The following is a 57671-nucleotide window of genomic DNA, read 5'->3' as shown; positions in this document are numbered from 1 at the left end:
CACAACGCCCGTTGCCGGTGGTGATCCCCAGTTACAACGGCGCCCGCCGGCAGGCCAACCTGACGCCGCTGCTGGCGTTGCTGTTGGATAAACTGGGGTTGCCGGTGGTGGTGCACGGCGTACTGGAAGATCGCACCCGCGTGACCACGGCGACGCTGCTGCGGGAACTGGGCGTGGCGTTCGCCGACAGCGCCGATGACGCGCAACGTCAGCTGGACGCCGGCGCGCCGGTGTTTATCCCGATCTCGGTGTTGTGCCCACCGATGGCGCACCAGCTCGACCTGCGCTGGCGCATGGGGGTGCGCAACAGTGCGCATACGCTGGCTAAGCTGGCCACGCCTTTTGACGATGCCGCCGCGCTGCGGCTGGCCAGCGTGTCCCACCCGGAATATGTGACGCGCGTCGGCGCGTTTTTCCGCGATATTGCGGGTCGTGCGTTATTGATGCACGGCACGGAAGGCGAGGTGTATGCCAATCCGCAGCGCTGTCCGGAAATCCACTTCATTCACCAGCAACAGCAGCAGGTGCTACAGTTGCGTCAGGACATCGCTTCCCCGGCCGATGCGCTGCCGCCTGGCCACGATGTCGCCGCCACCGTGGACTGGACTCGTCAGTGTCTGGCGGGCGAGCAGCCGATACCGCAATCGATACGGCTGCAACTGGCTTGCTGTCTGGTGGGCAGCGGCCAATCGCCGACCATGGAACAAGCGGTAGCCACTGTCCGGCGGCGGCTGGGCTGACTCTGCTCTCTATTGAAAAGGATCGAACATGCAACAGGCTGTGGACTATTTCAACGCCCTGAACCGCGACTATCTGGCGGTTCACCGCGCCAAAGAGGATCTGTTTTGGCAACGTTATATGGGAACCGGCGATGAAACCGTACCGTCGTGTTTTGCCGAAGCGGAGAGCAACTGGAAAAGTTTTATCGCCCGGCCGCAACGGCTGGTGGAGTTGCGTGAACACATCGCCAGCGTAAAGGCGGCGCCGACAACGCCGGCGCAGCAGGCCTTGCTGCATGGCTTGCGCGGCTGGTACCGCTTTTTCGACTGCAATGTGATCGAGGATGAACAGGCGCAGACGTTGATGAATGCGCTGGTCGCTGCAGAAAACGATCTGTTTTCGCGTCGTAAAACCTATCAGACCACCCATATCAACGAGCACGGCGAACGGGTGCCTGCGTCGCTCGGTGAGTTGCTGACCAATCAGACCACCAACGACAATGAAAGCTGGCGTCAGAGTTCCCAACAGGCGCTGCGCGAGCTGGAACAATGGTTGCTGCGGCACGGCTTTCTAGAGCTAGTGGCGTTGCGTAACCGGTTTGCACGACAGATGGGGTATCGCAACTATTTTGACTATAAGGTGAACAAAACCGAGCATATGACGCCGGAACAACTGTTCACCATCCTCGATCGGTTTGAGGAACAGACGCGGGAGGCGAACCAGCGCAGTCTGCAACAACTGGCGGCGGAAAAGGGCGCCGATGCGTTGGCACCCTGGAATATCCGTTATGCCAGCACCGGCGATGTGACCCGTCAGCTCGATCCGTACTTCCCGTTTGAGGATTCGCTGGCGCGCTGGGTCGACAGTTTTAAACGTCTGCATATCGACTTTGGCGACGCCGAGCTGCAACTCGACCTGCTGGTGCGTCCCGGCAAGTATGAGAACGGTTTCATGCATCAGCCGGTGCCGCCGTTTATCGATCAGGGGCAGTGGCGACCGGCGCGCATCAATTTCACCAGCTTGGCGCGGCCGGATCAGGTCGGTAGCGGTGCTAGGGGGTTGAATACGCTGTTTCATGAAGGCGGCCACGCCGCGCATTTCGCCAATATCCGCCAAAACGCGCCCTGTTTTGCTCAGGAGTTTCCGCCGACGTCAATGGCTTACGCCGAAACCCAGTCGATGTTCTGCGACAGTCTGTTGCAGGATGCTGACTGGCTGAAACGCTATGCTCGTACCCGACAAGGCGAACCGATACCGGATGCATTGATTCAAGCGGAGATCCGTACCCGCCAGCCGATGCGGGCGTTCGACGAGCGCCATATTCTGCTGGTGCCCTATTTCGAATGGCGGCTTTATAGCATGAGTGACGAGGCGCGCACGCCGGAGGCGATTACCGCATTGGCGCGTGATATTGAGCAGCATATTCTGGGGATTAGCGGCAGCCCGCGTCCGACGATAGCGATCCCGCATTTGTTGTCGATGGAGTCGGCCTGTTCGTATCACGGCTATCTGTTGGCGATGATGGCGGTGGAACAGACGCGCCATTTCTTCTTGCAACGGGATGGCTACTTGGCGGACAACCCGGCGATCGGCCCGGATTTAACCCGTCACTATTGGCAACCCGGCAATAGCCAGACCCACGATGAGACACTGCGCAGCCTGACCGGCGAAGGGTTCAATCCGGATTATTTGGCCCGCGAATGCAATCTGACGGTGGAAGAAGCTTGGCGGCAGGCTCAGGCGGTAATGCTGGCGGCGGCGGCACGTCCGCAGCCCACGGCGGATTTCCCCCTCAATGCCCGGATTCGGGTGGTGGATGGTGATCAGGTACTGGCGGATAACCAACAGGGCGATGACGCCATGAGCCACGACTTCGCGCGCTTTATCAACCAGACTTACCGCACCTGATTGTCGCCTGCCGTCTGTGTGCGGGGGGCGCGCCGTCGCGGTTGTTTGGCGGCGGCGCCATTCGTTTTCCCCCGCCGTTGTTCTGTCGTTGTTCTGTCGTTGGCCTGTCGCATGGTTGCCCGGTAGTGCCGCGCTGCGGTGGCTACGCATGTGCGCTGAAAGGCTGTTCCGCGTTGAGATCGGAGACGGGAGAAAACGCCATTTTTGCATTATTTTTCATTAACATTCGCTATATCAGAACCCGCATATTTCACACCCTTTCCTTGTTCGCTGTACTACACTGGCTGCGGTAGTACCGGTGGTGTCCGGCAATGAGGCGTGATGGTTGTGGGCGTTTTGTCCCGGCGTCGACGACGGGAGGTCGCACCATGCATGCTGGCGGGCGCTGTCTACGTGTTGTTGTTATCAGAAAATTTCACAGAACTGTCATCGTTTCCCATTAGCCTGATGCAGTTTCCTGTTCATGACAATAAAAAGGACATACCAATGCGCTACACCTCTCTTTTCATGGCCGTTACCTGCGCGCTGACCGCAGTGCAGGTTCAGGCGGCCGCCACCAGCGATTCCCAGATCCCGCAGGTGCGTCTGTTGCAGACCACGACCGAAGCCAGCAATAGCGCGCCGGTGATTGAAATGCAGCAACGGGTTCAGCAACTGTTGCAGCAAGCATTACAGGGCACGGCGCCGAAATTGACCCATGCAGTGATGGAGAAAGCGCCGGATCAGGATGCGCCGCAGGGTGATATGAAGTGGCTTAAAGCGACAGGCTATAAGTTCAACGCCAAAGAAGATCAGCAGGCTAGCGTCAAGCTGCTGGAGGGTTTCAAAACGTTGCCGGAAGCCGTGCTGAAGCAAAACCTGGCGACGGTGGAGCGCATCAACCTGGAAGCGACGTTGCCGCTGCGCCAGAAAGCGTTGATCGATGCGGAAAACACCCGTTATCTCTACGCGCTGGCGGAAGCGCTGGGCCCGCGTCTGGGCAAGGCGTTCCTGGAGGTGTATCAGAAAGGTGAAATCGGCAAGGCGGCCGCGTTGATCAAAGCCACCAACGTCAGTACGTCTGCGGCCAAAAATACCTATAACTATTTGCGTCCGTTTAAACAGCCGGGCAATAGCATCCATCTGGTGCCGGATACTGCGGTGGTGGGCGACGGTTATCGTTATACCGCGTCCGGTGGTTCGTTCCCGAGCGGCCATACCAACGGCGGCTATAATGATGCGCTACTGCTGGCGCAGATGTTGCCGGAGCGGTTTGTCCCGTTGATTGATCGCGCCGCCACCTACGGCTATTCCCGTCTGGTGCTGGGGGTGCATTTCCCGTTGGATGTCATGGGCGGCCGAATGACCGCACAGCGCAGCGTCGCTAAATTCCTGAACGATCCGAAATATCGCGTGCTGTTTACCGAGGCCAAAAGCCAGCTGCGTGCCGCATTGGAGAAAGCCTGCGGCGTGAGTCTGGCGGAATGCGCCAAACCGCAGGGCAAGAACGATCCCTATACCGATCCGGCGATGCGGACGTTCTACACCTACACCATGACCTACCATTTGCCGCAGGCGAAGGTGAAGGCGCAGCCGGTGAACGTCCCTGCCGGGGCGGAAGTGCTGCTGGAAGGGCCGTTGCCGAATCTGAGCGCGGCGCAACGGCGCGCGCTGATGGCGAAAACCGCGCTGGCGGACGGTTATCCGTTATCCAATGGCGGCGGCGAGTCCAACTTCTGGCAACGTCTGAATCTGCATGATGCGGTGGCGCTGGCAGGTAAACATTGATGATGGCGGTCGTGTGACGGCGGTGTCCGCACCCGACATTCGACGCGGATAGGCCGTTATAAAGGCCGTCTCCTGGGAGGCGGCCTTTGTGTTTGTGGACGTTGTCGTTACGGTTTTAGCGCTCGACGCTCACATTGTCGAAGCTGACTTTGCCGTTGCTGTTATTCCGTGAGCTGAGCACTAGCCCGACATAGAGGGTGTCGTTGAAGTTGACGAGGGTGCGTTTGCTGAGTATGGCCCAGTTTTTGCCGTCGTCGGACGCTTCCGCCAGGAAGGTATTGCCGTCGCGCGTCACACGTAGCCAGGTGGGTTGGCTGCCGTTGCCGGATGGGGGGAAATGGCCGCTGTTGCCGGTGGCGTTGCCGGTGTTGCTGCGCCATTGTGATAGCGCGCCGATTGATGCGCTGTAGCCGGCCAGCACGTAGCCGCTATTGGCGGCGAGGGTGTTACGCATCATGACCCCGGCCTTGGCGTAGGGATCGCTGTAACGCAGATCGATAAGCCGGGCGGTGATGCGCCCGTCGCCTTTTAGTTCTCGGTAGACAACATGGATGGAATCCTCCGCGCCCCAGACATCCCCGTTGTGCGCCTCCAGCGTGATCACGCCGTTATCTTCGGTAGCAGTGCCGGCGGTGCCCATCTTGCCGATGTCCTGCTGTTTCCAGTTATCGCTCAGTGGCGTCGATGCCGGCGTAGTGACGCTCACTTCGTTGGAGTAGGCGGAGTCGCCGGCCTGGTTGTAGGCTTTCACCCGGAAAAAGTAGGTGGTGTCGGGTTGCAGTGTTCCCAGCTCCAGCGATTCTGAGCCTTTGCCGAGCGACTCGGCGCTGGTATAGGCCCTGTCGCTACCACCGCTGGCCTCAGCGTACTCGACGATGAAACCGCGCGCGTTGTCGGCGCAGTCGCGCCAGTCCAGTTTGACGACCGAGCTGGCGATCGCCGTCGCGGTCAGGTTGCCGGGCGAGGCGGGCGGTGTATCTTCGCCAATGTAGGGATCCAGCGAGATGCCGCTGCGCAAGGTGTTTCTTCCGGCATGGTTGCGCGTGGTGGACAGCTGAGCGTTGACCTCCGCCAGCGTCAGCGGCGTGATACCCAGTTTGTAGTCTATCTCGCCCTGACGTTGGGTAAGGGTGACGGTGCCGTCGAGGTAGAAGATTTCGTTGCGCCACAAGCTGGGCATGATCTCGCCCTGGCCGGCCGACGTGCCGGGGGTGATAAGGGGGCGGCCTACCGCATAACCGATACCGGTAAGGCCGGGCTCGCCATCAAGACGATAATCCGGCATATAGCTGTCCGTTAGCGCCACCCGTTTTAGGGTGCCGTTACTCAATGCGAACAGTGGGGCGTTTTCCGCCGGCAACGTACCGCCGCGGCCGGCAGAATCGATATCCCAGCGCACGCCAAAATACCCCTGGCCGGTGAGCGTGATGTGGTCGCCATTGCGCTGCAACGGGTATTTGCCGTTTAACGCGCCGCTGGCGGATTCGACGTATTGGTTGGCGTCACCCGTCAGACTGACGCCGGCTGCCGCCGGGCGTTGGTATAATCCACCGATTTTGGGATACGGCAGATCCTGTTCATCTTTGCTGAATGCGGCTGTGCGGGTGGATTCAACCGACGCGCTGCATTGCTGGGTATCGATGTCGGCATGAGCAGGTGCGGCGAATCCGTATACGCCAACCAGTAATCCGCTGATGAGGGCGCTATGGCGGCGTCGGGTAAGGGAAGTGCTGATGGTTTTCATGGATATCAACCTGACAAAATAGGAGTAACTAATTGATGCGCTAATGAACAGGCCGGTCTGCCCGCAGATGGCCGCGAGCAGCGTATCGGAATTGGCGGAAAATACCAAATGCATCCGCTGGGTATCGGGTGGTTTGCTGTTGGTTGTGCGGTCGCGGGGAGTACGCCGGGACGAGTGGCGGCTGGCGTTGACACGCTGACACCGGCTTGCCAGCGCTCAAAGTCTACCATTGTCGCGATGTAACACTGTTGAGATGTAACATTGCCGCGATGCAACACCATCGTGATGCAAAAACGACGTGCGACATGAGGACAAGCCTTTCCCTGTTGAGAACGCGCTTGAGTATGCCGCACGCCGGGCTGGCGTGATGCCTAGGCGACGTGTTGCAGAAATTCCCGCAGGCGATCACTGGGGGGATTGGTGATCAACGCATCCGGGTCGCCGTCTTCGGCGATACGCCCCTTGTCGATGAAGATCAAACGCGATGCCACTTTCTGGGCAAAGCCCACTTCGTGGGTCACGATAACCATGGTCATCCCTTCATCCGCCAAATCCTTCATCACCGTCAGCACTTCGTGCCGCAGTTCAGGATCCAGCGCTGACGTGGGCTCATCAAACAGCATCATCTTGGGTTTGACCGCCAGCGCACGGGCGATAGCGACACGCTGCTGCTGACCGCCTGACAGTTCGGATGGGTAGTGGTGCGCCCGTTCCGCCAGCCCTACCTTGCCCAGCAGTTCACGCGCCAGTTTCTCGGCATCAGCCTTGCTGGCGCCACGCACGCGGATCGGCCCGAAAGCCACGTTTTCCAGTGCGGTGAGGTGCGGGAACAGGTAAAACTGCTGGAATACCATCCCGGCTTCCTGACGAATCAGGCGCTCATCCACCTTGGGATCGTTGACGGTCAAGCCGTCGACCACCAATTCGCCGCTGGAGATCTCTTCCAACTTGTTGATGCAGCGCAACAGCGTAGATTTCCCGGAGCCGGAAGGCCCGATGATCACCACGACTTCGCCCTGCTCAATCTTCAGATTGATATCGTGCAGCACCTTGGTTGGGCCATAGTGTTTAGAAACGTTTTTAAATTCAATCATATAATCTTAAGCTTTCTTTCCAGCCAACGCATGCCGATGGTAAGAATGAGGGTGATTACCAGATAAATAATCGCCGTAGCGGTCAGTATTTCCAACGCGCGGAAATTGCCTGCAATGATTTCCTGTGCCTGACGAGTCAGCTCGGATACGCCGATGACGATACACAGCGACGTGTCCTTGATACTGATGATCCACTGGTTGCCGAGCGGCGGCAGCATCCGGCGCAGGGCCAACGGCGTAATGACATGACGCAGTGTGGCGCGGTGTGATAACCCCAATGCCAGGCCGGCTTCGGTAAAGCCTTTATGGATCGACATCACCGCCCCGCGTGTAATCTCGGCAATATAGGCACCTGAGTTAATCATGATGGTGATGATGGCGGCGGTGACAGGGTCGATACGAACCGATGTCAACACCATGGGGATGGCGAAATAGATGTACATGATCTGTATCACCATCGGGGTACCGCGGATGATTTCGATAAACACCAACGCGATGCGATTCGATAGCCAACCGCCATAGACGCGGGCGAACCCGGCAACGACGCCGATGACCAGGCCGCCCAGCAAACCCAGCACGGAAATCAGCAGAGTCATTTGGGCCCCTTCCAGCAACTGGGGGATAGACGGCCAAATGACACTCCAGTCAAACTGCATGAACATTCTCCAGCAATGAATAACGCCACAAACAACGCGGCGTCGCATGGGTTATCCAGCGACGCCGCGGCAGCGGTTTAATGTGTTATTTCGGTTCGGTGCCGAACCATTTTTTGTAAATCTCAGTGTAGGTGCCGTTGTTGCGTAGGGTTTTCAGCGCGCCGTTGACTTTTTCACGCAGGTCATCGCTGCCTTTCGGGAAGGCGATGCCGTACTGCTGTGCTTTGATGGAGTCGCCAACGGCTTTGAACTTACCGTTGCCCGCCGTCTTGATGAAGTACAGGATGTTCGGGGTGTCGTGCAGCACCGCGTCGGCGCGGTGAGTACCCAGCTCCAGGTAGGCGTTGTCGATGTTCGGGAACTGACGCAGCTCTTTCGTCTTGATGTTGGCCTTAGCGTAGTCGACAGAACCGGTACCGCTCTTCACGGCCACCACTTTGCCCGCCAAATCCGCTTCGCTTTTAATCTCCTGATTTTCGCTGCGTACCATCACCAGCAGGCCGCTGTTGTAATACCCCTCAGAGAAGTCGATTGCGCGCTTACGCTCTTCCGTGATGGTAATACCCGCCAGCGCCAGATCCACGTTGCGCGTCTGCAACGCCGGGATAATGCCGCTGAAATCCATCGGTTTCAGGGTGTAGGTGAGGTTCAACTGTTTGGCGATCGCATCCCACAGATCGATATCGAAACCGACGTATTTATCACCCTGTTTGAATTCAAACGGCACAAAGGCGGTGTCTGTTGCGACAAGAAGTGGTTTTTCCGCCGCGTGGCTGGAAATGCTGAACGCCAGCGCAAGTGCGGCGACAGATGCTTTAAATAATGATTTCATCAAAGCGTCCTTCCTCGTTGTTGGTTATGTGTCCACTGTTTTCACCGGCGTGGGTAACGATACCGGCCGTCATTCGTGCGATACGCCGGATACGCATATCCAGGCGGTGCGTCAGTTGTGGTACGACGGCCGTATGCAGTGAGTCGGTGCAGGGAAAATAAGGGGTACCGTTGCCAAAAATGCGATGAGTATCCCGCTTGTTGTGTTGGCGCGTCCTGTTTGTCATCTGAAACACTTATGAAACGCGCTGCTATGAATAACTGAATTGTGATGGGGAAACAACCGTTGATTGCCATTGATGGGCAATATTGCTGGCAAACGCTAATTTTTTGTCCATCTTGTGCACAACAAGGCATCAGTATGCATAATTATGCACAAAATTCGTGAATGAGTGAGTGTAACCTCACGGCGTGCCGCTATCACGCCGCTGACTTTCTGGCGCTGAGCGTCGTGCCGAGAGACGCTGTAATGATAAATACCAATGCCAGCCATTGGGCGATGCTGAGGTGTTCATTCAAAAACAGGATGCCGGAAACCGCAGCGATAGCGGGTTCCAGGCTCATCAGCGTGCTGAAAGTCCGGGCGGGCAGACGGGTGAGCGCCAGCATCTCCAGCGAGTAGGGCAACGCGGTAGACAGCAAAGCAACACCTATGCCGACGGGCAGCACCGCCGAAGAGAAGAGGGCGCTGCTGGAGAAAAACGCGCCGATCGGGCAATAAATCAGCGCGGCGATCAACGACCCCATCGCGACGGTACCTGCGCCGTGGCTGGCTCCCGCTTTCTTGCCGAACAGAATGTATCCGGCCCAGCAGGCGCCGGCGCCGATGGCGAAAAGCATACCCAGCGGGTCGAGATCGCCGGCACCGCCGCCCAGCGGCAATAGCAGCCATAAACCGCTGGCGGCCAGCGCTATCCAGAGAAAATCCAGCAAGCGGCGCGATGACAGCACCGCCACGGCCAGCGGGCCGGTGAATTCCAGTGCAACGGCCACACCCAGCGGCACGGTTCGCAACGCCAGATAGAACAGGTAATTCATCCCTCCCAGTGTGATGCCGTAGACAATCAGCGGCCAGCGATCAGATCCCAGATGCATGCGCCAGGGCTTAAAGATCACCAGCAGGATCAGCGTGCCGATTGCCAGGCGTAATGCGGTCATCCCGGATGCGCCGATCATCGGAAACAGGGTTTTGGCCAATGCGGCGCCAACCTGTAGCGAAATCATGGCGATCACGATCATCAACACCGGGATCAGGACGGATGTTTTGGTCGAAGAATATAAGGTCATAACGGGCCTTAAATGAGGTAATTAATTGAGGAAAAAACTCAGGCAATAAATGATTAAATTATCCGCAGCTAGTTTACTCTTATTGACTTTAATTTACGCTAGGAATAAGTGCTTTTCCCAGAATATAATTTCAGACTGAAAAGTAATCAGAAAATTAAGAAAACTCTGTATTCAGAGGAGCGCGTAATTAATATTTTCGTATTTTTTCTGTTTTTATAACAGCATGTAATTCAATGAGTTATCTATATTTTGAAATGTAATGTTACATGTTTTACTTAATTGAAAGATAATAACCAGGCAGCATCCACCCTAATTTTTTGTTATATTTAGGCCGCTTAATTATTCTTTCGTAAGATAGATTCGAGGCATATTATGAAAAAAATCGCGTGTCTTTCCGCTTTGGCTTGTGTGTTAGCCGTAAGTGCTGGTAGTGCAATGGCCGGTCAAAGTACCGTGTCTTTGGGTTATGCTCAGGGCGATGCCCAGGGCGTTATGAATAAACTGCCGGGTTTCAACCTGAAATACCGTTATGAATTCGATGACAGCCAACTGGGCGTTATCGGTTCTTTCACGTATCTGCAAGATAGCAACACGTCTGACGATGTTTATCACAAAGCGCAGTATTACGGCTTCAGCGCAGGCCCGACCTACCGCTTTGCTGATTGGGCCAGCATCTATGGCGTGGTTGGCGTGAGTGCCGCCAAGTTCACCAACAATGAAACCAGCGGCGATGCTAATCACAGCAATAGCGATGCCGGTTTTGTATACGGCGCCGGTCTGCAGTTCAATCCGGTTAAAGACGTTGCGTTTGATGTTGGTTACGAACAGAGCCGCATCCGTAGCGTTGACGTAGGCAGCTGGAACGTCGGCGTAGGCTATCGTTTCTAATCCGCTTGCGTGTCCTGAAAAATCCGCTCTTCGGAGCGGATTTTTTTATGGGGTGCGCCCAGATGCCTGCTCGCCACCGGCTGGCGTGGATACCGTTGAAAAACGTGGCCAATGCGTCTTATGCCGTGGGTAAACCCGCGAGCAGTTTGGCGAGCAGTCCATCCAGCAGTCGCTGCTCTTCTTCGCTCAGCGACGACAGCAACTGTCGTTCATTCTCCACATGCCGTTCCAACAGCACCTCCATAACATCAAATCCTTTGTCGGTCAGCACCACCAGCGTGCCGCGTCGATCCTGCGGATTACGGCGTCGTTCTACCAGTTTTGCCTGTTCCAGGCGGTCGAGACGGTTGGTCATGCCGCCGGATGAGATCAACAATGCTTCGTACAACTGTGTCGGCGTCAGCGCATAGGGCGCGCCGGCGCGGCGCAATGTCGCCAGCACGTCAAATTCACCGGGGCGCAGCTCGTACTGGGCAAACAGCGGGTTGAGGTTATCCCGTTCCAGACGTAGCGCAGCTTCGAAGAGTCTGCCCGTGACCCGCATTGGAAACGGGTCGATATCCGGTCGTTCACATCGCCATTGTTCATAGGCGGTATCAGCGCGAGTTTTCATGAGCGTTATTTATCTTGACGTTAAGATACTTTGTGTAAAGATATTCTAGAGCGTAATAAGCTGCCATGCCAATAAGGAAATGTTATGACGACCACCGCCCGTTCAGGATCATCATTTTTCGCTGTTTTGACCGTTATTTTGCTGGGATTGAACCTTCGTCCGGTGCTGGCGGGGATCGGGCCGCTACTGAGTCAGATTCAGTCGGCGACGGGGATGAGCGATGCCGAAGCCGGTCTGCTGACTACCCTGCCGGTTTTCGCGATGGGGCTTTGCGCGCTGGCCGGCGGCTGGTTGCAGTCGTGGCTGGGCGAGCACCGCGGCATCGGCTTCGGCATTATCGGGATTGCGGTGGCCTGCCTGCTGCGCGCCTGGCTGAACGATGCGGCGGGGCTGCTGTTTACGGCGGCGCTGGCGGGTATGGGGATTGCGTTGATCCAGGCGCTGGTGCCCTCTTTCATCCGCCATTGCTTCAGTACGCAGAGCAGTCGGTTGATGGGGTTGTATACCACCGGCATCATGGGCGGTGCGGCGATAGCGGCCGCCACTGCTTCGCCGATGGCGGCACGTATTGGCTGGGACGGCGCGTTGTCCTCCTGGAGTGTGCTGGCGACGGTGGCGGTGATAGCTTGGTTGATCACCGTTTCGTTCCAGCCGGAAGAACGCAGGATGCGGAACGTCGAAGCGCCCCTCAGCCGCAGCTGGGCGCTGATGGTTTTCTTCGGCGTAGGCACCGCTGCCTATACGTTGGTGCTGGCCTGGTTGCCGCCTTACTACGTACAACTGGGGGTGAGCCCGGCGCGTAGCGGGTTGCTGCTGGGCGGGCTGACGCTAACGGAAGTGATGGCTGGTTTACTGGTTTCCGCGCTGATCAACCGTTTTCCTGACCGGCGTTATCTGCTGTTGCCGGTGCTGGCGCTGTTGCTGCTGGGGTTGATTGGGCTGCTGCTGGCGCCGCAGGCGCTGGTGATCCCCATCATGCTGGCGTTGGGGCTGGGGATCGGCGCGTTGTTTCCACTGTCGTTAATTATTGCGCTGGACCATGTGGAAAACGCGCAACAGGCCGGATCGATGATGGGCTTCGTGCAAGGCGGGGGCTATCTTATCGCCAGCCTGATGCCGTTGCTGGCCGGGTTTATCCGCCAGCATACCCACGGCCTGGAGAGTGCTTGGGTGATCATGGGGGCGGGCGTTATTGGCCTGATGCTGATGGCGCTGCGTTTCACGCCGCGTCCAGCTTAACGCCGCGTCGACGCCAGCTGCGGCGTCAAAAAGACATTACGGAAATACTCCCTGATGGCCTGCATCGCCGGCGTGAAGTCGGCGTCGCGATACCAGGCCAGCCCGACGCTCATCGGGTGTACCCGATCCGTCAGCGAGCGGGTTTCAATCCGCCGTCCCTCCAGCGACCAGGGGCGGTACACCAGATCCGACAGGATCGCCACGCCCAGCCCATTCGCCACCATGCTGCGTACCGCCTCCACGGAGCTGGTGCGCAGCATCACTTTCGGGCGGTGCCCGCTCTGTTCCCAATAGCGCATGGCGCTGTGATCCGCTTCATCGACGGTCAGCATGATAAAGGGTTCGTTCGCCACATCCGCCAGGCTGACCTCCGGTTGGTCGCACAACGGATGGCGGCTGGGTAGCCACAGGCGGCGCTCTGAGTTGAACAACGTCTCGGCGGTGATGGCGGGGTGAGTCAGGTTGGCGGTCAGCACCAGCGACAGATCCAGCGAGCGGTCGAGCAACCCCCGTTCTATATCGCTGCGTTCCCGTTCATTCAGATTGAGGGTGAGATGCGGAAAACCATAGGACAGGCGTTGCAGATGGAAGGGCAGAAAGTAACCCATCACGGTATAGCTGGCGGCCATATTCAGCGACCCTTTCATCCGGTCGTCGGTGAGCGGAATGTTGGTGGCGTCGTCGACGCTGCGCAGGATGGCGTAGGCGTGGTTGAGAAAGTAGTTCCCATTTTCCGTCAGCGTCATGCCGTGCACTGAACGCTGGAACAACGCTTTGCCCAGCATGCCCTCCAACTCCTGAATCGCGGTAGTGACCGCGGATTGCGAAATGTTGAGTTGAATGGCGGCCTGAGAGATCTGACCCATCTCGGCGGTGGCGACAAAGTAGCGAATCTGACGCAGCGTAATCATGAGGTTCTCCGCAACAAGCGTTCTGTTTTTCAGATAGTCAGTCATCGAAAAATACGTCTTTCCGAATGGAAAAAAGTGACCCTATATTATTTTTAAACATGTACGTCACAAATAAGAAATAATTATGAAATATGAGATCGATCTGAATTCCGATATGGGCGAAAACGTTGGGCCGTGGAAAATAGGTGATGATGTTGATAAAGAAATAATGAATTACATCAGCTCGGCAAATATTGCCACCGGTTTTCATGCCGGTGATCCCAATATTATGCGTACCACCCTTGAATTGGCGAAATATCATCAGGTTGCCGTTGGTGCACATCCGGGGTTCCGGGATCTTATCGGTTTTGGTCGGCGTCATATTAATGTACAACCGCATGAAATAGTGAATGACATTATTTATCAGATCGGTGCATTGCGGGAATTTGCGCGCCTGTCGGTATTGCCGTTGCAGCATGTCAAACCGCATGGCGCGCTGTATATGCATCTGGCCCGCGATCGGGATGCGGCGCGGTTGTTTGTTGAGACGTTACACCGTCTCGACCCAGCCTTACGTCTGTACTGCATGCACGGTTCGATGGTCTGGCAGGAAGCGGTTGCTCTACAACACCCTGTTATTTGTGAATTTTATGGCGACAGGGAATATGACGTCAGCGGCTCTATCGTGTTTACCCGCCGGGGTGAAGCGCTGGATCCGCAGCATGTCGCCGCCCGGGTGGTGCGTGCCTGCCGCGAGGGGAAAGTCACCACCGTCGAGGGGATGGAGATTAATATTGAGTTCGACTCGATTTGTATTCATAGCGATACGCCGGGTGCATTGGCATTAATCAAACAGACTCGGGAAGCGTTGGCTGAGGCCAATATCCAAGTCTGTTCTCCTTTGCGGCGTTATTTATCTGAATCGGTTATTAATAAATAATTATAAGGGGTTGTGGTAATGAAAAATTATGAAGTCTGCTCTCCTTTGCCGGGTATTTTTTATCGTCAACCCGCACCGGATGCGCCGTTATTTATTCAGGAGAATCAGCCGGTCAGTGCCAATACCGTTATTGGGCTGATTGAAGTGATGAAACAGTTTAGTGAAGTTTATGCTGAGCAGGACGGTGAATTGATTTCTTTCTGCGTAAATAACGGCGATGCGCTCGAACCGGGCCAGGTAATAGCCATCATAAAAACCGATAGATAACTGTTTTCGCCTGCGGCGTCAGGTAAAGAAAAAAGGAGGCGGAGATGCATCAGCCGATCAAAAAACTGCTTATTGCCAACCGGGGCGAGATCGCCGTTCGTATCATTCATGCCGCCCGCAGTCTGGGCATTACCACCGTGGCGGCATGCAGCGAGGCGGATGCCGATGCGCTGCCGGCGCGTCTGGCGGATGAAGTCTGTCTGTTAGGGCCGGCACGGGCTGACCAGAGCTATCTGAATCAGGATGCATTGCTGCGGGCGGCACAGGCGCACGGCGTCGACGCCATTCATCCGGGGTATGGTTTTCTTGCCGAAAACGCCGCCTTCGCCGGGGCGGTGGAGCAGGCCGGTCTGATTTTCGTCGGCCCGACGGCGGAGACGATCCGCCTGATGGGGGATAAAGCGATGGCGCGCCGCACTGCGCAGGCGGCGGGGGTGCCGGTGGTGCCCGGTTCCGATGCGTTGCACTCGCTGGAGGACGCGCAGCGCTGCGCGCAGGAGATCGGCTATCCGCTGTTGGTCAAGGCGGCGGCGGGCGGCGGTGGTCGAGGTATCCGGGTGGTGCGCAACGCCGAAGAGCTGGCGCGGGAGTTCCCGATCGCCCAGAGTGAAGCCCGGGCGGCATTTGGCAGTGGCGAAGTGTATCTGGAACGGTTTATTCAGCATGCCCGTCATATCGAGGTACAGATCCTGGGGGACGGCGAACATGCGGTACACCTGTACGAGCGCGAGTGCTCGTTGCAGCGTCGTCGACAGAAAGTGTTCGAGGAAGCGCCGTCCGCCGCGCTGAACACGGCGCGGCGCGAGGCGCTGTGCCTGAGCGCGTTGCAACTGGCGCGGCAGTTGCGCTACCGCAGCGCCGGTACGCTGGAGTATCTGTATGACGTCGAGCGCGACGCCTTCTATTTCATCGAGATGAACACCCGTATTCAGGTGGAGCACCCGGTGACGGAAATGGTCACTGGCATCGATCTGGTGCAGTGGATGCTGCGTATTGCCGGCGGTGAACCGCTCGGTTTACGTCAGCAGGATATTGTGTTGTCGGGCTGCGCCTGCGAAATGCGCATCAACGCCGAAGATCCGGCGCGCAACTTCTTTCCCTGCCCCGGCGTAGTGGAGAAGATTGTCTGGCCGCAGGGCGACGGGATCCGTATCGACAGCCATCTGTTTAACGGCTACAAGGTGCCACCGTATTACGATTCGCTGCTGGCCAAACTGGTGGTCTACGGTGAGGATCGCCCGCAGACGCTCAACCGTGCCGAGCAGGCGCTGCGACAACTCCGGATTAGCGGCGTCACCACCACTCAGTCGTTGCATCAATGGTTATTGGCGGACTCGCGCCTGCGCGCCGGCCGGTTCGACACTACCTCGCTGGAACAGTGGTTGCTGGCCGACGATAACCCGCCCGTTCAGGTTTGCCGGGGAGGGCGCTGAGATGGATGTGCGCGAGATCCGTTATACCTTCGGCGGTGATGAGCATCTGTTCGCCGAGATCGACGAAGCCATGTCGTTGTCCGCGTTTTTCCGCGGGCTGGCGATGACGCGGGCGCTGGAACAGCAGGCGATCCCCGGCGTGCTGGATATTTGTCTGGCGAATGCGTCGTTTCAGATTCGCTTCAATCCGGACGTGGTAGCGCCGTCGGCGCTGCTGGAAAAGGTGAAACTGCGGGAGCGTCAGGCGCAGCATATGACGCGGCTGGAGACGCGCATCATCGAAATTCCGGTGCTGTACAACGACCCTTGGACGCACGACACCTTGATGCGGTTTCGCGACCGGCATCAGGTGCCGGACGCCACGGATTTGGAGTACGCCGCCCGTATCAACGGTTATCAGGATGTGGCGGCTTTTATCGAGGCGCACAGCGGTACGCCGTGGTTTGTCTCGATGGTTGGGTTCGTCGCCGGGCTGCCGTTCATGTACCAGATGGTGGATCGTCCGCAGCAAATTCAGGTGCCGAAGTACCTGCGCCCGCGTACCGATACGCCCAAACTGGCGCTGGGGCACGGCGGCTGTTTCGGGTGTATTTACTCGGTGCGCGGTGCGGGAGGGTATCAGCTGTTCGGCGTGACGCCTGCGCCGATCTACGACCCGGCGCAACGTCTCGACTATCTGCAACCGTCGATGGTGTTTTTCCGCGCCGGCGACATCGTACAGTTCACGCCGATCGATCTGGCGCGTTACCAGCAGGATGTTAGCGCGGTGGACGCGGGGGTGTTCAGCCTGCGCATCCGACCGGTGACGTTTGAGCTGGATGCGTTTCTCGCCGATCCCGCCGGTTACAAACACTACCTTCAGGGGGTGCTGTATGCAGATTAATGTCATCAAGCCGGGGTTGGCGACATCGGTGCAGGACGGCGGCCGTGAAGGGTTCTACCATCTGGGCATTCCGCCGTCCGGCGGGCTGGATCAATATTCGCTGCGGCTCGCCAATCTGCTGGTGGGCAACGCGGCGGATGCGGCGGTGCTGGAAATGACGCTGCTGGGGCCGGAGCTACAGTTCGCCGGCGAGGCAACCGTCGCGGTTAGCGGCGCGCGCATGAAACCGGTGCTGGACGGTATGGATATGCCGCTGGATACCGCCTTTCCCGTGCGTGCCGGCCAGGTGTTGCGTTTCGGGCCCGCATCGGCGGGCTGCCGGGCTTATCTGGCGGTGGCAGGCGGCATTACAGTGCCGGATGTGTTGGGCAGCCGTTCCACCTATACCTTGGGCGCGCTGGGCGGTCATCAGGGACGGCGGCTGGCGGCCAATGATGTGCTGCCGCTAGGCGCTGCGGCTGGCCGGTCGAGAGCGGGAACCACGGTGCCGGCGGATTGCCTACCGGTGCTGGAGAAGTCGGTGACGCTGCGCATGGTGCCCGGTCTGTATATCCATCGGCTGACGCCGTCGGCGGTCGAGCGCTTTTTTGCCGATGAGTGGACGGTCGGCACCGAAGCAGACCGTATCGGTTATCGCCTCAAGGGCGGCGCGCCGTTGGCGTTCGAACCACGCACGCCGCCGTTTGGCGCCGGTTCCGACCCGTCGAATATCGTCGATGCCTGTTATCCCATCGGGTCGGTGCAGGTGCCGGGCGGGCTGGAGCCGATCATTTTGTTGCGGGATGCGGTCTCCGGCGGCGGGTATATGACGCTGGGGACGGTGATCAGCGTCGATCTGGACATTGTCGGGCAACTGCAACCCCATCATCGGGTGCGTTTTGTCTCGGTGACAATGGAGCAGGCGCTGGCGGCGCGCCAGCATTATCAGCGCCGGCTGGCGCGACTGGCGCATTTGTTGACTCACTGATCCGGTTTTCGCCACGGCATAGCAGCCAACACCAGGCGCCGTGGCGGATAACCGTCTGACACCCCGGACGTCATCGCCTACCGTGCTGATGAGTTCAGCATGGCGGGATCGTTCGGCCTTTACTCGTTGATATCGGTATCTGGAGGTTGTGCGATGACTGACTTATCTCAGGTTCAAGGGGCCGTGAATACGCCCGCTGAAACCGTGACGGTTGCGGAGCGGATGGGGAAACTCTCCCTAACGATGGCATGGTGGGCAGTATGCAGTGCCATTTTCTATATTGTGGTGGGCGCGTCGCTGGCGCTGAATTACGGCGCGCGCAACGCCATCATCGGTATGGCGTTGTCGGTGGTGTGCTATGGGGTGATCAACGCGGTGATCAGCCGCTTCGCCATCCGCAGCGGCCTGTCGGTAGCGGCGTTTTCCGGCCAGTTGTTCGGCCGCGTCGGTTCGGCGTTGGCGACGCTGATTTTCTTTTCCACCGCGATTTACTACGCGGTGTTTGAAGGTTCAGTCATCGCCTTTGCCATTAATCATCTGTTTCCGCAGTTGCCCTATCACTGGGCGGCGCTGGTGGTGGTGCTTTACAGCGTGCCGCTGATTTTCGGCAGCGTGCAGCACTGGCTGGACAAGTTCAACGGCGTACTGCTGCCGTTCTATTTGCTGGGGTTGGGCGTGACGGTGGCGGTGTCCATCGGCCATTACGGCTATCAGCCGCAGTGGCTCTCCTTCGGCCCGGCCGAGCCGCCCCAGTACGGCTGGTGGAACTGCTTTACGTATTACATGGGGGTGTGGATTTTGATGATGTACACCTTCGACTATGCGCGTTTCGGCCGCCACGAAGACAGCGATTACCATGCCCGCGTCAACTTCGGCATGCCGTTTTATGTGATCACTTTTCTGCTGAACGGCATTGCCGGCATCTATCTGGTGAGTAGCTTCGCTCAGCAGAATGGGGTGAGCGAAACGGCGGTGGTGGTCAATATTCTCAATCTGTTGGGATTTTGGGGATTGCTGTTCGTGTGGGTCACGCAGACGCGCATCAACACCGCTAATTACTACCTCGCCACCATGAATATGCAGGTGTTTTTCGATCGCCTGTTCCGGTTGCGTTACCACAAAATCGTCTGGGCCTGCGTTGCGGGAGCTGCCGTGTATGTGCTGATGCTGGCGGATGTCTTTGCCTATATTTTGCAGGCGCTGGCCTATCAGGGGGTGTTTGTGGTGGCGTGGGTCGGCGTGGCGCTGGCGCATATTTTTCTCGCGCGGCCGCAGTCGAGCCCGGAGACGCCGGCCACCTTCAATCTGGTGGGGTTGAGCGCCTGGTTTTTCAGTGTGGTGGTCGGCATTATCCTGATGCACGGCACGCCGCTTATGCAGTCGTTATCCGCGCCGCTGACTTTCCTTATCGCATTGTTGTTGTACGGCGCTCTGCATCGGCAGGCGGTTTGAAGCGGTGTTATGTTGGCCGGTTTCGCAGCGAATAGGCAGGAGGGCGTCTTCAGGAGCCTGCCCTAAAGGGGGCCGTCGTCACCGATCGTGAACGGGCAACCATTTAGCCTGACGGCATGTTTTTTGGGGTAATGGACTTGAAAAAAACGGCGTTGGATCTATATGGGATTATGAATGCAAGACAATGTTGCTGCCTTGCGGTTTGTACTTTTTGAATGTGCGTCAGGTCGTGTTCTGGCCTTTGTCGGGAACGACTTTAGGATACTCAGGAGGTTAACCATGGCATTCAAACCTGTGTCTTTATTCCCCGCTTTCGCGGATTCCCTGTTTTCCGACCGTTTCAACCGTATCGACCGGCTGTTCAGCCAATTGACGGGGGATACGCCGTTAGCCACCTCTCCCGGTTATGACATCCGCCAGATAGATGCCAGCCATTATGGCATTACACTCAGCGTACCGGGCTGGCGGGAGGAGGATCTGGAAATCAGCGCCGCCGGCGGTCAGTTGACCATCAGCGGTAAACGCAAGGATGACGTGAAGAAAGAAGAGAAGGAAGGATGGCTGTATCGCGGCATCAACCATACCGACTTCAGCGTCAGCTACACGCTGCCGGAGCATATGAAAGTTGAAAGCGCGCATCTGGAAAACGGCCTGTTGACGGTCAATCTGTTGCAGGAAATTCCGGAAAGCGAAAAGCCGAAAAAGATCGCCATAGAGAATCGCGGCAAGGCCACGTCTCAGACGTTCGACCATACCCATTGATGAACATCGTCACGGGTAAATTTATGGGGTGATTGCCCCAACCGTAATACCTGTTTATGTCCTGAAACGAGCAGGGTAGGTGCAGGGGAACCGAAGGTTTCTGTGCGCTTGCCCTGCTCAATCATGTTTACCCTCTCGCTATAGGCACCTGCCGGTTTTGATATTCGATACCCTGTTTCATCTGCGGTTGTTGGCGCGCGGCATCGGCCTTGCCTGGCCTGCGTGCTATGGTGAAAAAAATGCAAAGTCCGGGCTGTCAATGACTCACCGGGGTAAGATACCGACGAGTGTGGATACGGCGCCAGGCGGCTGTGCGTTGTGGCGAAGTTGTTGCGCGGTGGTATGGCTGAACGGCAGTGTCGCCGGGCCGGAACAAGAGATAACGGAAGGATGATATGGCGTTATTGATTAAGGCAGTGTTAGGGGCGGTCGTGGTGGTGTTGATTGGGGTGCTGGCCAAAACCCGTAATTATTATATTGCCGGGCTGGTGCCGCTGTTCCCGACGTTTGCACTGATAGCACATTACATCGTCGGTGCTGAACGGGGAACGGACGCGCTGCGCACCACGATTCTGTTTGGCATCTGGGCGGTGATCCCTTATCTGATTTACATGATTTCGCTCTATTTTCTCAGCGGTGTACTGCGTCTGCCTCAGGCGTTGTTGCTGGCGGTAGCATGTTGGTGCGTGGCGGCGTTGCTGCTGGTGAAACTGTGGGGATGGTATCACGCCGGCGGCTGACCGGCGTGTGGCGGCCTGGTAACAGACAGAGCCTGGATTAGAGATCGTTTTTGGAGACGCTGGAGCTGGTTGAGCTGCCAGCCCCTGCGGAGCTGTAGTTATCCGCGGTATACACCAGAAAGATGGTTTTTTGGCTGTTGGCATCGTTATCGAAGACCAGCGTGATGTGGTTTTTATCGAATCGGGCAACGACGCGGCTGTTCGGCGTATTCATGAAGGTGTTGATGTCGGCGGATGATAACGGCGTCGTCATGCCGTATTTACTTTTCAGTCCTTCAACCACACCGGGCAAGTCGTCCATGGTGACGGAGATGGCCAGGCGGACGAACTTATCGTTGTTGAAGCCGAACATCGCCAGCGTTTTTTTGCTGCCGAAAACAAAATTTTTGCAGCTGTAGACCGACATGCCGTCGACGGTTTCCGGCCCGCTCAGTGAACAATCCGCCTGCTGTTTAATGGTGCTGTACGATGAACCGAATTTCATATCTTTATAGCCGTCCACTGCAACCGCCGTCAGTGACAGTAGCGACAGGGTTAGAGCCAGCAGGGGTTTTTGTAGCCTGTTCATGACATCCTCATGATGATGCGGTGTTGATGAATAATCGACGTGGCGCCCGCCAGACGGGGATGCAGAAACCACCGGGCCGGCAATTGGCTGTGTCTTTCGCGGGCCGCAGCGCGGTCGGGTTCAGCCGGCTTCGTCACGGGGTGCGCGCATCGGCACAGTGCGCTCTATCTTACGTCGGGAGTTGGCTGCGCTGAACGATTTCTTCGTCCCGCAATAGCGGGAATAACGGGTGAACTGCCGGGTTATTCAAAGCGCTCCCACGGAACCAGAAACAGCACCAGCTCAATGACAATCACCAAAACCAACAGAGCGATCAGTTTATTGCGCCATAACCATTCGTTGGGAAACATACGGGTTCCTTTTCTGCCATATCGTTGTGATTATTGACGATGTGGGCGAAAAAAGCGCACGAAAGGCATTGAATTATTTCATTGATTGATATTTAACGTATTAATTTTAAATAATTTTATGGGTATGCCCATCGGTATGTTTAAAAGGAAACATCGTCCGAAAAATGAGCGTGGCGGGGTTTTTATTACGCCAGGAGTGACGTTGGTTAGCCAGTGCCTGATTCGCCATTTACCTGGCGCGACAATCAACCACTCGAACTGAAAACCGCCAATAGATTAGCCGATGACTACAGCGCAGAGCGTTTACTTTCTGAATGCAGGCGGTAAACGATCGGTATAGCGCGAGACGCTGCACGACATAGGGGTAACACTGCCTGTGCCGTCACAATAGAGATATGCCGAACTGCCGGAGCGTGCTCTTCGGAAATCAACCGATGAGGCGCTATCCAGTGGTATGGTTATGTGTTTACCACAAAAAAGGAAAAACTAATGATTGTAAGAACTTGGCACGGTTGTGTTCCACTTGAGCATTCGGAGGGGTTTGCGAAACACCTGGAGAGGACGGGGGTGGAGCATTCAAAGAGCATTCCGGGGAATCGGGGCGCGCTCGTGCGTAGGAAAATTCAGGGGGAGTGGGCACATTTCTTTTTGGCAACGTACTGGCAGGATTTGCAGTCGGTAAAGGCATTTGCTGGAGAAAACTACCATGTGGCGGTGACTTACCCGGATGATGAAAAGTTTGGGCTCCTTTCCGACCCTTACGTTTTTCAGCACGTCGTGGAAGCCATTTCACCGCTTTAACTTCCGTGTTGGTGAGGGGCTTTGCCTGCATTGCCATGATTGTTACTTTTGGGACTATGCCAAGTGAGTCCCAAATGTAGTCCCAAAGTTTCAGGCTGTAAACGGGGTATCCCGGCAGATAACAGGCAACAAAAAACCCGCAAACTCAGAGAGGATGCGGGTTTCTGTGGGGTTTCCGTCAGTAACCGGTACTTACGGAAGTTGTATTTGGTCGGCACGAGAGGATTTGAACCTCCGACCCCCGACACCCCATGACGGTGCGCTACCAGGCTGCGCTACGTGCCGATGCTATGGGCCGCTATACTACCGTTTCCTGTTGTGATTGCAATAGCCATACTGAATGACTGCTTTAGATTTAGGCAGTTAGTTAGCAATAAATCGCCGTTCGCTCGTTAAGACCTGCAATAACAATCCAAGCTGTGGTTTTTCATCTTTCAGTTCTTGCCCTTGCGCATCGTAAGCACGATAACTGCCGTTATTATTCAACAGGATAATTTGCTGCGGCGTGATAATGGTGAGATTACCGTTCGTGCCGTTAGTCAGCCAATTCGAGCGTCGTTCAGCGCCGAAGAGATCCTCTCCTTGAGAATAATCGTCTGTAGGATTCTTCACATGCAGCAAGCGTTGCATCAGCGTAGCCATAACATCTTTAGGGTCGGTCATTTTGCCGATAGTCTGCGCCGGCGTTTCCGGCCAGTGGATGACCAGCGGTACCTGACGATGTTCACGGCTCATCGGCGTTGGATCGTTATCGCCTAGTCGTTCTTCGACGCTTTGCTCGGCCGTCACCACGACGACGGTGTTATTCAGCAGATCTTTATCGCGCAACGTGTCGATGATGCGCTGCAGTTGCACGTCGATGTCGGTGGTGCCCTGTTGATAACGGCGTTGTTGCTCTGCGTTCGATAACGGTCTGGTATTGCCGTTTCGATCATCGTGCTTCAGTTCTATAAACGAGAACCACGGGGATTTGGTGTCGGTGTTGCCATCCAGCCATTTGACCCATTGGGTGGTGATGGCGCTGTTGCCTTGTGGATCGTCCGGCGGTAGTGAAAAATCGGATAGCAATGCCTGTCGATACAGCGGGCTGCTGAAGCCACTGGCGGAGAACAGGCCAAACTGATAACCCTGCCGGTTCAGCGCGGCGATCAATGCGGACGGCTTGCTGCTGGCCAACACTCCATCCATATAGGTGGTGGAAATACCGTAGAACAGGTTGAACAACCCGCCATCTGCCTGGGTACCTGCGCTGAAATGATTGCTGAAACGCACGTTGCCTTCGCCGAAGCGGGCCAAATTCGGCATGGTGTGCGGTGTGTCAAGATTAGGCGTGCTATCCATCACCACCATCAGCAGGTTGTAACCGCTGCCGGTATCGCGAAAACGAATCTCGCCCAGCGGGTACTCGACGGAAACCGCATCCGGGTTGCCCTGGAGAGCCAGACGCCGTTCGTATTCCTGCGCGTTGAGCAGGCCGTGTTTCTCGAGAAAACGCCGGGCCGTCATCGGGTAAGAAAGCGGCAGGTTGGCGCGCTGCATGGTGATTGGGCGATAGAAGTTGGCATCGGCCCAGATATACATCAGATGTGAGGCGCAAAAAGCAACGATGAACACGCCCGCCAGCGGTTTGCCGAAACTACGGCGGTTCAGGCTGCGCAGTTTTTGCCACGACCAGGTGCCGAACAGCATCTGCGCCATGAAAATGATGGGCGCACTGATAAACAACAACTGCCAGTCCCGTACCATTTCGCTCTGCTCTGGGTTAGTAACCAGCTCCCAAACAGTAGGATTAAGATGCAGGTGGAAGCGGTTGAACACAGCGGCGTCGACAATCAGCAACGTCTGCCCGGCGGTAGCAAGCGCGGCTGACAAAAAACGCAACAACCGCTGCGACATGACGATGAAGGTCAACGGGAAGATGATCAGCAGATAGGCGGAAAAACCGATGAAGCTGAAGTGCCCCAGCCAGCTAATTAAGGCATAGGCGCGGCCCGCCAGTGATGCCGGCCAGTCGGCTACCCACAGATAACGACTGCCGAGAGCCAATGCGAGCAGGATATTGAACAGCGCGAACCAGTGCCCCCAGCCAATCATCTGGGAGACTTTTTCTCGGTAGCGCGGGCGGTTGGTTACCATGCCGAAAACCGCTATCAGTGGGTTTTTTCAGTGCTGACGGACGCCTGTAACGCACTCGCGAAAGTACGGGCCAGCGCCGCACGTTGCTCTGGAGCGACACTGGTATTGATCAGGTTGGTGACCATATTGCCCAGTACCATCAGCGCAAGATCAGTTGGGGCGCGGTGCGTCTCCAGTACGCCGACCAAGTCTAGTAGCAGTTGTTCAATCAGTTCGTCACTGTAGCGGGATGATTGCGGCATATAATCGTCATTCTCAGATAATGAAAGGCCAACATATTACCGTATAGGGATGTGGTTTTCCGCACTTTTATCATTTGTCCGTATGACGGCGTTGCGGCTAATGGCAGGAGGTGTTTGAATACGCTCCTTGCTAAAAGGAGAGTGTACCATGAGTCTGGATATCGACCAGATTGCCCTGCATCAGCTGGTTAAGCGCGACGAACAGACGCTGGAACTGGTGCTGCGCGATTCTTTGCTGACTGTGAACGAGGCCGTCAGCGATATGATGGCGGAACTGCACCGCGTTTACAGCGCCAAGAACAAGGCCTATGGCTTATTCAATGAACAGAGCGAATTGGCGGACGCCCTGCGTGCCTGCCGCCGCGGGGACGATGATTTTCTGGCGTTTTCTCGTGCCGCCACCGGCCGTCTGCGCGATGAGCTGTCCAAGTATCCATTCGCCGAAGGCGGCGTGGTGCTGTTCTGTCAATACCGCTATCTGGCGGTGGAGTACTTGCTGGTGGCGGTGCTGAACAGCTGCAACAGCATGCGAGTTAATGAGCAGCTCGATATCAGCAGCACGCATTATCTGGATATTCACCATGCGGACATTGTCGCGCGCATTGATTTGACGGAGTGGGAAACCAATCCGTCGTCTACCCGTTATCTCACCTTCCTGAAGGGGCGCGTCGGGCGCAAGGTATCTGATTTCTTCATGGATTTCCTTGCCGCGGCCGAAGGGTTGGATACCAAAGCGCAGAATAAAGGATTGCTGAAAGCGGTGGATGAATACTGCGCCGAAGCGGAACTGGATAAAAGCGAGCGTCAGCAGTACCGCCAGCAAGTTTACAGCTACTGCAACGAGCAACTGCAAGCCGGCGAAGAAATTGCACTGGCCGCGCTGTCGCAGGAGTTGCCGCCGCTGGGCGAGAAAAGTTTCGAAGCGTTTACCGCAGAGCAGGGCTATGACCTGGCGGAAAGCTTTCCGGCGGATCGCGGCACTCTGCGCCAATTGACCAAATTTGCCGGTAGTGGCGGCGGCATCAGCATCAATTTCGATGCGTTGCTGCTGGGCGAACGTATTTTTTGGGATCCGGCCACGGACACCCTGACCATCAAAGGCACGCCGCCCAACCTGCGCGATCAACTGCAACGCCGTCTTGGCGGCGGTAATCGCTGATCTTCCCCGGAGGGAGCCGGTACCGCTTCCTCCGTCCATAAGTAACCGTATTTGGCGGGGCCGACACGCTGTTTTATGATGAAAGCCTGCCCTTTCGGTGAGTGAGAGTTCCCGTGCGTTCCAACTTTGAAATGCTGCTGGCGGTCTACGACCGCGCGGCGCTGATGTTGATCTGCCTATTTTTCCTGACGCGCACGCGCCATTTTCGTCAACTGCTGCAACAGGATGAGCATTCTCGTTTTGATTTGGCGGTGGTGACGGCCATTTTCTCTCTGTTTGCGCTGTTCAGTACCTGGTCCGGGATTAATGTGGAAGGGTCGCTGGTGAATGTGCGCGTGGTGGCGGTGATGTCCGGCGGTATTCTGTTTGGCCCGTGGGTCGGTATTCCGACCGGGGTCATTGCGGGTGTGCATCGATATCTGATTGATATTCATGGCATTACCTCTGTGCCATGCCTGATCACCAGTATCGTGGCTGGGTTTATCTCTTCCTGGATACATCTGCGCATTGCTCGTGAGCGCCATTGGTGGGTCGGGATTGTGGGCGGCATGCTGTGTGAGTCGCTGACCATGCTATTGGTGGCGCTGTGGGCCAGGCCGTTTTCGCTGGGGCTGGATATCGTCAGCCGGATCGCGATGCCGATGATTCTGGGCACGGTGAGCATCGGCCTGATTGTGTTGCTGATCCGCAGCGTCGAGGGCGAAAAGGAGGCCATCGCCGCCCGTCAGGCCAAACTGGCGCTGGATATCGCCAATAAAACGTTGCCGCTGTTTCGCCATGTCAACAGTCGTTCGTTGCGCAACGTGTGTGAGATTATCTGCCGGGACATCGACGCGGACGCCGTCGCGATAACCGATACCAGCCAGGTGTTGGCCTATGTCGGCGTGGGGGAGGAAAATTATCACGGCGGCGATCGCGACCTCAGCCCGACCACACAGCAGGCGTTGAAAGGTGGGAAAATCATCATAAAAAACAACGATGAAGCTTATCGCACGCCAGAAATCCACTCAATGATTGTGATCCCGCTGCGGGAAAAGGGCGAGATTACCGGTACGCTGAAAATTTATTACCGCCGTGCCCACCGTATAACCTGGTCGTTGAAGGAAATGGCCATCGGCCTGTCGCAAATCATTTCCACCCAGCTTGAGGTATCGCGCGCTGAACAACTGCGGGAGATGGCCAACCGAGCGGAGTTGCGCGCCTTGCAGAGCAAGATTAACCCGCACTTTCTGTTTAATGCGTTGAACGCTATTTCTACGTCGATTCGGCTGAATCCGGACACCGCCCGCCAGTTGATCATCAATTTATCGCGCTACCTGCGTTACAACCTGGAGCGTGATGATGACACGCTGATCGACATCAAAAGCGAGCTGTATCAGGTCAAGGACTATATCGCCATCGAGCAGGCGCGCTTTGGCGATAAGCTGACGGTGATTTACGACATTGATGAAGAGGTCGATTGCCGGCTTCCCAGTTTGCTGATCCAGCCATTGGTGGAGAATGCCATCGTGCACGGTATCCGCCCCTGTAAGGGCAACGGCGTGGTGGTGCTCAGTATCCGCGATGAGGGCGAGCGCATCCGTGTGGCGGTTCGTGATACCGGCAACGGCATCAGCGATGAGGTCATCGCCCGCGTGGCGGGCAACGAGATGCCGGGCAACAAAATTGGTCTGCTGAACGTGCACCATCGTATCCGGCTGCTGTATGGCGATGGGTTACGAATTCGTCGGCTGGAACCGGGGACGGAAATCGCCTTTTTTATTACCAAAGACAGCGCGGCGTCGGCCGAAAATGCCGTCGCGTCGCTTTTCTGACGGTATCGGGAGTTCAGGCATGAAAGCGATCATTGTGGAAGATGAGTTTCTGGCTCAGCAGGAATTAAGCTGGTTGATTAAACAACATAGCCAGATTGAGGTGGACGCGGTATTCGACGACGGGCTGGATGTGCTCAAGTATCTACAGGATCACCGGGTGGATGTGATTTTTCTCGACATCAACATCCCATCGCTGGATGGCGTGTTGCTGGCGAAAAACATCAGTCAGTTCGCCCATCGGCCGCTGATTGTGTTCATCACCGCCTATAAAAACCACGCAGTGGAAGCCTTCGAGCTGGAGGCGTTCGACTATATCCTCAAGCCATACCATGAAAGCCGGATTGTCAGCATGTTGCAGAAGCTGGAATCCGCCTGGCGCCAGCAGCAGGTGCAGCCGACGGCAAGCGGCGCCTCACGCCCCACGCCGATGACCATCAATCTGGTCAAGGACAAGCGCATCATCGTGACTAACATCCACGATATTTATTACGCGGAATCCCATGAGAAGCTGACGTTCGTTTATACCCGGCGCGACGAGTTCGTGATGTCGATGAACATCACCGAATTTTGCAGCCGGTTGCCGGAGGCGCATTTCTTTCGGTGTCATCGCTCGTATTGCGTTAACCTGAGCAAAATTCGTGAAATAGAACCCTGGTTCAACAATACCTATATCCTCACATTGAGCGATCTGGATTTTCAGGTGCCGGTCAGTCGCAGTAAGGTGAAAGAATTCCGTCAGTTGATGCGGTTGTAATCAGAAAATGTGACCGGTCTCACAATGTGGCGGCGGCAGTGTCAACCCCTTTGGGGGGCAGTTGATGCCGCTGTTGTGGCATTTCATTCCCTGTCTGGCGCAGTTCATGCCCTTATTGGATTCAGGGTTTTTCCTCCTCTTTATACTGGCGTCATTCGGCAGGCAGCGCCTGCTTCACATTAACACCAGAACACAAGGGGACCGGAATGAACAGCAAACCGGCAAATCGCGCGATCATTATTGCAGGTACCGTCCTGGCCCAAATGGGACTGGGTACCATTTACACCTGGAGCCTCTACAACCAGCCGTTGGTGGATAAATTCAACTGGCCTCTCAGTTCCGTCGCGACCACCTTCTCGCTGACCAGCTTCTTTCTGGCCTTTGCCACCCTGTTCGCCGGGCGCATTCAGGAGCGTATCGGTATCCGCCGTCTGGTGCTGATTTCCGGCCTGGTCCTGGGCCTGGCGCTGATGGCGACGTCATTGGTGTCATCATTGTCGCTGTTATGGCTGCTGGTGGGGGTAGTGGTCGGCTTCGCCGATGGCACCGCCTACATCACCAGCCTGTCTAATCTGATCAAATGGTTTCCGGAGCGTAAGGGGGTGATCGCCGGGGTCTCCGTCGGCGCCTACGGCACCGGCAGCCTGTTGTTTAAATACATCAACAGCGCATTGTTGAGCCACGTCGGCATCTCCCAGACCTTTTTCTGGTGGGGAGCGATGGCGCTGGTGATGATTTGTCTGGGTGCGCAGTTGCTGAAGGATGCGCCGGTGCAACCCGCGCTGACCGCGCAATCGGCGGGCAACGTCAACTTTACCGTCGGCGCCATGCTGCGGCGCAAAGAAGCCTGGTTGCTGTTCGTGGTGTTCTTCACCTCGTGCATGAGCGGCCTGTATCTGATCGGTATCGTCAAGGATATCGGCGTGAAAATGGCGGGACTGGACGTGATGACCGCTGCCGGCGCCGTATCCGCCATCGCTGTTTGTAATACGCTGGGGCGTCTGATTCTGGGGTATTTGTCTGATAAGGTCGGCCGCTTGCGGGTACTGAATTTCACGCTGCTGGTCACTACGCTGGCGGTGACTGTGATGGCTTTTCTGCCGTTGAACGCCATGACCTTCTTTTTGTGCACCGGCGCGGTCGCCTTTTGTTTCGGCGGCAATATCACCGTCTATCCGGCGATTGTGGCCGACTTTTTCGGGCTCAAACATCACAGTAACAATTACGGCTTGATCTATCAGGGGTTTGGTCTGGGGCCGTTGGCCGGTTCTTTTATCGCTGCGTCATTGGGGGGATTCCACAGTACCTTTATCGCCATCGCGCTGTTGTCTGTGGTGTCGCTGATTATTACCCTGTTTATCCAGCCGCCGAAAACCGCTCAGGACGAGGATTCCGGGATGGTGGTGCAAGGCAGCCACGCCTGAGGCGGATCGGAAACGTCATGGTAGATCGCTGGCCACCGTGTAACGACGGTGGCTTTTTCTATTGGGCGAGAGCAGAGAGCAAAGAGCACAGGGGAAAGTCGAAAACAAAAACGCCGCAACAAGTGCGGCGTTTTGGCTGGCTCATTGAATGAGTCGTTGCGTGATTACACGCGCACGAAGTCGATGTGAGTCAGTTTCGGCTTGAACACATGACGCTGTACAGCCTGGATTTTTACTTTGGTGGCTTTACCGTCGATAACCAGTTCGATTTCGCCAAACAGCGCGGCGCTGTTGCGGTCTTCCAGGTTTTTAACGATATCGTGATCCAGCACGATGGAAACCGGTGCTTCGTTGCCACCGTAAACGATAGCGGGGAATTTACCGGTGTTGCGCAGGCGGCGGCTCGCACTCTTACCCTGCTCGTTACGTACTTCTGCGTTGATAGTAATCATTGCTTTCTCTACTTGAATAAAGTGAACCTGCCGCAGGCGACCCAGCGGCAGGCAGGATACTTTGCTTGTATCCGTTTGGCGGCGTTAGCACGACAGACCGGACAAAAGCGGGCGAAATTTTAGCGGAATATGGCCTGTAGGGCAAACGAAACCACGGCGATGTTAGCTGCGCAGTTCATGGGCGCGGCGATAGCGGCCCTGATAGTCGAAAATCTTTTCCCTGATCTGCCAGAATTTGCCCTGTCGTCGCGCCACCACGAAATCCGGCGCACGCAAATTATCCTGCCGGTCGATCAGATCCTGCGCGTTGCGCCATTCAAACGGGATGCCCGGCGCCCGCAGATGTACACGCAGGAAGCGATGCTGGAATGCCGCACGTTGCGCAGGGGAGTGTAATCGGAAACGTTCGCTGACATCGGCGCCGTCCTCATCGTAGTAAGTGATTTTTAGCCACTCGCCTTTGGTGTCGCTACCGCCCTGCAACGCCATGCCGCTGCAACGCAGCACCAGCGCGTCCCTCAGTTTTAGCGCCGCTTTCAGCATATCGTCTGGATCCACCAACAGCGCTTCGCATTGATGACACCGGCGGGCAGCGATATCGTTTTCCGCCCCGCAGTGCGGGCAGCTTTTGAAACGGAAACGGTAATCGCACTGTTGGCGCGCTCCCCGTTCGTCTTCCTGCCAGCCCTGGCAGCGGCGACCGTAATGCTCGATGACGGCGCCGTCGGCGGTGGCTTTCCCCCAGAACATATTGGCGAAACCGCATTGTGGGCAGAATATCTGCACCGGCTGGCTGTCGCTGTGCGGTTTACTTTGGCCAACTTCCGGCGTGTACAGGTCGAACGGATTGCCGGCGTAATCGAGAATCAGACAGTCGGTCTTGCCAGGCGCCAGCCGCAGTCCACGGCCGACGATCTGCTGATAAAGACTGACGGACTCGGTTGGCCGCAGGATAGCGATAACGTCTACGTGCGGGGCGTCGAAACCGGTGGTCAGCACCGAGACATTGACCAGATAACGCAACTGCTGCTGTTTGAAGGCGGCGATGAGGTTATCTCGTTCCTGGGCCGGCGTTTCGCCGCTGACCAGCGCCGCTTGTCCTGCGGGCAGCAGGCTTGCCACTTCGCGGGCGTGTTCCACCGTGGCGGCGAAGATCATCACGCCGCGTCGTTCGGCGGCGTAGTCGACAATCTGCCGGACGATAGTCGGCGTTACCCGCTGCTGGCGTTTTAATTCAAGATTCAGATCCGCTTCGTTGAACAACCCGCTGTGGTTGGCGGCTAACCGGCTGAAATCGTACTGGACGATCGGCATGTCCAGACGCTGCGGCGGCACCAAAAAACCGTGCTTGACCATGTAACGCAGCGGCAGTTCGTAGATGCAGTCCTGAAACAGACACTGTTCGTCGCCGCGGATCATGCCGTGATAGTGGTAATGATAAATCCAGCCTTTTCCCAGCCGGTAGGGGGTGGCGGTCAGGCCAAGTAGGCGTAGTGGCGGGCTGACGCTACGCAAGTGATTGATAATCTGCTGGTACTGGCTATTGTCGTCGTCGCCGATGCGGTGACACTCGTCCACGATCAGCAGGGAAAAAGCACTGTCGAAACGGTCGAGGTGGCGGGCGACGGACTGCACGCTGCCAAAAACGACTTTACCTTGGCTCTGATGCTGTTTCAGCCCGGCGGCGAAAATATCGGCATCCAGCCCGAGCGCCTGATATTTGGCGTGGTTCTGTTCCACCAGCTCTTTAACGTGCGCCAGTACCAGCACGCGGCCTCGCGCCAGCCGCGCCAGTTCGGCGATGACCAGGCTTTTGCCTGCGCCGGTGGGGAGGACGATCACCGCCGGGCTGTGGCTCCGGCGGAAATGGGCGAGGGTGGCGTCAACCGCTTCCTGCTGATACGGGCGTAATGTGAAGGACATCAATGACGGCAGATTTTGCTCTCGTGCGTGGTAAAGCCGTTATCTTGCGGAATGAATTTGCCTTTGTCAGCCAGAAATTGCACCAGCGCCGCGGCCGTCATGCCGGCGGCGGAACAGGTATGAAAGCGGGCGTCGGCGCCGAAGTGCTCTTCGATCGCGGCGACCAGCGCCTCGGTGGTAAAGGATCTGTTGGCAGCCATCATCATATGTAATACTTCATGGCCGTGAATCGATGACATAATAGGGCTCCTGACGGTGTCATGGCGCGTCAGCATCTGCGACTGAAACCGGTTTTGCTGATAGGGTTAAAGTTGCCTTTATCATACCTGTTATGTCCGCGAAAAATGACGGGTTATATCAAGATTGAAGGCGAAAACCGCCGCAGGCCACAACAACAGGCAATAACAGAGTAATGCGATTAGATAAATTTCTTTCCCAGCAGTTAGGCATCAGCCGGTCACTGATAGTGCGCGAACTGCGTGCTCAGCGGGTGACGGTCGATGGCGAAGTCATTAAAAACGGGGCGTTCAAACTGGCGCCGGCGCATCAGGTGGCGTTCGACGGTAATCCGTTGGTACAGCAGACCGGGCCGCGTTATTTCATGCTGCACAAACCGCAAGGGTATGTCTGTTCCACCGATGATCCCGACCATCCCACCATCCTGTATTTCATCAATGAGCCGGTAGCGCACAAGCTGCATGCGGCCGGTCGTCTGGATATCGATACCAGCGGTCTGGTGCTGTTGACTGACGATGGTCAATGGTCACACCGCATCACTTCGCCGAAGCATCATTGCGAAAAGACGTATTTGGTGGCGCTGGATCGGCCTATCGAGCCGGGAACGGTGGAGCACTTTGCCGCCGGCATACAGCTGAATGGCGAAAAAGACCTGACCAAGCCCGCCGTGCTGGAGGTGCTCGACGAGCAGTTGGCGCGGCTGACGATCAGTGAAGGGCGCTATCATCAGGTGAAGCGTATGTTCGCGGCGGTGGGCAACCATGTGACGGCGCTGCACCGTGAGCGTATCGGCGCGATTGTGCTGGACAGCAGTCTCGAACCCGGCGAATACCGGGCACTGACCCAGGAAGAAGTGGACAGCATCGGGCGCTAGCCGCCCGTTCTCCGGGCAGGATGCCCGTCACAAGCCGTTTGTCATCTACCAGGAGAACCCTTTTCCGTGCAATCTACCCCTCCCTCGCGTGTCGGACTGATTTTTATTTTGGGTCTGATCTCGATGTTGATGCCGATCGCCATCGATATGTATTTGCCCGCTTTGCCGGTGATCGCCAAAGAGTTTTCGGTGGATCCCGGCAGCGTGCAGATGACGCTCAGTTCTTACATCTTCGGTTTTGCCATCGGCCAGGTTTTCTACGGGCCGATGTCGGACAGTATTGGCCGCAAACCGGTGATATTGGGCGGCGTGCTGGTGTTTACGGCGGCGGCGGCGGCGTGTGCGCTTTCTCAGACCGTGCAGCAATTGATTCATATGCGCTTTTTGCATGGCCTGTCGGCGGCATCCGCCAGTGTGGTGATCAATGCGCTGATGCGGGATATGTTTTCGAAGGATGAGTTCTCCCGCATGATGTCGTTTGTCATCCTGGTGATGACGGTCGCGCCATTGCTGGCACCGATCGTTGGGGGCGCGCTGCTGTTTTGGCTGAGCTGGCATGCCATTTTTTGGGTGATCGCGGTGGCGGCGCTGGTGGCGACGATCCTGATCGGATGGTTTATTCCTGAGACGCTGCCGGTTGCCCGGCGACAACGGTTTCATCTGCGCACGACGCTCGGCAATTTTTTCCAGCTATTCCGTCATCGCCGTGTATTCAGCTACATGCTGGCCAGCGGTTTGTCGTTTTCCGGTATGTTCGCCTTTCTGAGCGTAGGGCCGTTTGTTTACATTGATCTCAACGGCGTATCACCCCAGCACTTTGGTTATTACTTCGCCCTCAATATTGTATTTCTGTTCATGATGACCCTGCTGAACAGCCGCATTGTGTCGCGTATGGGGGCGATGTTTATGTTCCGCCTGGGGTTGACTATCCAGTTTGCTATGGGGCTGTGGCTGATTGTGGTGTGTGCGTTTGATCTGGGGTTTCTGCCGTTGGTGATTGGCGTGGCGGCGTTTGTCGGCTGTGTAGCGACGGTTGCGTCGAATGCAATGGCGGTAATCCTGGATGATTTCCCTCATATGGCCGGTACCGCTTCATCGCTGGCGGGGACGCTGCGCTTTGGGCTGGGGTCGTTGCTTGGCGCGCTGTTGTCGCTGGTTTCATTTCACAGCGCCTGGCCTATGGTGGGTTCGATGGCGTTTTGTTCCGTATCGGCTTTCGCGTTGTTTCTGTTCGCCGGGCGGCATCGTGCGGCAGAGGTTTGAAGGCGACGAATCGATGAGTCGATATGTTCTTTGGTTGTGAATGTTTTGTTTGTTAAGTAAACAAAATAAAAAAAAATGGTTGAGGTGTGCGGGGTAAAAGGTTACATATAGCCCCCGAATCGTTCAAATTCGTGATCGTCATAACATATTTTTTTAATAATTTTGCCAGTGATGTCAGTTCGAAACTATTTTCATTATAAAAATGTTGCTCTTTCGTTTCTGATTGGTGAGCGAAAGTGAAACGCAAAGCAAAGACAATGAGTTTGTTATGTTATAATTTTGTGAATTGTTGTCTGGCCGAGGAAAACTGTCGTGAATAATCTCCAACTTTCGGTAGTTCATCGTTTGCCGCAAAGTTATCGCTGGTTATCCGGTTTTACTGGCGTCAACGTTGAGCCTGTTCCGCTCAATACCATGGGTAATAATGCCGATGACAACCCGCTGATTGGTTTTAAATTATTAAGCCATGATGGTGAGGACGCATGTTATATCATGCGTCAGCTGCAGCAATCGCTGGATGAGATTCAGGTTCAGTGCGCGATTGTGGAATGGGAACGTGAACCCTGTCTGTTCCTGCACCGGCAGGATGAAAGCACCGCGTTATGCCGGCTAAAAGATGTCGGCGTCGCCATCGCTGAATCGGTTTGCGCCCGGTATCCTTTCTAAACGAAAACGCAGCGTCTTGACGCTGCGTTTTTTTGTCGCCGTTTTCCCAATGTGTGTTCGGACATGCGAATACTCATGATGTTCGAAGACCCGCTATCCGCAATGCCTCGTTTGACCCGGTACGACGTGATGCCTGATCAGCAGACCTCGCGGCTACCGCCGCCCAACCCGTTTCGGGGCATTGCGCCGTTACCACACATTATTCGGGGCAGGGCGAGCCGGCATCTGCCCATCCTCCGGTGTTTAGCCGTCGATCTGCGATAACAACTGACGGGTATAGTCACTGCCGGGATGATTGAAGATGCGTTGGCAATCCCCCTGTTCCACAACCTCCCCCTGACGCAGCACAATGACCTGATGGCACAGCGAACGCACCACCTGTAGATCGTGGCTGATAAACAGATAAGCCAGATGGTGTGTCTGTTGCAGTTGTTTGAGCAGCGACAGAATCTGTGCCTGCACGGTGCGATCTAACGACGAGGTCGGCTCATCCAGAATCAGCAATTCCGGTTGCAGGATCAGCGCTCTGGCGATGGCAATGCGCTGACGCTGCCCGCCGGAAAACTCCGATGGATAACGATGACGGCTCTCCGGGTCGAGCCCTACTTCCTGCATTGCTTGAATGACGCGGGCCTGCTGCTGTTGCGGCGTCAGCGTGTGGTGTACCCGCAACCCCTCGGCAATAAGCTGCTCGACGTTCAGACGCGGATTGAGTGAGGAGTTCGGATCCTGAAAGACCACCTGGATTCTGCGGCGGAAAGGCAGAATCTGCTTACGGTTGAAGGTGTGCAGCGGTTGTCCGTCGAACCAGATCTCGCCGCGGCTGTTGAGCAGGCGCAAGAGGGCCAGACCCGTAGTGCTTTTGCCTGAACCGGATTCGCCCACCAGCCCCAGGCTTTCGCCGCGCCGCAGGCTGAAACCCAACGTTTTAACCACCGTTTTTTCTGCGACGGTACGCCGTAGTAACCCGCGTTTGATCGGGAAGCCGACCTCCAGCTTGCGAACCTCCAGCAGTGGCGCATCGTCGTTGTTCAACGGCAACGGTAGGCCACTGGGTTCTGCATCCAACAGTTGCCGGGTATAACGATGTTGTGGCGTGGCAAACAGCGCCGTCGTCTGGTTCTGTTCCACGCACTGCCCGGTTTGCATCACGGCGACGTTGTCCGCCAGACGGCGTACGATATTCAGATTATGGGTAATGAACAGCAAGCTCATGCCCAGTTCCTGTCGTAGTTCTTTAAGCAGGGCCAGGATTTGTGCCTGCACGGTGACATCCAGCGCGGTCGTCGGCTCGTCAGCAATCAACAAATCGGGCTGCGTCAGCAGCGCCATGGCGATCATCACACGCTGACGTTCGCCGCCGGAAAGCTGGTGAGGAAAATCCTTCAACCGGGTACGTGCCTGCCGAATACCAACACGCTCCAGACAGGTGACAATTTCACTGCGCGCCGCTTCGCGAGACATGCCGCGATGCAGCGACAACACTTCAGCCAGCTGTTTCTCAACATTGTGCAGTGGATTGAGCGACACCATCGGTTCCTGAAAAATCATGGCGATGCGGTTGCCGCGGATGTGACGTAATCGTGGTTCGTCGGCGTACAGCAGCGATTCGCCTTCGAACAGAATATCGCCATGGGGATAGACCACGGGCGGGGAGGGCAACAGCCGCAGTACCGACAATGCGGTGACGCTTTTGCCGGAGCCGGATTCGCCCACCAGCGCCAGCGTTTCTCCGGCGTGGACCGCAAGTGACACCCGATCGACCACCTGACGTTCCTGTCCGCCGTTACGAAATGCGACGCTGAGTTCGCGAATATCGAGTAATGGAGTGCTCATATTAATGCACCTTGCCTGGGTCGAAGGCGTCGCGTACCGCTTCGCCGATGAAAATGAGCAGGGACAGCACGATCGCCAGCACCAGAAAGACCGTAATACCCAGCCAGGGTGCCTGCAGGTTGTTTTTCCCTTCCAACAGCAGGCCGCCCAACGACGCGGATCCCAGCGGTAAGCCGAACCCCAGAAAATCAAGTGAAGTCAGGGTAGTGATGGAGGCACAGAGGATAAACGGCAGATAGGTGAGTGTCGCCACCATCGCATTGGGCAGCATGCAGCGGAACATGATGGCTCGGTCGCTGACGCCCATCGCCTGCGCCGCCCGGATATAGTCGAAATTGCGGGTGCGTAGAAATTCGGCGCGCACGACGCTGACCAGTTGCATCCAACCGAACAATACCGTGATCCCCAGCAACCACCAGAAATTGGGCTGGATCACGCTGGAGAGCAGGATAATCAGAAACAGCGTTGGCATACCGGACCAGACTTCGATGAAACGTTGGCCCCACAGATCTAAACGGCCACCGTAATAGCCTTGCGTTGCGCCGGCCACGATGCCGAACAGGCTGGACGCCAGGGTCAGGGCCAGCCCGAACAACATGGAAATTCGAAATCCGTACAGCACCTGTGCCAGTACGTCACGCCCTTGGCTATCGGTACCCAGCAGATTCTGGCGCGACGGCGGCGAAGGGAAGGTCAGGTCGGCGGCATAGTTGATGGTACGGTAGTGGTAGCGCACCAGCGGCCATAGCGCCCAACCGTGTTGTTCAATGCGGGAGGCCAGATACGGATCGCGGTAGTCCGCCGGCGTAGAGAGCTCGCCGCCAAAAGTGGTTTCGCTGTAATTCATCAATACCGGGACGTAAAATTGCTGGTCATAGCGTACCAACAGCGGCTTGTCGTTCGCGATAAACTCGGAAAACAAGGTAGTGATGAAGACCGCCAGAAAAATCCAGAGCGACCAGTAGCCGCGCTGGTTGGCGCGAAAACGTGCCCAGCGAGCCTGATTGATGGGGCTTAAACGACTCATTGGCGATCCTCGAAGTCAATACGCGGGTCTACCAGCGTGTAGGTCATATCGCTGATGATGTTCAGCAGCAGGCCGATGAGGGTGAAGATATACAGTGTGCCGAACATCACCGGGTAGTCGCGCTGCAAGGTGGCGTCGTAACCCAGCAACCCCAGACCGTTAAGTGAAAACATCACTTCGATCAGTACCGAACCGGTAAAAAACATGCTGATGAAGGTGGCGGGGAAACCGGCGATGACTAGCAGCATGGCGTTGCGAAATACGTGCCGATACAGGATGCGTTTTTCATCCAGCCCTTTAGCGCGGGCGGTGACGACGTACTGTTTACGGATCTCGTCCATAAACGCATTTTTGGTCAGTAAGGTCAGCGTGGCGAAACCGCCGATCACCGTTGCCAGCACCGGTAGCGTGATATGCCATAAGTAGTCGGTGATTTTGCCGTACCAGGGGAGACTGTCGAACTGGGGCGAAACCAGGCCGCGCAGTGGAAACCAATCCAGATAGCTGCCCCCGGCGAACATCACGATCAACAGTATGGCTATCAGGAATGAGGGAATGGCGTTACCCAGTGCAATGACCACGCTGCTCCAGACATCGAACGGCGTGCCGTTGCGGACGGCCTTGCGGATGCCCAGTGGGATGGAGATCAGATAAATAATCAACGTACTCCACAGACCGAGCGTGATCGATACCGGCATGCTGCTTTTGATCAGCGACACGACTGATGCGCCGCGGAACAGACTGTCGCCGAAATCGAAACGGATATAGTTCCACACTAGCGTGAAGTAACGTTCGTGGAGCGGTTTGTCGAAACCGTAGCGCTTAGTGATCTCGGCGATGACTTCTGGGTCGAGGCCGCGCGCGCCGCGATAGGTGTTTTCCACCGAAGGAATGCCGCCGCCCGGCATTTTCACCATGCCGCCACCTGCGCCACCGGTACCAAAACCGCTGCCCTGGCCCATTTCGATAGCGGCAATAGCCTGATCCACCGGCCCGCCCGGCGCGATTTGTACAATGAAGAAATTGATGGTGATGATAGCCCACAGCGTAGGGATCACCAGCAACAGTCGGCGTAACAGATAAGTACCCACATGCACTCCTTATCGGCGCGTCGCCGGTAGTGTGGCGGCCTTATCGGCGTCGTACCACCAGCTATCGAATCCCAGCGTGTAAGCCGGGCGCTGTGCCGGCATAGCAAATTTATTCCAGTAGGCAAAGCGATCGTGATTGGTGAACCACAGCGGGATCATGAATTGATTCCAGGTCAATACCCGATCCAGCGCCCGCCCTAACGGCAGCAGGGCTGTTTTATCGCCCTGATGGCGAACAATGTCGTCAATCAAACGGTCGATGGCCGGATCCTGAACACCCGGCGCATTATAGCTGGAGTTGATATAGGCCGAGCTCCAGAGAATCGCCAAATCTGAGCTGGGATACGGCGTTGCCGAAAACAGCCTGGGCATCATGTCGTAATCACGTTTGCGTATTCGGCTGGTAAATTGCGGTGTATCTACGCTACGGATGTCCATCTGAATGCCGAGGCGTTGCAGGCTGTGTTGAAACGGCAGCGCATAAAGCGAATTGGAGGCGGTGGACAACATGAGCTCAAAGCGAAAGGGTGCGCCGGTTTGCTTGTTGACCAGCTTGTCGCCGCGCAGTTCCCATCCTGCCTGCTGCAACAACTGTAGCGCCTGGCGGAGGTTATTACGGTCATAGCCGCTGCCGTCAGACTGCGGCGGTTGCCAGGCCGGGCCGAACACCTCCGGCGGCAGCTTGTCCTTTAGCGGCGTCAGCCATTTCAGTTCCCCTGCATCCGGCACACCTTGCGCGGCATACTCGGTATTCTGGAAGAAGCTGCTGGCGCGCTGATAACTGTTGAAGAACAGCGCCTTGTTCATCCAGTTGAAATCGAACATGAGCGACAACGCCTGACGTACCCGGCGATCGCTGAATTGCGGGCGTTGAATGTTGAACACTAGCCAGCGTGTATCCTGCGCCGCTTGGTTAGTGAGGTCTTTTTTTACGATGTAACCACGAGTGAAGTTGCCACCTTCATACTGGGTTGCCCAGTGTTTAGGGGATCCTTCCAGACGAAAATCGAACGCGCCTGCTTTGAAAGCTTCCATGGCGACGCTGTCGTCCAGATAGTAGTCATAGCGGATATGATCGAAATTATACCGCCCCTTGTTGACCGGCAGGTTGGCGGCCCAATAGTCGGGAACCCGACTGTAGATAACATACTGCCCAGTTTTGTAATCGCTGATGCGGTAAGGGCCGCCTGCCGGCGGCGGTGCGGAAAGCGGATCGCTCAGTTTGTGATCTTTCCAAAACTGCGCCGGCATGATGGGGAGCGTCAGCAGCCCCAGCATTTTTTCCTTATCGGGTTCGGCAAAGCTGAACCGTACTGTAAGGGGGCCGCTGGCTTTGGCTTCAGTGCCTTTGTAATACACACGGAACTGCGGTACGCCCTGCGTCATGAACATATTGAAGGTGAACACGACATCAGCTGCAGTGATGGGGTTGCCGTCGTGAAAACTCGCCTGCGGATTCATGGCGATTTCAATCCAGCTGTAGTCGCTGGCATAGCTGGCGTTGAGTGCAACCAGCGGATAGTAACTGCCGGCTTCATCCTCCGAACTGACATATAGCGAATCATAGAGATTTTCTGTTCTGACCGCCGCCAACCCTCGCTGTGCATAGCGGTTGAAGTTGTCGAAGGTGCCCGGTGCGCTAAGGGTGATGCTTCCTCCTTTGGGCGCATTGGGGTTGACGTAATCGTAATGGGTGAATTGGCTATTGTATTTGGGCGTCCCCAGCGTAGTAAAAGCAAATGCCTGCAGTGTGGTGGGGGTTGCGTGCGCCATCCAGGAACCGGCGGTAAGCAGAAGAGCGGTAACAATAGGTTTTAGCATCGAAATGACAAACTCCTGATGTCAGATATTGACCGATAGCGCCGATAAGTCCGCCGTCTTTATACAAGCCAGTTATCCTGCTGAAGGGCATGGCATGGCCTGAAGTCTCTGATATTACAGACAATCAGCGTTGATGCGCGGAGTCTGTTTTATCATAAAAATGAGCATGGGCCTACAGATAATCCGCGTGCCGCGTGGATCTGCCCGGTCAATACCGAACATAAAAAACGCCGCTGTCTGACGAGCGGCGTTTTATTCATTTTCGTTTGGTATAAACAACAAAGGATGCGGAGGAATCAGCTGTGGGGCGTTGCCGGTTTCAGGACGCGACGTGCCTCAAGGTAACGGTTTTTCCAGTAGCCTTCATCCATGCTGGAAATAGTGACGCCAATGCTGGTGGAGGCATGAACAAATTGCTGATTGCCGAGGTAGATTCCCATATGACGACCGGTTGAACCGGCATGGAACACGACGAGATCACCGGCGCGCAGTTTACCGCGTTGGATTTTTTCGCCGATATCCTGCTGTTCATAGCTTGAGCGCGGCAAATCCATACCGAATTGTTCGCGGAAGGTACGTTGAACGAAGCCTGAGCAATCAATGCCTTTTCTGCTATCGCCGCCAAGCCGGTAACGAACACCTTTCCAGCTGGCATACTGCTCAAGCAATTTGGACTTCACTTCAACATTGCGAACCATCGCTTCGAATTCATCCTGAGAGGCTTGTAGTGAAGGGTCACCACCAGTAACCACATGCCTATCAGTTTGATTGTTGAGTGCTGTATTAGTTGTACATGCGGATAACATGACTGCTACCGCGACGGCAGGCACCGCCCGCCAGATATATCTCAGAATCGGTTGAGATTTGACCATTATTCTTATATTCCCTTGCTGTCCTTAACGATCGGGATGATCGCTATGTGTTATTACCAAACGAAAAACGAAGGTCAGACTAAAGCACTACTATTTATAGGACAATTATTCGTCGGCTAAACTGTGCAACGCCGCACAATATTTCTGCTACTGGTCGGATGACCCCTATAAATAGCGGACTCGGGTGAGCCTACAGTAATGAAAAACAGATTGCGAGTTTTTTTGCCTTTTTTATTTATATGATTTCGTGATGAAATATTTCATCAGAACGACATAAAAAACTGTATGGAACCTTCTGGGTAGTAATTTAGCGCGAAAAAACACCAATAATGCGTTCAGGGAAAGTAATCCGCCGACGATACAGGAAGGATAGTCTGTCGGCGGCGTGAACCTCGTTGGCAGTTTAGCGGGACGCGCTTTGACCGGGCAGGCGGCGCTCGAACAGGGCGAGAAGCTGGTCGCTGGCTGGCGTCAGTAACCACCAGCTGAGCCCCACCAGTACCACGGACAGCGAGCCCACGGCGATATCCGTAAACCAGTGGGCGCCAATCATGACCCGTGGTGTTGCGAAGAGCAGGGTGATCGCCAGGCTACCGATGAATGCGGACAGACCAAAGTAACGCCACATAAACGCGGCAAAAACCATCAACATCATGCCGTGATCACCGGGAAAGCTGTCGCTGGATGCATCTTTGGTCGGAACGCCGGTCAAATCGCTGACGCGGTTGATATCGGTGAAATAGAGGGTGGGACTGCCGTGTTGTACCGGAATCAGATGACCCAATTGATTAAGCACTACCGCAGTTAACAGCATGATGACGCCGATCAGCAGCATACGTCGGCGCCCGGCATGATCCGCCGGCAGATAATAATGCAGGTAGAGCAACCCCATCACCAGTAGCGCACAAGCGTCAAATACTCGATTGTTCGTAACGGCCACCAGTTGCAGAAAAGCGGCAGACGAGGCCAGATGCTGGTTGAAATAGAAGAAGAGGCGCTTGTCTATCTCAAACCAGAGGCCTCCCTGTCCGGTGAGGTACCAGGAGAAAAACAGCGCGAAACCCAGAATGTTGCAGCATAAAATAAGCAGTACATTGCCTTTTGACATATATTAAAAAACTCTTGTCAATGATATCCAGACGGATAGCGTACACGGCTTATTTTAAACGAGACTGTAACAATTGTGTCTGAAGCATGTTCCATTCCGCTTCTGACTCGTTGATCAACTCAATGCGGCTGTCGAGTGGAGGCAGCGACTTGGTTTCAATACGCAGATCAAATCCCTGCCGGTTAACGACCAGCGTACCTTCGGGAATACGCATTACCCCTTTAACGCGACTGACGGGGGACAGGCGCACCCAGTCCAGCAAGCGCGCGGTATCGAAGACGGTTTCGCCGCTGAAAACCCAGCCGCAGGCGAAATAGCCTTGGCCCTGATTCAACGCTCGTCGCCAGTTTTCCTGACCTGTCAGTTTGAGTGCGGCCAACCCTTGTCGCGGTAACGAACTATGGTGGTGCGTGCCGTCGGGCAACTCGTGGTGGTTGTCGCGCGCCGCATTCAGTAGGGCGATATCGATAACGCCTTGCCGGGCGGTGATCAGCCGACGCTGCTGCCCTTGCTGTTCATACCAGGCGGCTAGCGCATCCCGATCCGCCGTCTGCCAAGTATCTTCTTTATTAGCGATAATGATATCCGCTGCTGCGAGCTGATCGCGGAAGTTTTCATTCTCGGTGTAACGGCTCTCGCCAAGCTGGCGTGGATCAAGCAGACATAGCGTGGCCTGCAGCGTCAGCCAAGGTTGATAGACCTCGGAAGTCAGCAACGAAAGGATCTGCTTCGGGTGGCCGAGCCCGGTGGGCTCTATCAGCAGGCGGTGCGGTTTTTTCTGCTGCAACAGCATATTCAGACCAACTTGCATCGGCAGGCCGTTGACGCAACACATGCAACCGCCGGGAATCTCTTTCAGCACTGCCCCGCTGTCGGCCAGCAGGGCGCCGTCAATGCCGATCTCGCCGAATTCATTCACCAATACCGCCCAAACTTCGTCCTGCGGTTTCTGTGCTAAAAGATGGAGGATGGTGGTGGTTTTACCACTACCGAGAAAACCGGTGATTACGTTTACGTTAGTCAACAGTCTGTCTCCCGAAGTCAATGGCAAAACCGCCCGGATAACGGGCGGCGAGGGTATGGCGACTCAGTCGGCGCGGCTCATGTAACGGCGCTCAGCGATGTGGACGCGGATTTTTTCACCGGAGCTGAGGTATTCCGGCACCTGGATGGTCAGCCCAGAGCTCAGTGTGGCCGGCTTGGTACGGGCGGAGGCGGATGAGCCTTTGATGCCGGGCGCGGTGTCGACGATTTCCAGATCCACGGTCGGCGGCAGTTCCAGCGCCAGCACCTGGCCTTCCATCGTCAGTACCTGCATGCCGGGCATGCCGCCTTCCGGCATAAACAGCAGTTCGTCTTCGATCTGCTCTTTTTTGAAGGTGTACGGTGTGTAGTCTTCGTCATCCATAAAGATGTACTCATCACCGTCCACATAGGAGAAGTTTACCGAACGGCGCGTCAGGGTGATGGTGTCCAGAATGTCGTCCCCCTTGAAACGCTCTTCGACTTTCAGACCGGTGCGGACATCGGAAAAGCGCATTTTGTACAGCGTACTGGCGCCGCGCGCGCTGGGGCTTTGAATATCAATATCTTTCACCAGCAGCAGTTTACCATTGTAGCTAACGGCCATGCCGCGTTTGATTTCATTCGCTCTTGCCATGAAAAAAATACCTTAAATATAGGGAGAGAAAGTCAAGTGGCGACACGTTACTCGTGCCGCCGAGTTCAGGCAAGGGAGATTTGTAAAACCGCGCTTCAGCGCCAAACGCGGAAAGAGTAGCCGCCCGAGAAGCGGCCTGATAGTCTTGCCCGACCTGCGTTTCCCGGAGAGTTAATGATGGAATGCCGCCCTGATTGCGGTGCCTGCTGCATCGCCCCGTCGATTTCTAGCCCGATACCCGGCATGCCGCAAGGAAAACCTGCCAATACGCCCTGCATCCATCTGGATGAACGGATGCGTTGCCGTATCTTCACATCGCCGTTGCGACCAGCGGTATGCAGAGGATTGCAACCTGAACAAGAGATGTGCTGCGATTCAAAAGGCGCTGCGATGAATTATCTGCTTACGCTGGAAGAAAACACCATGCCATAACCCGTGCCGGGATCAGACGTCACGAATGCGCCACATGCAGTATCCCGCGCCCGCCAGGATCAACACCGCGATGGCAAAACCGGCATGATAACTCCAGATTTCAGCCACGGAACCGGCAAGCGAACCGGAGATGATCCAGCCTACGCGCGTTGTGTTGGTAAACAGCGTAGTGGCGGCACCGGCCTGACCCGGCATCAGATCCTGAAAGTAGAGCATGCCCATGCCAGCCAGTATGCCGATGAATACAGCGTTCAGCAGTTGCAGCGCCAGCAGCGTCCATGATGTGTTCAGCAGCGTCAACCCGATGTAAAACATCAACCCTGCGGTGACAGCTAGCCGCATCAAACGGCGCTTACCAAGTCGTTTTGTCAGCCACCCCGCCAGCAACATGACCGGTATCTCCAGCCCGGCGGCGGTGCCCATCATCACGCCCGCCAGTTTTTCAGGTAATTGCAGTTCATGCACCAGATACAGCGGCATATTGATGAGGTAAATGCCGTTGCAAGTCCACATCAGGGTACAGGCGATAAACAGCAACAACGTATCCCGACGGTGACGACGAGGTGACTCCAGCACTGCCGCCGCTTTCATCTGCGATTTCGACATAGACGGCAGCAATAGCCAGACCAGTACCCCGCACAGCAAAAATACCGAGGCGGCGGTAAGGTACATCGCCGTAAAGCCAAAACCCAGCGCCAGCGCAAAGGCGGCTGGCGGGCCGATGACCCAGGCCAACGAAATTTGGGCGCGCATGATAGACGTGAACATAGCGGCTTCGCGACCGGTGCGGTCGACATGCTCCCGCGCCAGTGCGAACAGTTGCGGGTTAGCGGTGGAACCGAAGCTGGACAGCAGTACGCCGATAAACAACAAGACGAAATAGTTGCGGTTCCAGGCATACAGCAGACAGGCCAGCACGCCCAATAGGCAACATTGCAGGATCAATATTTTGCGATCGCCTTTACGATCGGAATATGCCGCCAGAATTTGGCTGACCACAATGCCGATGACGGCGCTGCCGGTATAAAACAGCCCGACCATAAACGGGCGAGCCTGTACTTCCGTCGACAAAAACAGGCTGAGCGTAGGGAGCTGAAGCGCACCGGCAGTTCCGGTGAGAAACGCAATAACCAGAAAGGCTGACGCGGTCAGATCTGGCAGACGACGAGTTGTGCTGGCTGAAATGGGCATGCGGTCGATGGGGGGCTGTCAGTGCGAAAATGAAAGCGTGCTATGTTACGCCCACGGGACGAAAACGAAAAATGGTTTCAATTTTTTCCTTTTCAGCAGGCATTCAGCAATTGTTATCAAATCTTTAAATTCGTGGCGTCAAGTTTCTAAAAATGTGCGTAACCTCTAAGATTCGCGCTATCACTTGTGGAGAATGCTTGCATAGCAATAGTGAAAACCGCAGAATTTTTGAAACGTTTCAGCGGTAACTTTTGAGACGTCCACAAAAAATCGGCAATTTTTTCTCATGAAAGCTGAAACGATTCAAGTTCAGCGAGCGAGGAGAACCATGTTTCAGTTGTCACAACATGACATTCATTTGGGCGCGAGCGCTGACAGTAAACAAGAAGCAATTCAACAGGTTGCTGCTGCGCTCACTCAGGCTGGCTGCGTCAGCGAAGGCTATGTGGCCGGAATGCTTCAACGCGAGCAGCAGACTTCAACCTATCTGGGCAATGGGATTGCTATCCCGCACGGCACCACAGATACCCGCGATCTGGTGCAGAAAACCGGTGTTCAGGTATTCCAATTTCCGCAGGGTATCGCCTGGGGAGATGACCAGACCGCTTATGTCGTGCTGGGTATCGCTGCTCGTTCCGACGAGCATCTGGCGCTGCTGCGCCAACTGACGCACGTATTGAGCGACGACAGCGTGGCTGCGCGTTTGGCCACGACCACATCGGCTGAAGAGTTGCGCAGCCTGCTGATGGGAGAGAAAACCGCCGGCGAATTCCGTTTCGACACGTCGTTGATTTCGTTGAATGTAGCCACTGACAATCTGGTGACGTTGCAGGCGCTGAACGCCGGTCGTCTTCAGCAGATCGGCGCGGTTGACGCCAGTTTCGTCAGCGCGGCCGTTGCGGCTAAACCACTGCACCTGGGGCAGGGCGTTTGGTTGAGTGACAGTATCGAAGGCAACAAAGTTAGCGCGCTGGCGGTAAGCCGCCCGGCTGAGCCTTTCGCGGCAGACGGCGAAAAAGTGGCGCTGCTGTTGACGGTTTCCGCCGCAGATGAACAAGTGTTGGCGTCGCTGGATTACCTCAGCAATCTGCTGATCGCCGGTAAAGCCGCGCGCTTGCTGGACGCAGACGAAACCACGCTGATGGCGTTGCTGACCAGCGATACGGTTGAAGAAAGCAGCGCACTGGCCGCAGAATTCGTTATCCGTAACGAACATGGTCTGCACGCCCGTCCCGGTGCGACGCTGGTCAACGTCATCAAACAATTCTCCAGCGAGATCACCGTGGCCAATCTCGACGGTACCGGTAAGCCGGCCAACGGTCGCAGCCTGATGAAGGTGGTGGCTCTGGGTGTGAAATGCGGGCACCGCCTGCGCTTCACTGCCAACGGCGATGATGCTGAAGCTGCGCTGAAAGCGATCGGTGAAGCGATCCAATCCGGTCTTGGCGAGGGGGCAGCATGAGTCGTCGCGTTGCCACCATTACCCTGAATCCCGCTTATGATCTGGTGGGGTACTGCCCGCAAATTGAACGCGGCGAAGTGAATCTGGTGCAAACCACCGGTCTGCACGCGGCGGGCAAAGGCATTAATGTGGCCAAGGTACTCAAGGATCTCGGGATTGATGTCACGGTGGGTGGATTCCTGGGTAAAGACAATCAGGATGGGTTTCAGCAACTGTTCAGTGAACTGGGCATTGCCAACCGCTTCCAGGTAGTCGCCGGACGTACTCGCATCAACGTCAAGCTGACCGAGCAGGACGGTGATGTCACCGATCTGAATTTCTCCGGTTTTGAAGTTACCCAGCAGGATTGGCAGCGTTTCGTGAATGATTCGCTGAGCTGGTTGGGGCAGTTCGATATGGTTGCTGTCAGCGGCAGTCTGCCGAGCGGCGTGAATCCGGACGATTTCACCGACTGGATGTCCCGCCTGCGCAGTCAGTGTCCGTGCATTATTTTTGACAGCAGCCGCGAAGCGCTGGTCGCTGGCCTGAAAGCCTCACCCTGGTTGGTGAAACCGAACCGCCGGGAGCTGGAAATCTGGGCGGGTCGCAAGTTGACCACGTTGGCAGAAGTCGTGGACGCGGCGCACGCGCTGCGTGAACAAGGCATTGCTCACGTCGTGATTTCGCTGGGAGCGGAAGGCGCGTTGTGGGTGAATGCATCGGGCGCCTGGCTGGCGAAACCGCCGGCGTGTGAAGTGATCAGTACAGTCGGTGCGGGTGACTCCATGGTGGGGGGATTGATCTATGGCTTGTTGATGCGTGAGTCCAGTGAACATACGTTACGTCTGGCAACGGCAGTGGCAGCACTGGCGGTTAGTCAGAGCAATGTGGGTATTACCGATCGACCGCAGCTGGCTGCGATGATGGCGCGTGTTGATCTGAAACCGTTTAATTGACAGCAGGAGATAAACAATGAAAACGCTGCTGATACTCGATAAGTCACTGGGACTGGCGAAAAGCCGTCTGGTGAAGAACTTGCTCGGTGCTGCTGCGGCTAACGCAGGGCTTACCCTCACCGAACAACTTGCTGAGGCAGAATTGGCCATCGTGCTGGGTGCTCCGGCACAGGCCGACAGTGGTCTGAATGGCAAGAACGTCTATGCCGGGGATGTGGAGCTGGCACTGAGCCAGCCCGCCGCATTCCTGGAAAAAGCCAAAGCTGAAGCTCAGCCTTACACGGCACCGGCCGTTGCGGCGGCGTCAGCACCGTCGTCAGCTAAACGTATTGTGGCGGTAACGGCTTGTCCGACCGGCGTAGCCCACACCTTCATGGCGGCTGAAGCGATTGAAAGCGAAGCCAAAAAACGAGGCTGGTGGGTGAAAGTGGAAACGCGCGGCTCCGTGGGCGCCGGCAATCCCATCAGTGACGAAGAAGTGGCTCAGGCCGATCTGGTCATTGTTGCGGCGGACATTGAGGTTGACCTGAGTAAGTTCGCCGGCAAGAAAATGTACCGCACCTCTACCGGCCTGGCACTGAAGAAAACCGCACAGGAATTTGATAAGGCAGTGGCCGAAGCGAAGCCGTACCAGCCTGCTACGCAAGGCAACACCGCCACAGGCGGCGAGTCTGCGCAAAAAGGCGGTACCGGCCCCTATCGTCACCTGCTGACCGGCGTATCCTACATGCTGCCGATGGTGGTGGCGGGGGGGCTGTGCATCGCGTTGTCATTCGTGTTCGGGATCACCGCGTTCAAGGAGGAAGGCACGTTGGCGGCGGCGCTGATGAAGATCGGCGGTGGTTCCGCGTTTGCGCTGATGGTGCCGGTTTTGGCGGGTTACATCGCGTTTTCGATCGCTGACCGTCCGGGCCTGACGCCGGGTATGGTCGGTGGGATGCTGGCGGTCAGCACGGGCGCCGGCTTCCTCGGTGGGATCATCGCCGGTTTCCTGGCGGGATATCTGGCGCGCGCCATCAGTAACCATGTATCGTTGCCGCAGAGTATGTCGGCGCTGAAACCGATCCTGATTATTCCGTTATTCGCCACGCTGATTACCGGCCTTATCATGATCTACGTGGTGGGTACGCCGGTGGCGAAAATTCTGACCGGTTTGACCAGTTGGTTGCAGTCCATGGGTACCGCCAACGCGGTAATTCTTGGGGCGATTCTGGGCGGTATGATGTGTACCGACATGGGCGGCCCGGTGAACAAGGTAGCCTATGTGTTCGGTACTACGCTGCTGAGTAGCCAGATATATGCGCCGATGGCTGCCGTTATGGCTGCGGGGATGGTGCCGCCGCTGGCGATGGGCCTGGCGACCTTTATTGCAGGGAAAAAATTCAGCGCCAACGAGCGTGAAGGTGGTAAAGCGGCAGTGGTGCTGGGGTTGTGCTTCATTTCTGAAGGCGCGATCCCTTATGCCGCCCGCGACCCGATGCGTGTCCTGCCGTGCTGTATTCTGGGCGGTGCGCTGACCGGTGCTACTTCCATGGCGATTGGTGCCAAACTGATGGCGCCGCACGGTGGGTTGTTCGTGTTGTTGATCCCTGGTGCGATTACACCGGTTGTGGGGTATCTGCTGTCGATCATCGCCGGTACGGTGGTGGCTGGCGTGCTGTACGCGGTGCTGAAACGCCCGGACGAGCAGTTAGTCAAAGCTTGATTTAGTCAAAGTCTGACCTGACCCGGTGCGCAACCCGCATACGGATGTAAAAACGCCAGCCTTCGCGCTGGCGTTTTTTATGCTCATCAGATCACTACATGATGATGTAGAACAAATCAGCCGGGGGCGTCGGCACTGGCGTCCAGTTGCTGTGACTTCAGCCAGGCGATCTCTTCCGCCCAGATAGCCGGGTTGATGGTCTCCAGAATCATTGGAATGCCGTTGAAACGATCGTCGCGCATGATGTAGCGGAATACGGTTTTGCCGATGTTACCTTCCCCCAGGCTGTGGTGACGATCCACCCGACTGTTGAATTCACTTTTGGCGTCATTGAGATGCATTCCCCGCAGGTAGCGAAAGCCCACAATACGCTCCAATTCGGCGAAGGTACGCACGCAGTCGGCTTCGGTACGCAGATCGTAGCCGCCAGCGAAGGCATGGCAGGTATCAATGCACACGCCGACCCGGCTTTTGTCCTCCACGCCGTCGATGATCTCTGCCAAATGCTCAAAGCGAAAGCCGAGATTGCTACCTTGGCCTGCGGTGTTTTCAATTACCGCCGTCACGCCCTCGGTAGCCGCCAGCGCGATATTAATGGATTCGGCGATGCGCGCCAGACACGGATGCTCGTCAATCTGGCGCAAGTGGCTGCCAGGGTGAAAATTCAGCAATGTCAGCCCCAGCTGCCGGCAGCGGCTCAGTTCATCGATAAACGCCGAGCGGGATTTTTGCAACGCATCGTCATCCGGATGGCCCAAATTGATCAGATAGCTGTCGTGCGGCAGGATGTGCGCCGGGGAATAGCCGTATTGCTCACAGGCGGCGCGAAAACTGTCGATAGTTGCGCTGGTCAGCGGCGGCGCCTGCCACTGGCGTTGATTTTTAGTGAATAGCGCGAAGGCGGTAGCACCGATTTCATGGGCGCGGATAACGGCCTGATCCACACCGCCGGAGGCGCTGACATGGGCACCAACATATTTCATGGTCTGACTCCTTTTTATGGGGCCCATGCATTATGACATTAGCGTTCAGGAAAACAGATGCTGAACGGCCAGATTGATGGCGCCGCCGCCCAACACCAACCAGATAAACAGAACGAGAGCCAGCAATATCGGCCGTAATCCCGCGGCGCGCAGCAGGGTGAAGCGGGTGGCGATACCCAGTGCGACCATGGCCATGGTCAGCAGAATGTTATCCAGCAGCAATAATTCATCAATCCAGCGTGCAGGTAACAAATTTAATGAGTTGAGGCAGGATGTCAGCACGAATCCCAGCGCAAACCACGGAAAACTGGCGGCCATAGAGGTGTTGTCAGTGCTGATCGCCGGTTGACGGCGTTTTAGCCACAGGCTCAGCAAAAACAGAAATGGCGCCAGCATCATCACCCGCAGCATTTTACCGATCACCGCCATGTTTTCGGTATCGGGAGCGATGGCGTGTCCTGCTGCCACCACCTGGGCTACTTCGTGAACAGTTGAACCGATATAAACGCCAAACTCCGGCGCGGTGAAAAGGGCGCCGCTATACTGGATCAGATGCTGATAAAACCAGGGGTAAAGAAACATGGATGTCGTGCCGAATAGCACCACGGTAGCGACCGCCATGGCGACTTTATCCGCCGAGCCTTTTACCACCGGCGCGGTGGCGAGCACGGCAGCGGCGCCGCAGATGCTGCTGCCGGCGCCGATCAGCATGGATGTCTGTTGATCTAGTCGGAACAGGCGCTGGCCAAGCCAGCAGGCGAGCAGAAAGGTGGAACTGAGCATGATGACGTCAATGAGGATGCCGACAACACCGACAGCGGCGATTTGCTGCAGGCTGAGCCTGAATCCGTACAGGATGATCCCCCAACGCAACAGGTGGTGTTTGGACCATTGAACGCCTTCATCGCAGTAGCGATGCAGTTGGGGGTAGAGGGTATTTCCCACCGCCATGCCGACTAAAATCGCCAGGGTGAGGGAGCCGAGGCGCATGCCGGCGACAGCGGGCAAGACGCAAAGAGACAGAATAATTTTTGTCAGTACCCCGACCAGGAGCATTCCGGTCAGTGTGTGCCGGAGCCGATAGTAAGACTGTAACTGAAGAATGTTGGGAGAAAATGGAAGCATAACCCTGCCTGCCGAATCATGAGGTTGAGGGCCCAGCCTATGATCGGACGCTTTAAAATAGAAATTGATTATATATTTATAACCTATAGATATTTACGATAAGAGCCCTATTATGCATATCACTTTACGTCAACTGGAAGTGTTCACTGAGGTATTGAAAAGCGGTTCGACGACGCAGGCCTCGGTGGCGATGTCGCTGTCGCAGTCAGCCGTGAGTGCGGCGTTATCCGATTTGGAAAGTCAGCTCGGCGTGCAATTGTTCGATCGCGTCGGCAAACGGTTGGTGGTGAATGAACACGGCCGTTTGCTTTACCCACGCGCGTTGTCATTGCTGGAGCAATCCTCCGAAATTGAGCAACTGTTTCGACGGGACAACGGTGCGTTGCGCATTTACGCCAGCAGCACCATCGGCAATTATCTGATGCCGGCGGTGATCGCTCGCTATCGTCAGGATTTTCCCGATATTCCGCTGGAGCTGTCCGTGGGCAACACCCTGGATGTCGTGAACGCCATTTCAGAGTTCAAGGCCGATATGGGGCTGATTGAAGGCCCATGCCATCACCCCGACCTGATTACGCAGCCGTGGCTGGACGATGAATTGGTCGTCTTCTGCGCGCCAGGTAATCCGCTGATTGGCCAGGTCACGTTGGAGGCGCTGGCGGATGCCCCGTGGATCTTGCGAGAACATGGTTCCGGCACCCGTGAAGTGTTGGATCATCTGTTGCTGGCGACATTGCCGCATTTTCGGCTGGTGATGGAGTTGGGCAACTCGGAGGCCATTAAGCATGCGGTACGGCATGGCATTGGCATTAGCTGCCTGTCACGACGAGTGATAGCTGATCAACTGGACAGCGGCACGTTGGTCGAACTGTCGATACCGCTGCCACCGTTGATGCGCAAGCTATATCTGGTGCACCACCGGCAAAAGCATCTCTCCGGCGTGCTGCACTCCTTTCTTGAATATTGCCGCTAATCCTGCCGCTGCCACTGGGAACCCGGCCCGGTGGCAATCATATTTCCAGATGATTTTCTTATGACTGACGCCGAGTTATGAAGCTCTCTTATAATCGGTGTGAATCACTATCCAGCTAAACCTCATTTGTTACAATCCGCCCTCAATTTTTATGGGCAGCAGGATTGTTATGGCTCAACATTCTACCGAACTCCCGGATCAGGGGAATAAAACACTACGCCGCGAGTTAAAAGCACGGCATTTGACGATGATCGCCATTGGCGGCTCGATCGGTACCGGTCTGTTCGTCGCTTCCGGTGCGACGGTGTCGCAGGCGGGGCCAGGCGGCGCGCTGCTGTCCTATGCCCTGATCGGGTTGATGGTCTATTTTCTGATGACCAGCCTAGGCGAGCTGGCGGCGTTCATGCCGGTTTCCGGCTCTTTCGCGACCTACGGTGCCCGCTATGTCGACGAAGGGTTCGGGTTCGCGCTGGGTTGGAACTACTGGTACAACTGGGCAGTCACCATCGCGGTGGATTTGGTCGCCGCACAGCTGGTGATGGGGTACTGGTTCCCGGATGCCCCCGGTTGGATCTGGAGTGCGCTATTCTTGTCACTGATTTTTCTGCTGAATTATGTGTCGGTGAAGGGGTTCGGCGAAGCGGAATACTGGTTCTCACTGATCAAGGTCGCCACCGTTATTTTGTTTATCGCCATCGGTGTATTGATGATCACCGGTATCCTGCGAGGCGGCGAGCACGCCGGCTGGCATAACTGGCAGATTGGCGATGCGCCTTTCGCCGGCGGTTTTTCCGCGATGATCGGCGTGGCGATGATTGTCGGTTTCTCATTTCAAGGCACCGAACTGATTGGTGTGGCGGCCGGTGAATCGCGCGACCCACAAACCAATATTCCACGCGCAGTACGGCAGGTGTTCTGGCGTATTCTGCTGTTCTATGTGTTCGCTATTCTGATCATTAGCCTGATTATTCCTTATACCGACCCAAGCCTGCTGCGTAATGACGTCAAGGACATCAGCGTCAGCCCGTTTACGCTGGTGTTCCAGAACGCCGGGCTGCTGTCGGCCGCTGCGGTGATGAATGCGGTGATCTTGACAGCGGTGCTGTCGGCGGGCAACTCCGGGATGTACGCTTCGACCCGTATGCTGTACACCCTGGCGCAGGAAGGTAAAGCGCCGGCCTGCTTCGGACACTTATCGAAGGGCGGGGTGCCGCGTAACGCGCTGTATGCCACGACAGTGGTGGCTGGGTTATGTTTCCTGACGTCTATGTTCGGTAATCAGAGCGTGTATCTGTGGCTGTTGAATACATCGGGTATGACCGGGTTTATCGCCTGGCTGGGCATCGCTATCAGCCACTACCGTTTCCGGCGTGGTTATGTATTACAGGGACGCGATCTTAATGCGCTGCCGTACCGTTCCGGGTTCTTCCCGCTGGGGCCGATTTTTGCTTTCGTGCTGTGTCTGGTGATCACGCTGGGGCAGAACTACCAGGCGTTTCTGGCGGACAAGATTGACTGGAACGCGGTGGCCGCAACCTATATCGGTATTCCGCTGTTTCTGGTTATCTGGTTTAGTTATCGCCTGACCAAAGGCAGCCAGACGGTGAAATACAGCGAGATGACGTTCCCGGAGCATCAACAGCACTAAGCGCTCAAGCTCTAGGCAGTGAAAAGCCGACCTGAGGGTCGGCTTTTTTATTGCCGACAATGTGCGGCGATAACGTGCGGCGATAATGGATGGATCGTAAAGGCGCTGCGAGTACATCCTTGTAAGCTCGAGCCACGCGATCCCTGACGCGGACGCTTTACTCTTCCATGCCATTATCACCGTTTGATGACAGTTGCCGGAGTTGTCAGCAATCTGACGCCGACCTGATGGTCGGCTTTTTTATTGCAAGCACTCAGTGCGTTCCCTGCGTGCCGCCGTTGAAATGCGAGCGGTATCGGTTCGCAGTGTGTCATCAGGCTCGGGTCGGGTGCACACTGCGATAAGCGCCGACGAGCATGCCGCACAGTGGGAGCAGCGCCAGCGGAGCGCCGATATAACCGATTTTGTCCATGCTCAGGTGCAGGCTGATCATATTGCCCAGTAACGCGCCGCCGCCGATACCGAGGTTAAACAACCCGGAATAAATTGATGTCGCGACATCGCTGGCGTCCGGCGCCAGCATCAGCACCCGAGCCTGCATCGCCAGCCCTAACGCCATCATGGATAGTCCCCATACCAGACAGAGCAGCGTCAGCCCCAGCGGATAACCGGACAGCGGTTTTAGCAGTGTCAGGCTAAGCACCAGCAACAGCATCGCCGTGATAATGAAACCGGCGGGAAAGCGTTCGCTGTAGCGACTGTAGAGCATACTGCCGCCGATGCCCGCAATACCGAACAGCAATAGGATCAAGGTGGTAAAGTTTTCCGGCAACTGAGCCACCGTTTGGATAAACGGCTCGATATAACTGTAAGCAGTGAAGTGCGCAGTCACCACCATCACGGTGGTCAGGTAGATAGTCACCAGTTCCGGGCGCTTGAACAGTGTGGGAAGAGTGGCGAGTGAGCCGGAATGCTCGCTGGGCAACCGTGGGAGCAAGCGGGCCAGCAGAATCAGCGCGATAGTGGCGCCGACGGCGATAAGTACAAACGTAGTGCGCCAGCCCATGTATTGCCCCACCACACGTCCCAGCGGTAATCCGATGATCATCGCCAGCGACGAGCCGGTGGCGATCAGCCCCAGCGCTTGGGCACGCCTGCCCGGCGGGGCAAGACGAATCGCCAGCGAGGCCGTAATCGACCAGAAAATGGAGTGCGCCAGCGCCACGCCGATGCGGGAAAGCAGCAGAGCATTGAAGCTCCAGGCGGCGGCAGAGATCAGATGGCTGATGATAAACAGCCCGAAAATACCGATCAGCAAGCGTCGTCGTTCAACGGCGCTGGTTAACAGCATACAGATAAGGGAGGCCGCGGCCACGATCCAGGCGTACAGGGTGATCATCAACCCGACATCTTCAGTCTTCATCTGGAAAGAGTCGGCGATATTGCTCAGCAGGCCGACCGGGATAAATTCCGTGGTGTTGAAGATAAACGCGGCGATAGCCAATGTGACCACACGCAGCCAGGCGGTGGCGCGCGAGGGTGAGACGGATGTCATAGCGGGATCCTGATCTGGTGTAACGGGCGCGCCATTGTAGTCAATTATGGGTAAAAATGCGATTACGCTCACATTTCAGCGAGGTGTCGCAGTGTCTGGATAAGGCGCTGGGGGACGGAATCGGATCGTCGTCTGGCGCGACGACGCGGTACATGATATTGCCTAATAGTATGGCGGATAACATTATCTCACCAATAATTAGTATTTATAATTAAGTGGCGTAATGGATATTATTAGGCTGCTTTATTGCGTGAGGCTTAATAAGCTACATAAAAATAGAGTATTCGTTTTTTTTGGTGATTATTCATTGTGGTGAATTGAAAATATTATTTTTGAATATTTTCGTGTGCGAATTGATGACGTTTTTTTTACGTCTCGGTTTGTTCGGGGAAAATATTTTATAGTTTTGGTTTAGGCAGGGGTTGTCACTTTTATCTGGTTGGTTTTCCCCTCTTTTGGCGATTGTTAGAGGTTTTATTATGTTTTTTGCCATGTAAGTAAATAAATTTATCTCTCTAAAAATTACCCTGATAATTATTCTTGGGTATGGAAAACACAAGAAT

At 56.0% G+C, this 57671-nt stretch carries 53 protein-coding genes and 1 tRNA gene (1 of these 54 running past the window's edge); 27 read left to right on the top strand and 27 right to left on the bottom strand.

All coding sequences use genetic code 11. The features are described 5' to 3' along the window. The 3 genes from ybiB to HEP82_RS12890 all read left to right on the top strand — a co-directional run. Positions 1–740, top strand: partial view of a DNA-binding protein YbiB gene (ybiB, locus tag HEP82_RS12900; RefSeq protein ID WP_192458450.1) — the 3' portion only. It extends 229 nt beyond the left edge of the window; the window shows 740 of its 969 coding nt (coding positions 230–969); the start codon falls outside the window, past its left edge; its stop codon occupies positions 738–740. 28 nt (positions 741–768) lie between these two features. Then, positions 769–2628 carry a M3 family metallopeptidase gene (locus HEP82_RS12895; RefSeq protein WP_192458449.1) on the top strand — a complete coding sequence of 620 codons (1860 nt, stop codon included), beginning with the start codon at positions 769–771 and terminating at the stop codon, positions 2626–2628. 486 nt (positions 2629–3114) lie between these two features. Beyond that, on the top strand, positions 3115–4395 hold the full coding sequence (locus HEP82_RS12890; RefSeq protein ID WP_192458448.1) for an acid phosphatase: 1281 nt from the start codon (positions 3115–3117) through the stop codon (positions 4393–4395). Between the two features lie 115 nt (positions 4396–4510). Here HEP82_RS12890 and HEP82_RS12885 read toward each other — a convergent pair whose 3' ends face one another. From HEP82_RS12885 to rhtA, 6 genes are all read right to left on the bottom strand, one after another. Further along, complete coding sequence (locus tag HEP82_RS12885) at positions 4511–6139, bottom strand: fibronectin type III domain-containing protein (RefSeq protein ID WP_192458447.1); 1629 nt, start codon at positions 6137–6139, stop codon at positions 4511–4513. Between the two features lie 371 nt (positions 6140–6510). Then, complete coding sequence (glnQ, locus tag HEP82_RS12880) at positions 6511–7233, bottom strand: glutamine ABC transporter ATP-binding protein GlnQ (RefSeq protein ID WP_015854082.1); 723 nt, start codon at positions 7231–7233, stop codon at positions 6511–6513. Next, entirely contained in the window at positions 7230–7889 is a 660-nt protein-coding gene (gene glnP, locus HEP82_RS12875; protein WP_015854081.1) for a glutamine ABC transporter permease GlnP, read from the bottom strand. The genes glnQ and glnP overlap by 4 nt, the downstream gene beginning before the upstream one ends. Before the next feature lie 85 nt (positions 7890–7974). Beyond that, positions 7975–8721: a glutamine ABC transporter substrate-binding protein GlnH gene (glnH, locus tag HEP82_RS12870; protein ID WP_192458446.1), complete on the bottom strand. Its 747-nt coding sequence runs from the start codon at positions 8719–8721 to the stop codon at positions 7975–7977. Continuing rightward, positions 8705–8947 (bottom strand): hypothetical protein, encoded by a 243-nt coding sequence (locus HEP82_RS12865; RefSeq protein WP_192458445.1) that lies wholly within the window; start codon positions 8945–8947, stop codon positions 8705–8707. Before HEP82_RS12865 ends, glnH begins: the two co-directional genes overlap by 17 nt. 193 nt (positions 8948–9140) lie before the next feature. Then, positions 9141–10007, bottom strand: a complete 867-nt coding sequence (gene rhtA / locus HEP82_RS12860) for a threonine/homoserine exporter RhtA (protein WP_192458444.1) — start codon at positions 10005–10007, stop codon at positions 9141–9143. Positions 10008–10379: 372 nt separating this feature from the next. Here rhtA and ompX point away from each other — a divergent pair, with 372 nt between their 5' ends. Continuing rightward, positions 10380–10895 carry an outer membrane protein OmpX gene (ompX, locus tag HEP82_RS12855; RefSeq protein WP_015854078.1) on the top strand — a complete coding sequence of 172 codons (516 nt, stop codon included), beginning with the start codon at positions 10380–10382 and terminating at the stop codon, positions 10893–10895. Between the two features lie 118 nt (positions 10896–11013). Here the strand turns inward: ompX and HEP82_RS12850 are convergent, their stop codons facing one another. Continuing rightward, the gene (locus HEP82_RS12850) at positions 11014–11508 is read right to left on the bottom strand and encodes a MarR family winged helix-turn-helix transcriptional regulator (protein WP_192458443.1); all 495 of its coding nucleotides are present in this window, start codon (positions 11506–11508) and stop codon (positions 11014–11016) included. Between the two features lie 84 nt (positions 11509–11592). Here HEP82_RS12850 and HEP82_RS12845 point away from each other — a divergent pair, with 84 nt between their 5' ends. Then, positions 11593–12747, top strand: a complete 1155-nt coding sequence (locus HEP82_RS12845) for an MFS transporter (RefSeq protein WP_192458442.1) — start codon at positions 11593–11595, stop codon at positions 12745–12747. On the opposite strand, the gene HEP82_RS12840 is transcribed toward HEP82_RS12845, so the two are convergent. Then, positions 12744–13658 carry a LysR family transcriptional regulator gene (locus HEP82_RS12840; RefSeq protein WP_015854075.1) on the bottom strand — a complete coding sequence of 305 codons (915 nt, stop codon included), beginning with the start codon at positions 13656–13658 and terminating at the stop codon, positions 12744–12746. The genes HEP82_RS12845 and HEP82_RS12840 overlap by 4 nt on opposite strands. A gap of 124 nt (positions 13659–13782) precedes the next feature. Here HEP82_RS12840 and HEP82_RS12835 point away from each other — a divergent pair, with 124 nt between their 5' ends. The 8 genes from HEP82_RS12835 (at position 13783) to HEP82_RS12800 (ending at position 21081) form a co-directional block, all read left to right on the top strand. After that, positions 13783–14577, top strand: coding sequence for a 5-oxoprolinase subunit PxpA (locus tag HEP82_RS12835; RefSeq protein ID WP_192458441.1), 795 nt, complete (start codon positions 13783–13785; stop codon positions 14575–14577). A gap of 18 nt (positions 14578–14595) precedes the next feature. After that, entirely contained in the window at positions 14596–14844 is a 249-nt protein-coding gene (locus HEP82_RS12830; protein ID WP_015854073.1) for an acetyl-CoA carboxylase, read from the top strand. A 44-nt stretch (positions 14845–14888) separates the two neighbouring features. Beyond that, positions 14889–16277, top strand: coding sequence for an acetyl-CoA carboxylase biotin carboxylase subunit (locus tag HEP82_RS12825; RefSeq protein ID WP_192458440.1), 1389 nt, complete (start codon positions 14889–14891; stop codon positions 16275–16277). 1 nt (position 16278) lies between these two features. Beyond that, positions 16279–17160 carry a 5-oxoprolinase subunit B family protein gene (locus HEP82_RS12820; RefSeq protein ID WP_192458439.1) on the top strand — a complete coding sequence of 294 codons (882 nt, stop codon included), beginning with the start codon at positions 16279–16281 and terminating at the stop codon, positions 17158–17160. Continuing rightward, positions 17150–18127: a 5-oxoprolinase subunit C family protein gene (locus tag HEP82_RS12815; RefSeq protein ID WP_192458438.1), complete on the top strand. Its 978-nt coding sequence runs from the start codon at positions 17150–17152 to the stop codon at positions 18125–18127. Before HEP82_RS12820 ends, HEP82_RS12815 begins: the two co-directional genes overlap by 11 nt. Positions 18128–18280: 153 nt before the next feature. Further along, positions 18281–19579, top strand: coding sequence for a purine-cytosine permease family protein (locus HEP82_RS12810; RefSeq protein ID WP_192458437.1), 1299 nt, complete (start codon positions 18281–18283; stop codon positions 19577–19579). A gap of 279 nt (positions 19580–19858) precedes the next feature. Further along, positions 19859–20341, top strand: coding sequence for an Hsp20 family protein (locus tag HEP82_RS12805; protein WP_192458436.1), 483 nt, complete (start codon positions 19859–19861; stop codon positions 20339–20341). A 395-nt stretch (positions 20342–20736) separates the two neighbouring features. Continuing rightward, positions 20737–21081, top strand: coding sequence for a GlpM family protein (locus tag HEP82_RS12800; RefSeq protein WP_015854067.1), 345 nt, complete (start codon positions 20737–20739; stop codon positions 21079–21081). 37 nt (positions 21082–21118) lie between these two features. On the opposite strand, the gene HEP82_RS12795 is transcribed toward HEP82_RS12800, so the two are convergent. Next, entirely contained in the window at positions 21119–21649 is a 531-nt protein-coding gene (locus tag HEP82_RS12795; RefSeq protein ID WP_192458435.1) for a hypothetical protein, read from the bottom strand. Between the two features lie 839 nt (positions 21650–22488). On the opposite strand from HEP82_RS12795, the gene HEP82_RS12790 reads away from it, so the two are divergent. Continuing rightward, the gene (locus HEP82_RS12790) at positions 22489–22800 is read left to right on the top strand and encodes a hypothetical protein (RefSeq protein ID WP_192458434.1); all 312 of its coding nucleotides are present in this window, start codon (positions 22489–22491) and stop codon (positions 22798–22800) included. 208 nt (positions 22801–23008) lie between these two features. Here HEP82_RS12790 and HEP82_RS12785 read toward each other — a convergent pair. The 3 genes from HEP82_RS12785 to HEP82_RS12775 form a co-directional block, all read right to left on the bottom strand. Further along, positions 23009–23085, bottom strand: a tRNA-Pro gene (locus tag HEP82_RS12785). 78 nt (positions 23086–23163) lie between these two features. Further along, a complete protein-coding gene (yejM, locus tag HEP82_RS12780) occupies positions 23164–24936 on the bottom strand; it encodes an LPS biosynthesis-modulating metalloenzyme YejM (RefSeq protein WP_192458433.1) in 1773 nt (590 codons plus the stop codon). A gap of 14 nt (positions 24937–24950) precedes the next feature. After that, on the bottom strand, positions 24951–25178 hold the full coding sequence (locus HEP82_RS12775) for a YejL family protein (protein WP_015854050.1): 228 nt from the start codon (positions 25176–25178) through the stop codon (positions 24951–24953). A 148-nt stretch (positions 25179–25326) separates the two neighbouring features. Between HEP82_RS12775 and yejK the strand changes: the two genes are divergently transcribed. From yejK to HEP82_RS12755, 4 genes are all read left to right on the top strand, one after another. Then, positions 25327–26337 (top strand): nucleoid-associated protein YejK, encoded by a 1011-nt coding sequence (gene yejK / locus HEP82_RS12770; protein WP_192458432.1) that lies wholly within the window; start codon positions 25327–25329, stop codon positions 26335–26337. Positions 26338–26468: 131 nt separating this feature from the next. Next, positions 26469–28151 carry a sensor histidine kinase gene (locus tag HEP82_RS12765; protein ID WP_225622463.1) on the top strand — a complete coding sequence of 561 codons (1683 nt, stop codon included), beginning with the start codon at positions 26469–26471 and terminating at the stop codon, positions 28149–28151. Between the two features lie 19 nt (positions 28152–28170). Then, positions 28171–28905 carry a LytR/AlgR family response regulator transcription factor gene (locus HEP82_RS12760; RefSeq protein ID WP_192458430.1) on the top strand — a complete coding sequence of 245 codons (735 nt, stop codon included), beginning with the start codon at positions 28171–28173 and terminating at the stop codon, positions 28903–28905. A 206-nt stretch (positions 28906–29111) separates the two neighbouring features. Then, positions 29112–30329: an L-lactate MFS transporter gene (locus HEP82_RS12755; RefSeq protein ID WP_192458429.1), complete on the top strand. Its 1218-nt coding sequence runs from the start codon at positions 29112–29114 to the stop codon at positions 30327–30329. 164 nt (positions 30330–30493) lie between these two features. Here the strand turns inward: HEP82_RS12755 and rplY are convergent, their stop codons facing one another. The 3 genes from rplY to HEP82_RS12740 form a co-directional block, all read right to left on the bottom strand. Beyond that, complete coding sequence (gene rplY, locus HEP82_RS12750) at positions 30494–30781, bottom strand: 50S ribosomal protein L25 (protein WP_192458428.1); 288 nt, start codon at positions 30779–30781, stop codon at positions 30494–30496. Positions 30782–30943: 162 nt separating this feature from the next. After that, the gene (locus HEP82_RS12745; RefSeq protein WP_192458427.1) at positions 30944–32704 is read right to left on the bottom strand and encodes a DEAD/DEAH box helicase; all 1761 of its coding nucleotides are present in this window, start codon (positions 32702–32704) and stop codon (positions 30944–30946) included. Then, positions 32704–32943, bottom strand: a complete 240-nt coding sequence (locus HEP82_RS12740) for a YecH family metal-binding protein (RefSeq protein ID WP_192458426.1) — start codon at positions 32941–32943, stop codon at positions 32704–32706. Before HEP82_RS12740 ends, HEP82_RS12745 begins: the two co-directional genes overlap by 1 nt. A gap of 173 nt (positions 32944–33116) precedes the next feature. Between HEP82_RS12740 and rsuA the strand changes: the two genes are divergently transcribed. From rsuA to HEP82_RS12725, 3 genes are all read left to right on the top strand, one after another. Beyond that, complete coding sequence (gene rsuA, locus HEP82_RS12735; protein ID WP_192458425.1) at positions 33117–33815, top strand: 16S rRNA pseudouridine(516) synthase RsuA; 699 nt, start codon at positions 33117–33119, stop codon at positions 33813–33815. A gap of 66 nt (positions 33816–33881) precedes the next feature. After that, on the top strand, positions 33882–35078 hold the full coding sequence (locus HEP82_RS12730) for a Bcr/CflA family multidrug efflux MFS transporter (protein ID WP_192458424.1): 1197 nt from the start codon (positions 33882–33884) through the stop codon (positions 35076–35078). 312 nt (positions 35079–35390) lie between these two features. After that, the gene (locus HEP82_RS12725; protein WP_192458423.1) at positions 35391–35744 is read left to right on the top strand and encodes a YejG family protein; all 354 of its coding nucleotides are present in this window, start codon (positions 35391–35393) and stop codon (positions 35742–35744) included. A gap of 243 nt (positions 35745–35987) precedes the next feature. Here the strand turns inward: HEP82_RS12725 and yejF are convergent, their stop codons facing one another. From yejF to yeiP, 8 genes are all read right to left on the bottom strand, one after another. After that, positions 35988–37580, bottom strand: coding sequence for a microcin C ABC transporter ATP-binding protein YejF (yejF, locus tag HEP82_RS12720; RefSeq protein WP_192458422.1), 1593 nt, complete (start codon positions 37578–37580; stop codon positions 35988–35990). Between the two features lies 1 nt (position 37581). Next, positions 37582–38607, bottom strand: a complete 1026-nt coding sequence (locus HEP82_RS12715) for an ABC transporter permease (protein ID WP_015854029.1) — start codon at positions 38605–38607, stop codon at positions 37582–37584. After that, on the bottom strand, positions 38604–39698 hold the full coding sequence (locus HEP82_RS12710) for a microcin C ABC transporter permease YejB (RefSeq protein WP_192458421.1): 1095 nt from the start codon (positions 39696–39698) through the stop codon (positions 38604–38606). Before HEP82_RS12710 ends, HEP82_RS12715 begins: the two co-directional genes overlap by 4 nt. 9 nt (positions 39699–39707) lie before the next feature. Then, positions 39708–41471, bottom strand: coding sequence for an extracellular solute-binding protein (locus HEP82_RS12705; RefSeq protein WP_407938287.1), 1764 nt, complete (start codon positions 41469–41471; stop codon positions 39708–39710). A 344-nt stretch (positions 41472–41815) separates the two neighbouring features. After that, positions 41816–42391: a bifunctional murein DD-endopeptidase/murein LD-carboxypeptidase gene (gene mepS, locus HEP82_RS12700; RefSeq protein WP_192458419.1), complete on the bottom strand. Its 576-nt coding sequence runs from the start codon at positions 42389–42391 to the stop codon at positions 41816–41818. A gap of 403 nt (positions 42392–42794) precedes the next feature. Further along, positions 42795–43499, bottom strand: a complete 705-nt coding sequence (locus HEP82_RS12695; RefSeq protein ID WP_192458418.1) for a phosphatase PAP2 family protein — start codon at positions 43497–43499, stop codon at positions 42795–42797. 49 nt (positions 43500–43548) lie between these two features. Beyond that, on the bottom strand, positions 43549–44526 hold the full coding sequence (locus HEP82_RS12690) for a CobW family GTP-binding protein (protein ID WP_269150427.1): 978 nt from the start codon (positions 44524–44526) through the stop codon (positions 43549–43551). 60 nt (positions 44527–44586) lie between these two features. Then, the gene (gene yeiP / locus HEP82_RS12685) at positions 44587–45159 is read right to left on the bottom strand and encodes an elongation factor P-like protein YeiP (RefSeq protein ID WP_192458416.1); all 573 of its coding nucleotides are present in this window, start codon (positions 45157–45159) and stop codon (positions 44587–44589) included. Positions 45160–45336: 177 nt separating this feature from the next. Between yeiP and HEP82_RS12680 the strand changes: the two genes are divergently transcribed. Then, a complete protein-coding gene (locus HEP82_RS12680; protein ID WP_192458513.1) occupies positions 45337–45591 on the top strand; it encodes a YkgJ family cysteine cluster protein in 255 nt (84 codons plus the stop codon). A gap of 12 nt (positions 45592–45603) precedes the next feature. Here the strand turns inward: HEP82_RS12680 and HEP82_RS12675 are convergent, their stop codons facing one another. After that, on the bottom strand, positions 45604–46782 hold the full coding sequence (locus HEP82_RS12675) for a sugar efflux transporter (RefSeq protein ID WP_192458415.1): 1179 nt from the start codon (positions 46780–46782) through the stop codon (positions 45604–45606). A 328-nt stretch (positions 46783–47110) separates the two neighbouring features. Here HEP82_RS12675 and fruB point away from each other — a divergent pair, with 328 nt between their 5' ends. Genes fruB through fruA form a run of 3 tightly spaced genes read left to right on the top strand, consistent with a single transcriptional unit; the run spans position 47111 to position 50884 of the window. Next, entirely contained in the window at positions 47111–48244 is a 1134-nt protein-coding gene (gene fruB, locus HEP82_RS12670; protein WP_192458414.1) for a fused PTS fructose transporter subunit IIA/HPr protein, read from the top strand. Further along, a complete protein-coding gene (gene fruK / locus HEP82_RS12665; RefSeq protein ID WP_015854019.1) occupies positions 48241–49179 on the top strand; it encodes a 1-phosphofructokinase in 939 nt (312 codons plus the stop codon). Before fruB ends, fruK begins: the two co-directional genes overlap by 4 nt. Positions 49180–49195: 16 nt before the next feature. After that, entirely contained in the window at positions 49196–50884 is a 1689-nt protein-coding gene (fruA, locus tag HEP82_RS12660; protein WP_015854018.1) for a PTS fructose transporter subunit IIBC, read from the top strand. A 116-nt stretch (positions 50885–51000) separates the two neighbouring features. On the opposite strand, the gene nfo is transcribed toward fruA, so the two are convergent. Continuing rightward, complete coding sequence (gene nfo, locus HEP82_RS12655) at positions 51001–51867, bottom strand: deoxyribonuclease IV (protein WP_192458413.1); 867 nt, start codon at positions 51865–51867, stop codon at positions 51001–51003. 45 nt (positions 51868–51912) lie between these two features. Continuing rightward, positions 51913–52992: a YeiH family protein gene (locus tag HEP82_RS12650; protein ID WP_015854016.1), complete on the bottom strand. Its 1080-nt coding sequence runs from the start codon at positions 52990–52992 to the stop codon at positions 51913–51915. Between the two features lie 112 nt (positions 52993–53104). Between HEP82_RS12650 and yieE the strand changes: the two genes are divergently transcribed. Both yieE and HEP82_RS12640 read left to right on the top strand, forming a co-directional pair. After that, entirely contained in the window at positions 53105–53965 is an 861-nt protein-coding gene (gene yieE, locus HEP82_RS12645; RefSeq protein ID WP_015854015.1) for a DNA-binding transcriptional regulator YeiE, read from the top strand. Positions 53966–54134: 169 nt separating this feature from the next. Beyond that, positions 54135–55613, top strand: coding sequence for an amino acid permease (locus tag HEP82_RS12640; protein ID WP_015854014.1), 1479 nt, complete (start codon positions 54135–54137; stop codon positions 55611–55613). A gap of 313 nt (positions 55614–55926) precedes the next feature. On the opposite strand, the gene HEP82_RS12635 is transcribed toward HEP82_RS12640, so the two are convergent. After that, positions 55927–57108 carry a sugar transporter gene (locus HEP82_RS12635; protein WP_192458412.1) on the bottom strand — a complete coding sequence of 394 codons (1182 nt, stop codon included), beginning with the start codon at positions 57106–57108 and terminating at the stop codon, positions 55927–55929. Positions 57109–57671 lie beyond the last annotated feature (563 nt).

The organism is Musicola keenii, assembly GCF_014855505.1.
Taxonomy (GTDB): domain Bacteria; phylum Pseudomonadota; class Gammaproteobacteria; order Enterobacterales; family Enterobacteriaceae; genus Musicola; species Musicola paradisiaca.
This window is presented reverse-complemented; position numbering and strand designations above follow the sequence as displayed.

Coding starts and splice junctions, on each gene's coding strand:
- HEP82_RS12895 (WP_192458449.1), top strand. CDS start 769: ATGCAACAGGCTGTGGACTATTTCAACGCCCTGAACCGCGACTATCTG.
- HEP82_RS12890 (WP_192458448.1), top strand. CDS start 3,115: ATGCGCTACACCTCTCTTTTCATGGCCGTTACCTGCGCGCTGACCGCA.
- HEP82_RS12885 (WP_192458447.1), bottom strand. CDS start 6,139: ATGAAAACCATCAGCACTTCCCTTACCCGACGCCGCCATAGCGCCCTC.
- glnQ (WP_015854082.1), bottom strand. CDS start 7,233: ATGATTGAATTTAAAAACGTTTCTAAACACTATGGCCCAACCAAGGTG.
- glnP (WP_015854081.1), bottom strand. CDS start 7,889: ATGCAGTTTGACTGGAGTGTCATTTGGCCGTCTATCCCCCAGTTGCTG.
- glnH (WP_192458446.1), bottom strand. CDS start 8,721: ATGAAATCATTATTTAAAGCATCTGTCGCCGCACTTGCGCTGGCGTTC.
- HEP82_RS12865 (WP_192458445.1), bottom strand. CDS start 8,947: ATGACAAACAGGACGCGCCAACACAACAAGCGGGATACTCATCGCATT.
- rhtA (WP_192458444.1), bottom strand. CDS start 10,007: ATGACCTTATATTCTTCGACCAAAACATCCGTCCTGATCCCGGTGTTG.
- ompX (WP_015854078.1), top strand. CDS start 10,380: ATGAAAAAAATCGCGTGTCTTTCCGCTTTGGCTTGTGTGTTAGCCGTA.
- HEP82_RS12850 (WP_192458443.1), bottom strand. CDS start 11,508: ATGAAAACTCGCGCTGATACCGCCTATGAACAATGGCGATGTGAACGA.
- HEP82_RS12845 (WP_192458442.1), top strand. CDS start 11,593: ATGACGACCACCGCCCGTTCAGGATCATCATTTTTCGCTGTTTTGACC.
- HEP82_RS12840 (WP_015854075.1), bottom strand. CDS start 13,658: ATGATTACGCTGCGTCAGATTCGCTACTTTGTCGCCACCGCCGAGATG.
- HEP82_RS12835 (WP_192458441.1), top strand. CDS start 13,783: ATGAAATATGAGATCGATCTGAATTCCGATATGGGCGAAAACGTTGGG.
- HEP82_RS12830 (WP_015854073.1), top strand. CDS start 14,596: ATGAAAAATTATGAAGTCTGCTCTCCTTTGCCGGGTATTTTTTATCGT.
- HEP82_RS12825 (WP_192458440.1), top strand. CDS start 14,889: ATGCATCAGCCGATCAAAAAACTGCTTATTGCCAACCGGGGCGAGATC.
- HEP82_RS12820 (WP_192458439.1), top strand. CDS start 16,279: ATGGATGTGCGCGAGATCCGTTATACCTTCGGCGGTGATGAGCATCTG.
- HEP82_RS12815 (WP_192458438.1), top strand. CDS start 17,150: ATGCAGATTAATGTCATCAAGCCGGGGTTGGCGACATCGGTGCAGGAC.
- HEP82_RS12810 (WP_192458437.1), top strand. CDS start 18,281: ATGACTGACTTATCTCAGGTTCAAGGGGCCGTGAATACGCCCGCTGAA.
- HEP82_RS12805 (WP_192458436.1), top strand. CDS start 19,859: ATGGCATTCAAACCTGTGTCTTTATTCCCCGCTTTCGCGGATTCCCTG.
- HEP82_RS12800 (WP_015854067.1), top strand. CDS start 20,737: ATGGCGTTATTGATTAAGGCAGTGTTAGGGGCGGTCGTGGTGGTGTTG.
- HEP82_RS12795 (WP_192458435.1), bottom strand. CDS start 21,649: ATGAACAGGCTACAAAAACCCCTGCTGGCTCTAACCCTGTCGCTACTG.
- HEP82_RS12790 (WP_192458434.1), top strand. CDS start 22,489: ATGATTGTAAGAACTTGGCACGGTTGTGTTCCACTTGAGCATTCGGAG.
- yejM (WP_192458433.1), bottom strand. CDS start 24,936: ATGGTAACCAACCGCCCGCGCTACCGAGAAAAAGTCTCCCAGATGATT.
- HEP82_RS12775 (WP_015854050.1), bottom strand. CDS start 25,178: ATGCCGCAATCATCCCGCTACAGTGACGAACTGATTGAACAACTGCTA.
- yejK (WP_192458432.1), top strand. CDS start 25,327: ATGAGTCTGGATATCGACCAGATTGCCCTGCATCAGCTGGTTAAGCGC.
- HEP82_RS12765 (WP_225622463.1), top strand. CDS start 26,469: ATGCTGCTGGCGGTCTACGACCGCGCGGCGCTGATGTTGATCTGCCTA.
- HEP82_RS12760 (WP_192458430.1), top strand. CDS start 28,171: ATGAAAGCGATCATTGTGGAAGATGAGTTTCTGGCTCAGCAGGAATTA.
- HEP82_RS12755 (WP_192458429.1), top strand. CDS start 29,112: ATGAACAGCAAACCGGCAAATCGCGCGATCATTATTGCAGGTACCGTC.
- rplY (WP_192458428.1), bottom strand. CDS start 30,781: ATGATTACTATCAACGCAGAAGTACGTAACGAGCAGGGTAAGAGTGCG.
- HEP82_RS12745 (WP_192458427.1), bottom strand. CDS start 32,704: ATGTCCTTCACATTACGCCCGTATCAGCAGGAAGCGGTTGACGCCACC.
- HEP82_RS12740 (WP_192458426.1), bottom strand. CDS start 32,943: ATGTCATCGATTCACGGCCATGAAGTATTACATATGATGATGGCTGCC.
- rsuA (WP_192458425.1), top strand. CDS start 33,117: ATGCGATTAGATAAATTTCTTTCCCAGCAGTTAGGCATCAGCCGGTCA.
- yejF (WP_192458422.1), bottom strand. CDS start 37,580: ATGAGCACTCCATTACTCGATATTCGCGAACTCAGCGTCGCATTTCGT.
- HEP82_RS12715 (WP_015854029.1), bottom strand. CDS start 38,607: ATGAGTCGTTTAAGCCCCATCAATCAGGCTCGCTGGGCACGTTTTCGC.
- HEP82_RS12705 (WP_407938287.1), bottom strand. CDS start 41,471: ATGGCGCACGCAACCCCCACCACACTGCAGGCATTTGCTTTTACTACG.
- mepS (WP_192458419.1), bottom strand. CDS start 42,391: ATGGTCAAATCTCAACCGATTCTGAGATATATCTGGCGGGCGGTGCCT.
- HEP82_RS12695 (WP_192458418.1), bottom strand. CDS start 43,499: ATGTCAAAAGGCAATGTACTGCTTATTTTATGCTGCAACATTCTGGGT.
- yeiP (WP_192458416.1), bottom strand. CDS start 45,159: ATGGCAAGAGCGAATGAAATCAAACGCGGCATGGCCGTTAGCTACAAT.
- HEP82_RS12680 (WP_192458513.1), top strand. CDS start 45,337: ATGGAATGCCGCCCTGATTGCGGTGCCTGCTGCATCGCCCCGTCGATT.
- HEP82_RS12675 (WP_192458415.1), bottom strand. CDS start 46,782: ATGCCCATTTCAGCCAGCACAACTCGTCGTCTGCCAGATCTGACCGCG.
- fruB (WP_192458414.1), top strand. CDS start 47,111: ATGTTTCAGTTGTCACAACATGACATTCATTTGGGCGCGAGCGCTGAC.
- fruK (WP_015854019.1), top strand. CDS start 48,241: ATGAGTCGTCGCGTTGCCACCATTACCCTGAATCCCGCTTATGATCTG.
- fruA (WP_015854018.1), top strand. CDS start 49,196: ATGAAAACGCTGCTGATACTCGATAAGTCACTGGGACTGGCGAAAAGC.
- nfo (WP_192458413.1), bottom strand. CDS start 51,867: ATGAAATATGTTGGTGCCCATGTCAGCGCCTCCGGCGGTGTGGATCAG.
- HEP82_RS12650 (WP_015854016.1), bottom strand. CDS start 52,992: ATGCTTCCATTTTCTCCCAACATTCTTCAGTTACAGTCTTACTATCGG.
- yieE (WP_015854015.1), top strand. CDS start 53,105: ATGCATATCACTTTACGTCAACTGGAAGTGTTCACTGAGGTATTGAAA.
- HEP82_RS12640 (WP_015854014.1), top strand. CDS start 54,135: ATGGCTCAACATTCTACCGAACTCCCGGATCAGGGGAATAAAACACTA.
- HEP82_RS12635 (WP_192458412.1), bottom strand. CDS start 57,108: ATGACATCCGTCTCACCCTCGCGCGCCACCGCCTGGCTGCGTGTGGTC.